This window comes from Streptomyces sp. NPDC048734, assembly GCF_043198675.1.
Lineage (GTDB): Bacteria > Actinomycetota > Actinomycetes > Streptomycetales > Streptomycetaceae > Streptomyces.
Genome location: NZ_JBICUZ010000008.1, coordinates 57,364 through 114,317, shown reverse-complemented (window position 1 = coordinate 114,317; position 56,954 = coordinate 57,364). Strand labels below are relative to the sequence as shown.

Sequence of the window (56,954 nt, the reverse complement as noted above, 5' to 3'; positions counted from 1 at the left end):
CGCTGGACCAGCTGAAGGTCGACGTGCTCCAGGAAACCCTTGATCGGGTCACGCTGCACCGACTTCGGGATCGCCAGCTCGTTCGTCTTGCCGTCGATGTCCAGGGAGATCAGGACGTTCGGCGTACGCAGCGCGAGCAGCAGCTCGTGACCCGGCAGCGTCAGGTGGATCGGGTCCGAACCGTGGCCGTACAGCACACCGGGAACCTTGCTGTCACGACGGATACGGCGAGCCGCACCCTTGCCGAACTCGGTGCGGGACTCAGCGGCGATCTTTACCTCGGACATGGCACTCACTCCTCGTAGAAACAGCGACGGCGGAAAAGTCACCCGGCCACGAACGGCCTGCTACGAAGAGCGCGTCGATAACGGACCGCCGTACACACGCGTCACACGCGTACGGCCTCCCTCGCCGAGCAACTCGCGCAGTCTACTCGGCGGGGGAGGCCGCAGAAAAATCGATCAACCCGGCAGAAGCGGGCGCACCGCCTACTGCTCGTCGAACAGGCTCGTCACCGAACCGTCCTCGAACACCTCACGCACCGCGTTCGCGATCGTCGGCGCGATCGACAACACCGTGATCTTGTCCACTTCCAGCTCACCCGGCGTCGGCAACGTGTTCGTGAACACGAACTCACTCACCTTCGAGTTCTTCAACCGGTCCGCCGCCGGACCCGACAGCACACCGTGCGTCGCCGTCACGATGACGTCCTCCGCACCGTGCGCGAACAACGCGTCCGCCGCCGCACAGATCGTGCCACCCGTGTCGATCATGTCGTCGACCAGCACACACACCCGGCCCTTGACCTCACCGACGACCTCGTGCACCGTCACCTGGTTCGCCACGTCCTTGTCACGCCGCTTGTGCACGATCGCCAGCGGCGCACCCAGACGGTCACACCAACGGTCCGCCACCCGCACCCGACCCGCGTCCGGCGACACCACCGTCAGCTTCGAACGGTCCACCTTGCTGCCCACGTAGTCCGCCAGCAACGGCAGCGCGAACAGGTGGTCCACCGGACCGTCGAAGAAACCCTGGATCTGGTCCGTGTGCAGATCCACCGTCAGGATCCGGTCCGCACCCGCCGTCTTCATCAGATCCGCGATCAGCCGCGCCGAGATCGGCTCACGACCACGGTGCTTCTTGTCCTGCCGCGCATAACCGTAGAACGGCACGATCACCGTGATCGAACGCGCCGAAGCCCGCTTCAACGCGTCGATCATGATCAACTGTTCCATGATCCACTTGTTGATCGGAGCCGTGTGGCTCTGGATCAGAAAGCAGTCCGCACCACGCGCCGACTCCTCATAACGGACATAGATCTCACCATTGGCGAAGTCGAAGGCCTTCGTCGGGACGACCCCGACACCCAGCTGGTGGGCGACCTCCTCGGCAAGCTCGGGGTGGGCGCGGCCGGAGAAGAACATCATCTTCTTCTCGCCGGTCGTCTTGATCCCGGTCACAGCACTGTCTCCTCAGAGGTGTCTCAACCGGCTGACCCAAGACCTCGCCACTGGGCGCGACGGGGCCGTCTCAGCTGGTGGGGGTGCGGATGTGCACTTACCACGGTACGCCGTCCACGACGCACCCGTTTCCGGTCAGTTCTCGCCCTCGCCCTGCCGGGAAGCCGCCTCGGCAGCCTTCGCCGCCGCACTCCCCGGACGCTTACGCGCCACCCAACCCTCGATATTCCGCTGCTGACCACGGGCCACGGCCAGCGAACCGGGCGGCACGTCCTTCGTGATCACGGACCCGGCAGCGGTGTACGCACCGTCCCCGACCGTGACAGGAGCCACAAACATGTTGTCCGAACCCGTCCTGCAGTGCGACCCGATAACGGTGTGATGCTTGTCCTGCCCGTCGTAGTTCACGAACACACTGGCCGCACCGATGTTCGTGAACTCCCCGATCGTCGCGTCCCCCACGTACGACAGATGCGGCACCTTCGTCCCCTCACCGATGACCGCGTTCTTCGTCTCCACGTACGTACCGACCTTCGCCCTCACACCCAACCGCGTACCCGGCCGCAGATACGCGTACGGCCCCACCGTCGCCTCCGGACCCACCTCGGCCCCGTCCGCCACCGTGTTGTCCACCCGCGCCCCCGCACCGACCACCGTGTCCTTCAGCCGGCTGTTCGGACCCACCTCGGCGCCCTCACCCACACACGTCGCACCAAGCAACTGCGTCCCCGGCAGCACCACCGCGTCCTGCCCGAACGTCACCGTCACATCCACCCACGTCGACGCCGGATCCACCACCGTCACCCCCGCCAGCATCGCCGCGGTCAACAACCGGTCGTTCAGAATCCGACGCGCCTCCGCCAGCTGCACCCGGTTGTTGATCCCCGCGACCTCACGATGATCACCGGCGACGGACGCCCCCACACGGTGACCGGCCTCCCGCAGAATCCCCAGGACATCCGTCAGGTACTCCTCACCCTGACTGTTGTCCGTACGGACCTGCTTCAACGCCTGAGCCAACAACCGCCCGTCGAACGCGAACACACCCGAATTGATCTCCCGGACCGCCCGCTGCGCCTCCGACGCGTCCTTGTGCTCCACGATCCCCGTGACCGCACCCGACACCTCGTCCCGCACGATCCGCCCGTACCCGGTCGCGTCCGGCACCTCGGCCGACAACACGGTCACCGCGTTCCCGTCCGCGTGATGGACGGCGGCGAGCTGCGCCAGCGTCGCACCGGTCAGCAGCGGAGTGTCACCGCAGACGACCACCACGGTCCCGTCCACCGCCCCGCCGAGCTGCTCCAGACCCATCCGCACGGCGTGCCCGGTGCCGTTCTGCTCCTCCTGCACCGCGGTCCGTACGGCCGGGTCGATCGCGGCGAGGTGAGCGGTGACCTTCTCGCGCGCGTGCCCGACGACGACGACCAGGTTCTCGGGGTCCAACTCGCGGGAGGCGGCCAGGACGTGCCCCACGAGACTGCGGCCGCAGATCTCGTGCAGGACCTTCGGTAGGGCCGACTTCATACGGGTGCCCTCACCCGCTGCGAGAACGACGACGGCTGCCGGGCGGATGGCGCTCACGGAGTTGCCCTTCGGCTGTGGAGAGGTGGGACGTCCGAAGGATACCGGGGCGTCTCCCGGCGGACATGAGAGTGGGCCCTGACAGTGCTGTCAGGGCCCACTCGGCAGCTCCGCCGGCTGGATTCGAACCAGCGTCTCAAGGCTCCAAAGGCCTGCGGGATGCCGCTACCCCACGGCGGACCGCTGCCTCAAACCTTACCGGAGGAGAGGAGGAGCATGATCCTGCACGGCGGAGTCCACGATCCCGGACCACCAGCCTTCGATGCGACGGTACAACTCGGCTCCTTGCAGGACGCGGATCACGAGGCAACCGCGGTAGTTCTCGCCCACGTTCTTCCGGACGGTCTTGGGGTTGTGCCGCTTCAGGGTCGTCTTGTAGAAGGCCGCACGGTCGGCGCCGACGAGGTCTGCCCAGTACTCCTCGGCGCCCGTGACGTCGGCGTTCTCGTGGATCATCACATTGAATCGCAGACGTTCCCGAGATACGCCGAGCAGGTCCAGCCAAGCCAGGTAGACCCTGATGACCCCGGGATCGCTGTTGACGAACTGCACGCTCTCCCGCCTGGCGTAGGGCTTGTCCTTCGACCCCTCGGCCCAGTAGAGGGCGACGCCGACCAGAAACAGGTCGCGGGCAGTCATCGTGCCGATCTCGCTCGCGGCGGCAGCCTTGGTCTGCTGCCTTTTCTCGTCCCGCACCGCGAGTTCGTGCTCCCACCTCTTCCGGCAGGCCAACCTCGCCTGCTCCGCCGCGTCCCGTCGCTCAGGTTTGGGCAGATCCCGCACCCACAGCGAGATCGAGCTTTTCGAGCAGCCCAGTTCCACCTGGATCTGGTCGTACGTCCAGCCCTGGAGCCGCAGCTCTCGCGCCTTCGCCCTCGGGCGCTTCGTCCACTCCGGGGGAGGCTCGCCCTCCAGGAGGCGGTTGAGGAGGTCGTTGTTGTCCACGTGCAGTCGGTCGCGGATCTGCCGTCGGCTGAGTCCCGCCCGTCGCAGCGCGACCGCCCGTTCCCGTAGGCCCTCGAAGTCCGCGTACTTGCCGAGTGAATGTGTCACAGGCATACCGTCCGGCCGGAATATGAGGTTCCGGGCTCGAACAGGGCTCATTCAGCAGTTCGAGGGATACCGGGGGGTTTCGATGCTGTTCGGTTGTGGGGTGTGGTGGGGAGGAGTCGGTGAAAGTCGCCGGAAAAGGCGGGGCGGGCGCCCGTAGGGTGGAGGTATGACCACGACGGGGGAAGAGCACGCCTCGGCTCGGGGAGGGCCTTGGTGGTGGAGCAGGCGCCGCAGTGCGGTGTTCGACTGGAGTCTCGCGGTGGGGTCCGCCGCGGAGTGCGCGGTGGAGGGGTATCCGTTCGCGCGGGACGCGGGTGTGCCGCCGGCGGTGGGGGTGGTGTTCGGGCTGCTCGCGGGGTCGGTGCTGCTGGTGCGGCGGAGGTGGCCGATCGCGGTGGTGCTGGTGGCGATCGCCGTCACGCCGGCGCAGATGGGCTTCCTGATGGGGATCGTCGGGCTGTACACGCTGGCCGCGTCCGAGCTGCCGCGGCGGATCATCGCCTCGTTGGCGGGGATGCAGCTGGTGGGGACGTTGATCGTGACGTTCGTGCGGGTGGGGCAGAGCATGGACCAGGGGCGTCTGACGATCGGTGACTGGTTCATCCCGTTCGCCGCGATCACGACGTCGCTGGGGCTGACCGCTCCGCCGTTGCTGCTGGGGTTGTACGTGGGGGCGCGGCGGCGGTTGATGGAGAGTCTGCGGGAGCGGGCGGACAGTCTGGAGCGGGAGCTGCAGTTGCTGGCGGAGCGGGCCGAGGAGCGGGCGGAGTGGGCGCGGGGTGAGGAGCGGACGCGGATCGCGCGGGAGATGCACGACGTGGTGGCGCATCGGGTGAGTCTGATGGTGGTGCACGCGGCGGCGTTGCAGGCGGTGGCGCGGAAGGATCCGGAGAAGGCGGTGCGCAACGCGGCGCTGGTGGGGGACATGGGGCGGCAGGCGTTGACCGAGTTGCGGGAGATGCTCGGGGTGTTGCGCAGTGGTGAGGGTGTGGGGGTGCGGGGTGTGTCGGTGCCGTCGGCGGCGGTGGGGGTGGCCGCGGTGGCTGTCTCCTCGGGGGTGGTGGAGGAGGGGGAGGGGCCGTGTCTGTCGGAGTTGGACGAGTTGGTGGGGCAGTCGGCGGCCGCGGGGATGGCGGTGGATCTGTCGGTGGAGGGTGAGGTGCGGGGGTATGCGCGGGAGGTCGAGCAGACGGCGTACCGGGTGGTGCAGGAGGCGTTGACGAACGTGCACAAGCATGCGGCGGGTGCGAAGACGTATGTGCGGTTGGCGCACCGGGTGGCGGAGATCGCGATGCAGGTGGAGAACGAGCCGCCGCCGGAGGCGGGGTCGGCGTCGTCGGCGCGGTTGCCGTCGGGTGGCAACGGGCTGGTGGGGATGCGGGAGCGGGTGGTGGCGTTGGGTGGGGTGTTCGTGTCGGGGCCGACGGAGGCGGGGGGTTTTCGGGTGTCGGCGGTGATTCCGGCGGTGTAGGGGGCGGGGGGCTCTCCGGTGGGGTGTGCCCGGTGCGGGGTGTGCCTGGTGTGGTGCGTGTCCTGTGGTGGTCAGCCGGCGGTGAGGCGGACGGGTTCGACGCCGGTGACGAGGGTGCCGAGGGCCTGGTCGATGTCGGGGCCGAGGTACCAGTCGCCGGTGTGGTCGAGGGCGTAGACGCGGCCTTCGGCGTCGATGGCGAGGAGGGAGTGGTTGTCGGTCTCGGTGCCGAGGGGGCTGACGTCGGTGTCGAGGGCGCGGCCGAGGTCGACGAGGGTGCGGGCGAGGTGGAGGCCGTGGAGGGGGTCGAGGTGGACGGCTGTGGGGGCGATCTGGCGGCCGGGTCCGGTGGGGGTGATGTGGAGGCCGCCGAATTCGGCCCAGGCCTCGACGGCGGCGGGGAAGACGGCGTGGCGGTGGCCGGCGGGTGAGGTGTGTTCGCGCAGGGTGTCGGCCCAGATCTCGGCCTGTTTGATGTCCCAGCGTCCGGGTTGCCAGCCGGCGGCGCGCAGGGCGGCGTCGACGGGGACGGGGAAGCGCGTGGTGGTGCGGTCGGGGTGCATCTGCCCTTCGTTCGTCGGGGTCGTGGGCCGGCGTGGGGCCGTCGTGCGGGGGTGATGTGTGCGGGGGGCGTGGGGGTGTGGCGTGGGGGTGCCGTGGGGTGGAAGGGGGGGTGGGGGTCAGCTGTCGTCGGTCGTGGGGTCGACGATGCGGACGCCGAAGTGGGCGCTGAGGGCGGTGCAGGCGCGGCAGGGGGTGGCGAAGCTGCCGTGGAGCGGGTCGCCGTCCTCGCGGATGCGCCGGGCGGTGAGTTTGGCCTGTTTGAGGGCTTTGCGCGCTTCGCCGTTGGTCATGGGTCTGCGGGCGGCGCGTCTGCTGCGGGTGGCGTCGGTGGTGGTGATGTGGCGGGAGATGAGGAGGGCTTCGGCGCAGCGGCCGGTGTAGCGGTCGCGGCGGTCGCTGGGGAGGGTGTCGAGGAATTCCTGGACGAGGGGGTGCAGGGCGGGGGGCTGGTCGCCGCGGGCGGCGGTGCTGGTGAGGGTGGCGCCGCGGACGGAGAGGGCGGCGGCGATGGTGGGGAGTATGCCGTCGCGGCGGTGGCGGAGGACGGGTGCGTGGGGGGTTTCGCTGCTGCTCCAGCCGATGCGGGGGTCGCCGGATCGGTTGGTGTGCGGTCCCGTTTGCGTGGCGTTCATGATCGTCTTTCCCCTCCGTGCATCCCCCCGGAAGTCATCAGGGTGCCAAACGGCGTGGCCGGTGTGGAAGCTGGGGCGGTGCGACACGCCCGGTTCGGGCTGGCTGTCACGACGGGGTGACGCCTGGTCACGCAAGTGGAGGGCCGGTGACCGGTGTCGTCGTACCGCATAGGCTGTCGGCACCGCCTGGCGCGCGGTTGACGCGCGTGGGAGACCGTTGGAGACAGTCGGATACGGGGCGTGGTGGTCGGTCCGGATGCGGATTCGGCCGCCGGGGTCCGTCCAGAGCGCCGCAGGGGGCAACCGCCATGACGACAGGTCGGCTCGGGCAGCGAGCCGCGCCGCCGAACGCGGCCTACGCCGGGCAGGTCGTGCATTTCCCGGATCCGGTCCGGGCCGCACGTCACCCGAGAGGGGTACGGGTCGACGAGCGTGGTTACCCGGATTTCTCGTCGTACGCGCGGGCGGCCGCGGAGATCGCGGAGCCGCCGGAGGGTTTCGGTGTCGACGAGCTGCGGCTGACGGACTACGTGTCGGCGAACGCGGCGTTGTCGGCGTCGGGGCACGAGCTGTGGGACACGGTGGACAGTGTGGCGACGCCGCACGGCTGGACGTGGCACCACGTGGTGGGTTCGCGGCGGCTGGAGCTGGTTCCGGTCGAGGTGAAGGCGTTGTTGCGGCATCACGGTGGGATCGCGACGGCGGTGGTGGATCAGGCGAAGCGCGGGACGCGGCCGTTGCAGGAGACGCGTCCGGCGCATTTCGGGTTGCCGAAGTCGGGTGTGGCGGTGACGGAGCAGCAGGTGCAGGGGGTCGAGGAGGACCTCGGGTACCGGTTGCCGGGCGCGTACCGGACGTTCCTGAAGGCCGCGGGCGGTTGTGCTCCGGTGGGTGCGGCGCTGGACGCGGAGTTGGGGCTGCTGGTGGACCAGCCGTTCTTCACGGTGCGGGACGAGGCGGCGGTCAATGATCTGGTGTACGTGAACAAGTGTCTGCGTGATCATCTGACCAAGGACTATCTGGGTGTCGGGTTCGTGCAGGGTGGTCTGCTGGCCGTGAAGGTGAAGGGCGACCGGATCGGTTCGGTGTGGTTCTGCGCGTACGACGACGTGCGGGACGTGGATCCGGCGTGGTCGCCGGCGGAGCGGGTGGAGCGGTTGCTGCTGCCGTGCGGTGAGGACTTCGACGTCTTCCTGTCGCGGCTGGCGGGGCGGCCGCCGGAGTTGGAGACGGTGGCGAATCTGATGGTGGACGGTGGTTTCGCGCGGGTCGTCCCCGTTGCTTCCGGTTCTTCCGCCGCGTCCGTGGGTGTGGGGGAGTGATTCGGTGATGGTGACGTTCGCGCAGGCGCAGGAGCGCGGTGAAGAGTGGGTCAACGGGGACGTTCCGGCGTATCAGCACCGTGAGGTGCGGGTGCGGGAGTTCGGGCTCGGGTTCGTGGTGTGGGCCGAGGACCGTGCGGAGGGGCCGCGTTCGGACGGGGGCGGGCAGCGGTTGGTGCTGGCCCGTGACAGTGGTGAGGTCACGTTGTGGCCGGCGTTGCCGGTGGGTGAGGTGATCCGCCGGTACGAGGAGGAGTACGGCCGTCCGGAGGGTGAGCCGGCGCCGGTGCCGCCGGCCGCGGTGCGGGTGGATCTGAACCAGACGTCGTTCCTGTTGTCGCCGCCGGAGTGGTTGCAGGAGGCGGCGGACCGGTTGGGGATCGGGGAGGCGGCGGATTCCTCGTCCTCGTCATCCGTGTCGTCTGCTTCGTCCGCGTCGTCCTCGTCTTCTCCGTCCGGGTCCGTTTCCTCCTCCGTTCCCTCCGCTTCCCCGGCTGCTTCCTCCCCGCCGGGACCCGCCGCTTCGGCGGGTGCGGCCGGTGACTTCGGCGATCCGTCGCTGCCGCGGACGCAGGCGGGGATCCCGACGCCGGCTCCCACGCCTGCCGGGGCCACGCCCTGGACGGGTACGGACACCAACGGCGATGCCGGTGACGACCGTTCCGTGCCGCTGCCGGCGACGGTGTTCGCGCCGCCGCTGAGCGGTACCGACGACGAGGCGCCGCCGCCCTCCGTCGCGTCGGAGGCCAAGACGGCGCTGATCTCGGGTGGCAGCCGGATTCCGCCCACGGCGGTCTCGCCGGCGCTCCCGGACGTGGACGGGCAGGGATCGTCGGGCGGTGCTCCCGCACCGTCGTCCGCCCCTATGCCGCCTCCGCCTCCGCCTCCGCCTCCGCCTCCGTCTGCGGCGCCGGGTGGGCCGGGGACACCGCCTCCGCCTCCGCCGTCGGCCGGGCCGCAGGGGACGCCTCCGCCGGGCCCGTCGTCCTACGGCGGTCCGCAGGCACCCGGTGTGCCGCAGCCGCCGGCCGGTCCGGGTGCCACGGGTACTCCGGCCCGGCCGCTCGCGCCGAACGCCGGGGACATCGCCGATGCGGCGACCAGCAAGGCGGCTCCGCCGCCGCGTCGCCGTACCGGTGGGGCGCCGCCGCCCCCGCCGGGTGCGCCGGGCATGCCCGGCGCGCGGCCGGGTGCCACACCTTCGCCGTCCGCCGGTCCGGGTGGGCCGGGCGCGTCGGCGGGCGGTTACGTGCCCACGCAGCTGGTGTCGGCGCTGGGTCCCGAGGGGCCGGCCGGACAGGGGGCGCCGGGCGGTCCCGGTGCTCCGGGTGCTCCGGGTGCCCCCGGTGGGCCGACCCCGCCCGCTCCGCCGAGCTCGCCCGGCGGTACGCCCCCGGGTGGGGTGCACCACGCCGCGACGATGTTCGCCGACCCGAGCCGGATGGGGCCGGGCGTGCCGCAGCCGCCGGGTGCTCCCCAGCCTCCGGGTGCTCCGGGAGTGCCCCCTGCCCCGGCCGCGCCCGGCGGGCCGGGTGCCCACGGCTCCGCCGGCGGGGCTCAGGGTGCCGCGCACCGGGCCGCCACGATGCTGTCCGGGCCCCCGCCGGGCGGTCCCGGTGTGCCGCCGCCTCCGCCGCCCGCTCCGGGTGTACCGGGTGCCCCCGGGGCGGCTCCGGGTGCTCCGGGAATGGCTCCGGGCGTCCCGCGGCCGCCGGTGCCGCCGCCCGGTGCGGTGCCGCCGCCCGGCGCCGTGCCGCCGCCGGGTGTGCCCGGTCCCGGGCAGCCGCAGGCGTACGGGTATCCCCAGCAGGGGCAGCCGACCGTCGGGCCGGGTTACCAGGCCGTGCTGCGCTACCGGGCGCACGACGGGTCGGAGCAGCAGGTGATCCGGCGTTCGGCGCCGGGCACGCCGCACCCGGAGTGGCAGATCTTCCACGAGCTGCGGGCGATGAACGTGCCGCCGGACCAGGTGCTGGAGCTGCACACCGAGCTGGAGTCGTGTGAGCTGCCGGGGGCGTACTGCGCGCGGATGATCCGCGAGCAGTGGCCGCAGGCGCGGATCACGAGCATCGCTCCGTACGGCACGGACCATGCGAGCCGACAGCAGGGGATGCGGCAACTCCTGGCCCATCAGGGTGAGTTGCATCAGGTCGCCGATGGCCCGGCGCGTCCCGCCCCGGTGCGCGCGCCGTTGCCGCCGGTGCAGCCGGTGCCGCCGGTCCCGCCGGAGGCGATCGCGCAGGAGATGGCCGCGGCGTTCGGGCCGGGGGTGTTCCGGTTCGAACAGGCCGCGGTGTCCCGGCAGGGTGTGCCGCCGATCGTGGCGCACACGCTGGTGGTGGCGGGACTGCCGGTGGACCTGGGTCCGTTCTTCTGGGCGCAGGCCCAGCCGGGGCGGCCGGTTCCGACGCTGGCGGAGCTGGCGGCGGAGCGGGGGGTGCAGCCGGCGGCGGACGCGGGCTCGTACCTCGTGATGGGCAGCGACTTCGGCAAGGCGCTCTGCGTGCAGTACGGCACGGCGCACATCGTCGCCGTGCCCGTGGAGGCGGGGCCGGGCGGGGCGCCCGTACCGCCGCAGTTCGTGAACAGCGGGCTGCCGGAGTTCGCGCGCTGCCTGGCGCTGCTGGGGCGGATGTGGCGGCTGCGGTTCGGTCTGAACCAGGAGCAGGCGGGCCGCTGGACCGTCGACTTCCAGGCGCAGCTGGCCGCGCTGGACCCGGCGGCGCTCGGTTCGCCGGAGAGCTGGTGGTCGGTGCTGCTGGAGGAGATGTGGGACGGGCTGCTGTGAGGCGTACGCCTCGCTGACGCGCGTGTGTGCGAAAGGGCCGGACCCGGTCGTGTGACCGGGTCCGGCCCTTTCGCGTGGGTGGCCGACCGTCACCCGCACGCGGAGTGTCGCGTTACGCACCTTTACGTCTCATACCTCAGGATATGCGGGAAATCATCTTTTCTGCGGCCGTCTGGTGGAGAGGGGTTCCAGGTGATCAGGGCTTCGATGGCGCCACCCGGGTTCATGACCGTTCGCGGGCGCGGTTACCGGCCCGAACAGGTCGACGCGTACGCCGCCGCGCTCTCGGCCGACCGGGACGCCGCCTGGGAGCGGGCCGCCCGGCTGACCGTGCTGGCCAAGGACATGGAGGCGGAGGCCGTACGGCTGCGGGACGCCGTGAGCGGGCTGGCGCCGCAGACGTACGACGCCCTCGGGGAGCGTGCGCGGCGCATCTTCCAGCTCGGACGGGAGGAGGCGGCGGCCGTGCGGGAACGCGCCCGGAGCGCGGCGCGGGAGCAGGTCGCGCGGGCCGAGGCGGACGCCCGGGCGGTGCGCGCGGCGGCGCGGGAGCGGGCCGGCGAGGTGCGCGCGGAGGCGGAGGAGCACGCCCGGCAGCACCTGCTCGCGGCGCGCGCCGAGGCCCACGGGATCCGCGTCGGTGCCCGTCGCGAGGTGAGGGAGCGCCGGGGTGAGGCCCTCGCGGCCCTGCGCGAGACGCGCCGGCGCACCGCCGCCCTGCTCGCCGAACGGGAGGGGGACGAGGCCGAGCGGTGGGCCGCGGCCGAGCGCGCGGAGGCCGGCCGGGCCGCCGCGCTCGACGCGCACCACGCGCGGCTGGTGGCGCGCGCCGAGTCGGCGCTGACCGCGGCGCAGCAGGCCTTCGCCGACGCCGAGGAAGCCGCCCGCGAGCGCCGGGAGGAGGCACACGCGCGTGCCGCCGAAGTCCTCGTCGAGGCACGCGCGCGTGCGGAACGGATCGCCCGCGAGACGGAACGGGTGCTGCGCGAGCACGGCGAGCGGTGGGACGAGGTGCAGGCGCAGATCGACTCCGTGCGCAGCAGCCTGAGCACCCTGACGGGGCACGCCGCGCGGTGAGCGTCCGCCGCGGTCCGTCCGGGGCGGGGTGCCGAGCCGGCCGGGGCGAAGCCGGGCGGGACGGTGACCGAACCGGTCGACGGGTGGGCGCTCGCCGCGCGAGTGCGGCGCCGAGCCGGGGTGTCACCCGTGTCGACGGGCCGGCGCCGGATCAGTCGCCCGGATCGGCCAGCACGGGGAAGCGGCGCGGGGCCAGGAACAGCAGCACCAGGAAGGCGAGCGCGGCGGCGCCCGCCGCGCCCAGGTACACCGCGTGCACGGCCTCCGCGACCGCGTGCCGGGTCGCCGCGGCGGCGGCGCCCGCGTCCAGGTCGCGCACGACGGAGTCCAGGTCGCCCGTGCCGCCCAGCCGGGCCGCCAGCACGCCGTTGGCGACCGCCCCGAAGACGGCCGCGCCGATCGTCTGCCCGCTCTGGCGGCAGAAGAGGACGGACGCGGTGGTGGTGCCGCGCTCCGACCAGCCGACCGTCGACTGCACGCCGACGATCAGCGGCAGCTGGAACAGGCCCAGGGCCGCGCCGAGCAGCAGCATCAGCAGCGCCGGCTGCCAGGCCGCCCCCGGATACGGCAGGAGGGGGAACGCGAGCAGGACCAGCGTCGCCGCGCCGATGCCGAGGAGGGCGGTGTCGCGGAAGCCGACGCGCCGGTACACGTGCTGGCTGAGGGCGGCCGACAGCGGCCAGCTCAGCGTCCACACCGACAGCACGAACCCGGCCGTCACCGGATCCAGGCCCAGGACCGCCTGGGCGTACGTCGGCAGGAACACCGCGGGCGCCACCATCAGCAGGCCCAGCGCGCCCAGCGCGAGGTTGACCGCGGCGATCGTACGGCGGCGCCACACCCAGCCGGGGATGATCGGCTCGGCGGCCCGGCGCTCGACGGCCACGACGAGGCCGGCCAGGGCGAGTCCCGCGGCGAACAGGGCGAACGACGGCGCCGACAGCCACGGCCAGGCCACCCCGCCCTGCACCAGCGCGGTCAGCAGCACCCCGCCGGTCGCGAAGACCGCCAGCGCGCCCGCCCAGTCGACCCGCCCGCGTGTCCCCGACGTCCGCTCCGGCTCGTGCAGGTGACGCACGATCAGCCACAACGCCACCGCCCCGACGGGCAGGTTGACGAGGAAGATCCACCGCCAGTCGGCGTACGCGGCCAGCAGCCCGCCCAGACCCGGTCCCGCGACCGCGGACACCGCCCACACCGTGGACAGCCTGGCCTGGATCCTCGGGCGCTCCTTCAACGGGTACAGGTCGGCGGCGAGGGTCTGCACGGTGCCCTGCAGCGCGCCGCCGCCCAGCCCCTGCACGACGCGGAACGCGATCAGCGCCCCCATGTTCCAGGCGAGCGCGCACAGCAGCGAGCCGAGCAGGAAGAGGACCGCGCCGGCCACCAGTACGGGCTTGCGGCCGAAGGTGTCGGAGAGCTTGCCGTAGACGGGCAGGGTGACGGTGACGGCGAGGAGGTAGCCGGAGAACAGCCAGGAGAAGACGGAGAACCCGCCGAGGTCGCCGACGATCTGCGGCACGGCGGTGGAGACGACGGTGGCGTCGAGCGCGGCCAGTGCCATGGAGAGCATCAGCGCGGCGACCACCGCTCCCCGCTTCCCGGTGGCCGTGCCCCGCCCCGCGGCTTCCCGTGTCGCGGGTCTGACGTCACCCATCCCGTACCCCTCCCCTGCCTGTCCCGTGCCCCTTGCACCTATCAGCCCCGGACAGCCTCCCACTTGACCCCGACCCGACGGGAGGGTGGAGCCTGAACGGGCCTGAGGGTGGACACGACCCCGAGGAACACTCCACCTCTCGGTGGACAGCCCCTAGGGGTATCTCCGTACTACGGCTCGGGGAGGGTTCGTACCGCCGGAGGACGAGAGAGGCCGGGACGGCTCCTTAACCTGGCTTTACGGCCCTGGGGCGGACAACCCCACCGGCCGGAGGTGGGGTTAACCCCCCACGAAGACGGGTCCGAGCCCCAGCGCGCCGCACGTGGTCGCACCGACAGACTCTTCGACGTGGCACCGAAGACGTGACACCAGGACGCGACACCGCACCACGTACCGACGCCGCACCACGTACCACGCGACACCGCACCACGCACCGACGCGGCACCACGCGCGTCCCGCTTGCTTCCTCACTTTCGACTTTTGGAGATTCACGTGACTTCGGCTGTGACCATTCCCAGGCACGGGGGCACTGGAGGGCGTACGGCCGTTGCCGCTCGGGCGCGGCAGGTCGTCAAGGCATACGGGTCCGGGGAGACCCGCGTCGTCGCCCTCGACCACGTCGACGTGGACATCGCCCGTGGCCGCTTCACCGCGATCATGGGCCCCTCGGGGTCCGGCAAATCCACCCTGATGCACTGCCTCGCCGGCCTGGACACCGTCACGTCCGGGCAGATCCACCTGGACGAGACCGAGATCACCGGGCTCAAGGACAAGAAACTGACGCAACTGCGCCGGGACCGGATCGGGTTCATCTTCCAGGCGTTCAACCTGCTGCCCACGCTCAACGCGATCGAGAACATCACGCTGCCCATGGACATCGCCGGCCGCAAGCCCGACAAGGCCTGGCTGCAGCAGGTCGTCGAGACGGTCGGGCTGTCCGACCGGCTCAGGCACCGGCCCACCCAGCTCTCCGGCGGCCAGCAGCAGCGCGTCGCCGTGGCCCGCGCCCTCGCCGCCCGCCCCGAGATCATCTTCGGCGACGAGCCGACCGGAAACCTCGACTCGCGGGCCGGCGCCGAGGTCCTGGGCTTCCTGCGCCGCTCCGTGGACGAACTCGGCCAGACCATCGTGATGGTCACCCACGACCCGGTCGCCGCCTCCTACGCCGACCGCGTCCTGTACCTCGCCGACGGCCGCATCGTCGACGAGATGCACCAGCCGACCGCCGAGCAGGTCCTGGACCGCATGAAGGACTTCGACGCCCGGGGGCGTACGTCATGACCGTGATGAGAACCTCGATGCGCAACTTCTTCGCGCACAAGGGACGCATGGCCCTGTCGGCCGTGGCCGTCCTGCTGTCGGTGGCCTTCGTCTGCGGGACGCTGGTGTTCACCGACACCATGAACACCACCTTCGACAAGCTGTTCGCGGCCACCTCCTCCGACGTGACGGTGAGCGCGAAGGGCGCCTCCGACACCGGTGAGACCACCTCCGGCAACGGCAAGCCGCCGGTCATGCCGGCCGACGTGGTCGGCAAGGTCCGCGCGGCGGCGGGCGTGAAGTCGGCGGAGGGAACCGTCTTCTCCACCTCCGTGACCGTCGTCGACGCCGACAAGGACAACCTGTCGCCGTCCAGCGGCGGGCCCACCATCGTCGGCAGCTGGAACGCCAACGAAGCCCGCACCATGAAGATCACCGAAGGTGCCGCGCCCGAGAACTCCGGCCAGGTCATGGTCGACGCCGACACCGCCGACAAGCACCACCTGAAGCTCGGCGACGAGATCGGCGTCATCACCGCGGTCGGCACCCACACCGCGAAGGTCTCGGCCGTCGCGTCCTTCACCGTCACCAACCCCGGCGCGGCGATCTTCTACCTGGACACCAGGACCGCGCAGGAGACCCTCGTCGGCGAACCCGACGTCTTCACCAACGTCAACGTCACGGCCGCGGCCGGAGTGAGCGACGCGCAGCTGAAGAAGAACGTGGCGGCCGCGCTCGGCGGCGACTACAAGGTGCAGACCGCCAAGGAGACCGCGGACGCCAACCAGAAGGACGTCGGCGAGTTCCTGAACGTGATGAAGTACGCGATGCTCGGCTTCGCCGGGATCGCCTTCCTCGTCGGCATCTTCCTGATCATCAACACCTTCTCCATGCTGGTCGCCCAGCGCACCCGCGAGATCGGCCTGATGCGGGCCATCGGCTCCAGCCGCAAGCAGGTCAACCGCTCGGTCCTGGCCGAGGCGCTGCTGCTCGGCACCGTCGGCTCCGTCCTCGGCGTCGGCGCGGGCGTCGGCATCGCCGTCGGCCTCATGAAGCTCATGAGCATGACCGGCATGAACCTGTCCACCGACGACCTCACGGTGGCCTGGACGACCCCGGTCATCGGCCTGGTCCTCGGCGTCGTCGTCACCGTCCTGGCCGCCTACCTGCCCGCCCGCCGCGCCGGCAAGGTCTCCCCGATGGCCGCGCTGCGCGACGCCGGCGCCCCCACCGACGCCAAGGCCGGTGTGGTGCGCGCCGTGCTCGGACTGCTGCTCACCGGCGGCGGCGTGGCCGGCCTCTACCTCGCCTCCGCCGCCGACAAGGCGAGCGAGGGCTCCCTGTGGCTCGGCCTGGGCGTCGTGCTGAGCCTGATCGGGTTCGTGGTGATCGGCCCGCTCCTCGCGGGCGGCCTGGTCCGGGTGCTCGGCGCGATCGTGCTGCGGGCCTTCGGCCCCGTCGGCCGCATGGCCGAGCGCAACGCCCTGCGCAACCCGCGCCGCACCGGTGCCACCGGCGCCGCCCTCATGATCGGGCTCGCCCTGGTCGCCTGCCTGTCGGTGGTCGGCTCCTCCATGGTCGCCTCCGCCACCGAGCAGCTCGACAGCAGCGTCGGCACCGACTTCATCATCCAGAACGACAACGGCCAGCTCGTCACCCCGCAGGCCGTGCAGGCCGTGAAGTCGGCGCCGGGCCTGGAGCGGGTCACCGAGTACAAGATCCTCGACGCCGACCTGACGACCCCGGACGGCAGGACGTCCAAGGGCGAGACCCTCAACGCCGCCGACCCGTCGTACGCCACGGACGTCTCCACCGAGACCGTGGCCGGCAGGCTCGCCGACGCCTACCGGCCCGACTCCATGTCCGTCTTCGAGGGCTTCGCGAAGGAGCACGGCCTGACGATCGGCTCGAAGGTCCAGGTCGCCTTCAAGGACGGCACCGCCGCCGCGCTCACCGTCCGCGCGATCACCAGCGACGAGGTCGTCATCGACAAGGGCGCCATGTACGCCTCCATCTCCACCGTCGCCAAGTACGTGCCGGCCGAGAAGATGCCGCTCGACCAGCTCGTCTTCGCCACGGCGAAGGAGGGACAGCAGGATGCCGCCTACACCGCGCTCAAGACCGCGCTGCACGACTACCCGCAGTACACCGTCCGCGACCAGACCGACTACAAGGAAGCCCTCAAGGACCAGATCGGCCAGATGCTGAACCTGATCTACGGCCTCCTGGCACTCGCGATCATCGTGGCGGTCCTCGGCGTGGTGAACACGCTCGCCCTGTCCGTGGTCGAGCGCACCCGGGAGATCGGCCTCATGCGGGCGATCGGCCTCTCCCGCCGGCAGCTGCGCCGCATGATCCGCCTGGAGTCGGTCGTCATCGCCCTCTTCGGCGCGCTGCTCGGCCTCGGCCTGGGCATGGGCTGGGGAGCCACCGCCCAGCAGCTCCTCGCCCTGGAGGGCCTGACCGTCCTCGACATCCCCTGGCCGACGATCATCGGCGTCTTCGTCGCCTCGGCCTTCGTGGGCCTGTTCGCCGCGCTGATCCCGGCGTTCCGGGCGGGCCGGATGAACGTCCTGAACGCGATCGCCACGGACTGACCTCCGGCCGGGCAAGCCGGTGCCGAGGAGCCACGGGGCTCCTCGGCACCGGCTTCGTCGTGTTCCGGCTGGGGCGGGGGTTGTGGTGTCGGGCCCTGCCGGGTGTTCCGGCTGGGTCGGGGGTTGTGGTGTCGGGCCCTGCCGGGCGCTCCTGCCGAGCAGGGGGCTGCTGTCCCGGACCCCGCCGGGTGCCCCGCCCCCGGACGCCCGGCCCGCGTCCACCCGCCACCCGGCTCGGTGAGCCGAAAAGCGACGGCGGTGCGATCCGGCCAGGCCGGGCGGAACAACCCGGCCCCGCCGCCCCCGCGTTGTCCACAGCCCCGGGCGGACCGCCCCGCCCCGTCGTACCCTGGACACCCCCGGCCCGTGACACGCGTCGGGCCCTTCGCGTTGCCCACCCGGGCGGGACCGCACCCCCGCCGACCCACCCAGCCAAGACCACCCACCTCGGACCCCCGGACGGAAAACCCCCTCCATGAGCCTGCACGGTCTGCTCGACGCCGTAGTGAAGGACCCCGCCCTCGCGGAAGCGGTCTCCGCCGCCGCCGACGGCAACCGCACGCACGTCGACCTCGTCGGCCCCCCGGCAGCCCGCCCCTTCACGATCGCCGCCCTCGCCAGGGAGACCTCCCGCACGGTTCTCGCGGTCACGGCGACCGGCCGGGAGGCGGAGGACCTCGCCGCCGCCCTGCGCTCGCTCCTGCCCCCCGACGGCGTCGTGGAGTACCCCTCCTGGGAGACCCTCCCGCACGAGCGGCTCAGCCCCCGCAGCGACACCGTCGGCCGCCGCCTCGCCGTCCTGCGCCGCCTGGCCCACCCCCGCTCCGACGACCCCGAGACCGGTCCGGTCTCCGTCGTCGTGGCCCCCGTGCGTTCGGTGCTCCAGCCCCAGGTCAAGGGGCTCGGCGACCTGGAACCGGTGGCCCTGACGGGCGGACAGACCGCCGACCTGAACGAGATCGTGGAAGCCCTCGCCGCCGCCGCGTACGCGCGCGTGGAGCTGGTCGAGAAGCGCGGCGAGTTCGCCGTGCGCGGCGGCATCCTGGACGTCTTCCCGCCCACCGAGGAACACCCCCTGCGCGTCGAGTTCTGGGGAGACGAGGTCGAGGAGATCCGCTACTTCAAGGTCGCCGACCAGCGCTCCCTCGAAGTCGCCGCACACGGGCTGTGGGCACCCCCCTGCCGCGAACTCCTCCTCACCGACGACGTCCGCACGCGCGCGCGTGCCCTCGCCGAAGAGCACCCCGAACTGGGCGAGCTGCTCGGCAGGATCGCCGAGGGCATCGCCGTCGAGGGCATGGAGTCCCTCGCGCCCGTCCTCGTCGACGACATGGAGCTGCTGCTCGACGTGCTGCCCAAGGGCTCGATGGCCGTCGTCTGCGACCCCGAGCGGGTCCGCACCCGCGCGGCGGACCTGGTGGCGACGAGCCAGGAGTTCCTCCAGGCGTCCTGGGCGGCCACCGCGGGCGGGGGCGAGGCCCCCATCGACGTCGGCGCGGCCTCCCTGTGGTCCATCGCCGACGTGCGGGACCGCGCGCGCGAGCTGGACATGATGTGGTGGTCGGTGTCCCCCTTCGCCGCCGACCTGGAGCTGGAGGCGGACACCCTCAAGCTCGGCATGCGCGCCCCCGAGGCCTACCGGGGTGACACCGCGAAGGCCCTCGCCGACACCAAGGGCTGGCTGGCCGAGGGCCGGCGCGTGGTCTTCGTGACCGAGGCGCACGGCCCGGCGGCCCGCACGGTCGAGGTACTGGGCGGCGAGGGCGTCGCGGCCCGCCTCGACGCGGACCTCGGCGAGATCTCCCCCTCGCTCGTGCACGTGGCGTGCGGCTGCATCGACCACGGCTTCGTCGACCCGGCGCTCGGACTCGCCGTCCTGACCGAGACCGACCTGACCGGACAGAAGGCGGCCGGCAAGGACGGCGCCCGGATGCCCGCCCGCCGCCGCAAGACCATCGACCCGCTCACCCTGGAGGCGGGCGACCACATCGTCCACGAGCAGCACGGCGTGGGCCGCTACGTCGAGATGGTGCAGCGCACGGTCCAGGGCGCCACGCGCGAGTACCTGGTCGTGGAGTACGCCCCCGCCAAGCGCGGCCAGCCCGGCGACCGCCTCTACATCCCCACCGACCAGCTGGAGCAGATCACCAAGTACGTCGGCGGCGAGGCGCCCACCCTGCACCGCCTCGGCGGCGCCGACTGGACGAAGACGAAGGCGCGCGCGAAGAAGGCCGTCAAGGAGATCGCCGCCGACCTGATCAAGCTGTACAGCGCCCGCATGGCCGCGCCCGGACACGCCTTCGGCGCGGACACCCCCTGGCAGCGCGAACTGGAGGACGCCTTCCCCTACGCGGAGACGCCCGACCAGCTCACCACCATCGCCGAGGTCAAGGACGACATGGAGAAGACGGTCCCCATGGACCGCCTGATCTGCGGCGACGTCGGCTACGGCAAGACGGAGATCGCCGTCCGCGCCGCCTTCAAGGCCGTCCAGGACGGCAAGCAGGTCGCCGTCCTCGTCCCCACCACGCTGCTGGTGCAGCAGCACTTCGGCACCTTCAGCGAGCGGTACGCGCAGTTCCCGGTGAAGGTGAAGGCGCTGTCCCGCTTCCAGTCCGACACGGAGGCCAAGGCGGTCCTGGAAGGCCTGCGCGAGGGCTCCGTCGACGTCGTCATCGGCACCCACCGCCTGTTCTCCTCGGAGACCAAGTTCAAGGACCTGGGCCTGGTCATCGTCGACGAGGAGCAGCGCTTCGGCGTCGAGCACAAGGAACAGCTGAAGAAGCTGCGGGCCAACGTCGACGTCCTGACGATGTCGGCCACGCCCATCCCGCGCACCCTGGAGATGGCGGTGACCGGCATCCGCGAGATGTCGACGATCACCACGCCCCCCGAGGAGCGCCACCCGGTCCTCACCTTCGTCGGCCCCTACGAGGAGAAGCAGATCGGCGCCGCCGTCCGCCGCGAACTGCTGCGCGAGGGCCAGGTCTTCTACATCCACAACCGGGTCGAGTCCATCGACCGGGCCGCGGCGAGGCTGCGCGAGATCGTGCCCGAGGCGCGGATCGCCACCGCGCACGGCCAGATGTCGGAGGCCGCGCTGGAGCAGGTCGTCGTCGACTTCTGGGAGAAGCGCTTCGACGTGCTCGTCTCCACCACCATCGTCGAGTCCGGCATCGACATCTCCAACGCCAACACCCTCATCGTCGAACGCGGCGACAACTTCGGCCTGTCCCAGCTGCACCAGCTGCGCGGCCGGGTGGGCCGCGGCCGCGAACGCGGTTACGCCTACTTCCTGTACCCGCCGGAGAAGCCGCTCACGGAGACGGCCCACGAGCGCCTGGCGACCATCGCCCAGCACACGGAGATGGGCGCGGGCATGTACGTGGCGATGAAGGACCTGGAGATCCGCGGCGCCGGCAACCTCCTCGGCGGCGAGCAGTCCGGGCACATCGCGGGCGTCGGCTTCGACCTGTACGTGCGGATGGTCGGCGAGGCGGTCGCGGACTACCGGCGCCAGCTGGAGACCGGCGAAATCGAGGAAGAGGCCCCCCTCGAGGTCAAGATCGAGCTGCCCGTCGACGCGCACGTCCCGCACGACTACGCCCCCGGCGAGCGGCTGCGCCTGCAGGCCTACCGGGCCATCGCCTCGGCCAACTCCGAGGACGACGTCAAGGCCGTGCGCGAGGAACTCGTCGACCGCTACGGCAAGCTGCCCGAGCCGGTGGAGAACCTGCTGCTGGTGGCCGGGCTGCGGATGCTCGCGCGGTCGTGCGGCGTCGGGGAGATCATGCTCCAGGGCACCAACATCCGGTTCGCGCCGGTGGAGCTGCGCGAGTCGCAGGAGCTGCGGCTCAAGCGGGTCTACCCGGGGTCGGTGATCAAACCGGCCGCGCACCAGCTCCTCGTACCCCGCCCCAGGACCGCGAAGGTCGGCGGCAAGCCGCTGGTCGGGCGCGAACTGCTGGGCTGGGTGGGCGAGTTCCTGGTCACGGTGCTGGGGTAGTCACGGTGCGCGGGCAGCGGACAGGCACCGGTGCGCGAGGCCCGGCGCCCGAGGTCCGGGCGCCGGGGCTCCCGCCCCGGCGCCCCACGAACGAAGGACGGCGTGGGGCCGTCCGCGGGAGGCCCGCTCCGCGGACGGCCCGCCCCCGTGCGCCCCTGGCCTACGGTGTACACGGGTCCGGCGGGGGAAAACGCCCTGTGCGGGTGTCAGTGGTCCAGCAGGGGAGGGACGCGTGCGGCGTCTGAGCGGCAGAGCGGCGACGGCCGCGGTACTGGTGTGCGTCATGACCGGCTGCACCGACCAGGTCACCGGCACCGGCTCCACCGGCTCCGGACGCACGCAGGGCGGGGGAGCCGCCCTGGCGGCCGCCGAGTCGCTCACCGCGAAGGGGCGGGCGCCGCGCACCGGTTACGACCGGGACAAGTTCGGCAGGGCGTGGGCCGACACCGACTCCAACGACTGCGGGACCCGCGACGACATCCTCAAAAGGGACCTGGAGGACGTCCGGTTCACCGGCGGCACCTGCAAGGTGTCCTACGGCGTGCTGGAGTCGGACCCGTACTCCGGCAAGGACGTCACCTACCGGCGCGGCAGCAGCAAGGTCGACATCGACCACGTCGTCGCCCTGTCCGACGCCTGGCAGAAGGGCGCCAGGTACTGGGACGCGAGCAAGCGCATCGCCTTCGCCAACGACCCCCTCAACCTGCTGGCCGTGGACGCGAGCACCAACCGTTCCAAGGGGGACGGCGACACGGCGACCTGGCTGCCGCCCAACAAGGCCTACCGGTGCCCGTACGTGGCGGCGCAGGTCGCGGTGAAGAAGAAGTACCAGCTGTGGGTCACCGCCGCCGAGAAGGCCGCCATGGAGGAGGTCCTCTCCGGCTGCCCCGGCCAGAAACTCCCCACGGGCGGCAACCCGACCAGGGCGCCGGAACGTTTCCACGCCGGCTGAGCACACCGCCCGGCGACCGGCTCACGGCCGCGGGAACCCGTACCGCGGCCGCCTCGCCGCCGCCTGCCGTGCCCTCGTGGAACCGAAGGCGTCCTGCCTCGCCGAGCGGCCCGAGATGCTGGGGCCGGTGCGCTGCGAGCCGGAACGCGACCACGCGGTGTACGTCGAGCCCGACGTCTGGCTGCGGCACCCGCTGTGACCGGCGCCGCCGGACCCGGCCGGGACTACCGGCCGTACGGGTATCCCTGCTGGTAGGGGTGCCCCTGCGGCCCCGGCGTGCCGTACGCCATCGACGGCGTCGTCGGGACCCGCTTGTCGAACATGGCGAACAGCAGCATGCAGGCCGCCGTCACCAGCGCCACGATGATGGCGAGGCCCATGAACCCGTCCCCGTCGGAGCTGTCGTCCGTCGCCATCCACGGCACGGTCACGCACTCGTACAGCGCGTACGCGCCGAAGGCGATCCAGTCCGAGGAGCGCCCGCGGCGGATCGCCACGTACAGGAACGGCACCCACGCCAGCAGGCCGAAGGAGAGCCACGCCAGCGCCACCCAGGCGATCCGCTGGAGCCAGCCCGCCTCGAGCCGCTTGTCCGCATCCGTCATCACTGTCGTCATGTCGCCCCCCTGGTAGCCCGGGAGCAAGATTAGGCCACGGCGGGGCCCGCCCGGACCCCCTGTCCTCACCGTGACTCGTGGGCCGGCCCCCGCACGGGTGCGGGCGCGGCGGTGCCCGAAGTCCCGGTGAATCGTTGGTCCAATGGGTTGGCCCCAGCCCCGCCACTGCCTACCATCGATCACCGCAAGACCTTGTGCACCGCCGCACAATCTCCTCGGGAGGCTTCCTTGCACCGCCGTCGTCGCACCGCGCTCCTGCTGTCCGCCGCGATCGTCGTGGCGGGCCCCCTCCTCACGGCCTGCGGGAACGAGGCCCACCCCGGAGCGGCGGCCGTCGTCGGCGGCCAGCGGATCACCGTCTCGCAGCTGGAGAGCCGGGTGAACGAGGTGCGCGAGGCGCAGCGCGCCGCCGTCCCCGACGACACCCAGTACGCCCAGGCCGTCGCCCGCACCGGCACCCTCACCCGCGACACCCTGCACGGCATGGTCCTCGACCGGGTGCTGCACCGCGCCGCCGAGGACGCGGGCGTCAGCGTCAGCCGCAAGGAGGTCCAGGCGATGCGGGCCGGCCTGGAACAGCAGGCGGGTGGCGCCAAGGGCCTGGAGAGCACCTGGCTCCAGCAGTACGGCATCCCGCCGCAGCGCCTCGACGAGAACCTCCGCCTCCAGCTGGAGGCCCAGAAACTCGCCACGGGGCTCGGCACCGACACCAGCCGGCCCGAGTTCTGGAACGCCCTGTCGAAGGCGTCGAAGGAACTCGACGTCGACCTCAACCCGCGCTACGGCGACTGGGACGTGCAGAAGGTCAGCCGCGTCGACGCGAAGACCCCCTGGGTCCGCGACGTGACGACGGCGTCCCCGCCCCCGCAGACGGCCTGACCGTCCGGCGCGGCCGGGTGCCGCCGACGGGTTGGGTTACGTTCGGGGAGTGAACGCAACGAGTCCCGAAGGCGCCCCGTCCCCCGGCCGCGTCGTCCTGCTCACCACCAGCCACCGGGTCGCCCCCGGCCTGCTGTCCTGGCCCGCCTGGCAGACGCTGCGCGAGGCCGACCGGGTGATGTGCGCGGACGGCGCCCATCCCCAGCTGCCGTACCTGCGCGAGGCCGGCATAGCGGTGGCGGAGGCCGCCCCCACCGCCGAGGACCTCCTCACGGCCTGCGCCGGCGGCCGCACGGTCGTCGTGGTGGCGACCGGCGAGGGGGAGCCCGCCCTGACGGACGGGCTGGCCCGCCTGGCCGGCTCCGGCCGCGTGATCATGCCCGACCTGGAGCTGCTCCCCGCCTCCTACGACCTCCCCGGCGCCCGCCTCCTCGACCTCGTGCAGGTCATGGACCGCATCCGCGCCGAGTGCCCCTGGTCCTCCCGGCAGACCCACCGGGGCCTCGCGAAGTACGGCATCGAGGAGGCGTACGAACTCGTCGAGGCCATCGAGGACGGCGACCGCGACGAGCTGCGCGAGGAACTGGGCGACGTCCTCCTCCAGGTCGTCTTCCACGCCCGCATCGCCGAGGAGGACGAGGAGGCCCCCTTCTCCGTCGACGACGTCGCGGGCACGATCGTCACCAAGCTCATCCACCGCCACCCGCACGTCTTCGGCGACGCCACCGCGACCACCCCCGAGGAGGTCAAGGAGCACTGGCTGCGCACGAAGGCGGTCGAGAAGCGCCGCGAGTCGGTCACCGACGGCATCCCCCTCCACCAGCCGGGCCTGGCACTGGCGGCGAAGCTCGCGTCGAGGGTCCGCTCGGCGCACCTGGAGGTGCCGCTCCCGGAGGCGGAGGGCATCGGCTACGAACTGCTCGCCCTGGCGGTCCGCGCGGAGGCGGAGGGCGTGGACCCGGAGGCGGCCCTGCGAGCGGCGGCCCGCACCTACCGGGACGCGATCCGCTCGGCCGAAGGAGCGGGGGAGTAAGGAGGACGGGGCGCGCACGGGCGACGCGGGGCCCGGACCGCACAGGGCGCACACCGCACGGCACACGCAGCCCGCTGCCGCCGGGCGCCACCTGCCGGACGCGGACACCGAACGCCGAACGCCGGGCACCATCCGCCGGGTGCGGACGCCGATGCGGGTGCCGGGCACCACTTGCTGCCCGCTGCCGTCGGACGCCGGGCGCCACCTGCCGGACGCGGACGCCGAACGCCGGGCACCATCCGCCGGGTGCGGACGCCGATGCGGGTGCCGGGCACCACTTGCTGCCCGCTGCCGTCGGACGCCGGGCACCGCCTGCCGGACGCGGACGCCGAACGCCCAGCACTCCCGCCGGACGCCGACGCCGGGCGCGGTGCCGGGCACATCGGGGCGGCGCCTGCGAGGTGTGCGAGTGCATCGAGCGGAGTCGGGCCGGGGGAGCAGGACGGCCACGACGTGGCCCCGCGCCGGGCGCCGTGAGGCCGGAACGGAACCCCGCCTCCGCGCTCCGGGGTTCCGTTCCGCACAGGCCCCGAACAGGCCCCGCGACCGGCAGCCGCGACCGGCAGCCGCGGGCCGGGGCCGCGTCAGGCCGCGCGCGGCCGGCGCCCCGGTCCCGGTTACCGTCGGGGAGTGACCCAGCAGCCCGCACCCGAGCCGTCCGCGCCAGCCCTGTTCACCTGGGAGTTCGCCACCGACCCCTACCCCGCCTACGCCTGGCTCCGCGAGCACGCGCCCGTGCACCGCACGCGGCTGCCCAGCGGTGTGGAGGCCTGGCTGGTCACCCGGTACTCCGATGCCAAGCAGGCCCTCGCCGACCAGCGGCTCAGCAAGAACCCGGCGCACCACGACGAGCCCGCGCACGCCAGGGGCAGGACCGGGATCCCCGGTGAGCGCAAGGCCGAGCTGATGACGCATCTGCTGAACATCGACCCGCCGGACCACACCCGGCTGCGACGCCTCGTCAGCAAGGCGTTCACGCCCCGCCGGGTCGCCGAGTTCGCGCCCCGCGTGCAGGAGCTGACGGACGGGCTCATCGACCGGTTCGCGGAGCGCGGCACCGCCGACCTCATCCACGACTTCGCCTTCCCGCTCCCCATCCACGCCATCTGCGACCTGCTCGGCGTTCCCCGCGAGGACCAGGACGACTTCCGGGACTGGGCGGGCATGATGATCCGGCACGGCGGGGGCCCGCGCGGCGGTGTCGCCCGGTCGGTGAAGAAGATGCGCGGCTATCTCCTGGACCTCATCCACCGCAAGCGCCTGGAGCTTCCCGCGGATGCGGCCCCCGGCGAGGACCTCATCTCGGGTCTGATCCGTGCCTCCGACCACGGCGAGCACCTCACCGAGAACGAGGCCGCCGCCATGGCCTTCATCCTGTTGTTCGCCGGGTTCGAGACGACGGTCAACCTGATCGGCAACGGCACCTACGCCCTGCTGACCCACCCCGAACAGCGGGCCCGCCTCCAGGACTCCCTGGCCGCGGGCGAGAGCGGCCTCCTCGCGACCGGTGTGGAGGAACTCCTGCGCTACGACGGGCCGGTGGAACTCGCCACCTGGCGGTTCGCCACCGAGCCCCTGACCGTGGGCGGGCAGGACATCGCCCCCGGTGACGCCGTCCTCGTCGTGCTGGCGGCCGCCGACCGGGACCCGGAGCGGTTCGCCGACCCGGACGTCCTGGACCTGTCCCGCCGCGACAACCAGCACCTGGGCTACGGCCACGGCATCCACTACTGCCTGGGCGCGCCCCTCGCCCGCCTGGAGGGACAGACCGCGCTGGCCACCCTGCTGACCCGGCTGACCGATCTGCGACTGGACGCCGATCCGGCCGACTTGAGGTGGCGCGGCGGCCTCATCATGCGCGGACTGCGCACCCTGCCCGTGCGGTTCGGCCCGGCCGTTTCCGGTGAACCCCCCGCAGCCGTCCGCTGACCATCCGTTATGTGCCCAGATGGCGAAGCAGAAGTGACCATTCCTCACTTCTGTGATCTTCACGTGATCTGCGCGGCATTAACTTGTGACAAGTGATCGTCTGCCGATACGTTCACCTGTCAGCGCGGCGCCCTCGTTCTCCTGGGCCGCGCAAGCACTGCTGTCTCGAGAAAGGCCCCCGCATGCTCTCCGGGAACGGTCGACACCGGCGCCCCCGTCAGGCTCCGGCCCTCCTCGTCGCGGCCGGCGTGACCGGCTCCGCGATCGCCATCCCGCTGCTCGGCGCCACCGGCGCGAGCGCGGCCGACGGCACGGTGTGGGACACGGTGGCGGAGTGCGAGACCGGCGGCTCCTGGAGCGCGAACCAGGGTGGCGGCGAGTACGGCGGTCTGGCGCTGAGCCAGGAGGACTGGGAGGCGTACGGCGGACTCGACTTCGCCGAGCGCCCCGACCTGGCCAGCCGTAACCAGCAGATATCCGTCGCGCAGAAGGTCCTCGCCGACCAGGGCGTCGGCGCCTGGGGGACCTGCGGGCTGACGTCCGGGCTCAGCAAGGAGAACGGCGCGGGCAGTCTGGACACCGGGGTGGCGGACGACTCGTCCGAATCCCCCGTGTCGTCCGGCTTGTCCGACCTGTCCAAGGGTGCGTCCGGCTCCTCGAACTCGTCGAATTCCTCGAACTCCTCGAACGACAAGGACGCGTCGGCCTCCCCTTCGGACGAATCCTCCTCGGATGTCACGGACGAGGCCTCTCCGTCCACTTCGTCCCCTTCCTCCGGCAAGTCGGACGACTCCCCGGAGTCCGACGCGTCGGCGGACGCGGACGCGGACGCGGGCACCTCGGGGACGGACGACAGCTCGCCCACGGCCACCCCCGAAGTGGACGACTCGGACAAGTCGGTCCAGGAGGTGGGCTCTTGGAGCCTCGTCGACACCGGCTCCCTCACCTCCGGCCGCCACCGCGGCACCTCCGCCGACGAGACCGTGCCGGACGGCACCACCGCGGCCTCCGCCGGCCGGCACGCCGCGGGCGCCTCCGGCGGCGCGGTGGGCACCTATGTCGTGCGCGACGGCGACTCCCTCGTCTCCATCGCCGACTCCCTTGAACTCGACGGCGGATGGCGCGCGCTCTACGCCGAGAACAAGGACGCCATCGGCGCCGACCCGAACGACATCACCCCCGGTCAGACCCTCGACACAGGGGTGGAATAGGGCGGAAAAACGGGAAAAGCAGCGGGAGTTCACGTCACACTTCGGGCCGAATGTCCGTTTTGATCAAAGTGTGGGATGAGTCTCAGAAGGCGTGATCGTCTTTGAAATTCCGCCGAGCGCGTGTCTACGGTCGTGATCGCTCGGCAACCCGAGCCCCGGCTGCCGCAACGCCGAATCCTGCCAGTGGCAGCCCGGGAACAGTCGTCGCGTCAAGCGCCGTAGGCAGGAGCGGGGGACCCAAGGTAAGTGCCGTACCGGTCGGTCGACCGGAACGGCTCGGGGTGAAGCCACGCCTTTCGGGAGCAGTGCTCCCGGGCGGGAGTGGCCGGGCAACTCACACGGCCCGAACCCGACAGCTCACCTCGCAGGCGTCGGTGAGGGGATCCACCATGCTGTTTTCCGCCAAGGGCAAGCACCGTCGTCCGTCCAGGGCCGCCCGCGCCGCCGCGCTCGCCGGCGTCACCGGTGTCGCCATCGCCGCCCCGCTGATGGCGGCCGGCAACGCCTCCGCCGCCACCGCCTCCGAGTGGGACAAGGTCGCCCAGTGCGAGTCCGGCGGCAACTGGTCCATCAACACCGGCAACGGCTACTACGGCGGCCTGCAGTTCTCCGCCTCCACCTGGGCCGCGTACGGCGGCACGCAGTACGCCTCCACCGCCGACAAGGCCTCGAAGTCCCAGCAGATCCAGATCGCCGAGAAGGTCCTCGCGGGCCAGGGCAAGGGTGCCTGGCCGGTCTGCGGCGTGGGCCTGTCCGGCGCCGCGTACAACGGCGGCTCGGCCTCCACCGGCTCGTCCTCCAGCGGCTCGGCCTCCACCGGCTCGTCCTCCAGCGGCTCGTCCGACGGCGGCTCCTCGGAGACCTCCACCCGCTCCACCGAGAAGCAGGGCGCCTCCCGCTCCGCCGAGCGCCCGGCCGTCAAGTCCCAGAAGACCGTCACCACCCCGACCGGCGAGAAGGTCAAGAAGGGCGACGGCGAGTACAAGGTCGTCACGGGCGACACCCTCAGCTCCATCGCCGAGGCGCAGGGCGTCAAGGGCGGCTGGGCCGAGCTGTTCGAGCTGAACAAGGACATCGTCCAGGACGCCGACCTCATCTACCCGGGTCAGCAGCTGCACCTGAAGTGACATCCGGCCCCCGGTCGGACCACAGCCCCCTCACAGTCGAGGCCGTCACGCTGAAGGCCTCGTGAGGGAGCCCCCGTCCCCACGGTCCCCCCGCCCCGGTGCGTGTTCCCCCGTACGCACCCGGGCGGGGTTTTCTCTTCCCGTTCGCCGCCTTCTGTCGGCCACCTCCTTTGTTCCGGACTGAAACAATGGGTACCGTCTCCCTGTCCACGGGACGGTCGGTCGGCCGACCGACGCCCCGGGGCGGTTAGGCTCTAGTCGCAAGGCTCAGCAAGGGCTCCACACGGCCCGCTCGTGCCCCGCACAACCAGCGTCACATCCCAAGAAGGAGATGCTCGTGCCGTCCATCGACGTCGTCGTAGCCCGGGAAATCCTGGACTCCCGAGGCAATCCCACGGTCGAGGTCGAGGTCGGCCTCGACGACGGCAGCACGGGGCGTGCCGCCGTCCCCTCCGGCGCCTCCACCGGCGCCTTCGAGGCCATCGAGCTTCGCGACGGTGACCCGAACCGCTACCAGGGCAAGGGTGTCGAGAAGGCCGTCCTGGCCGTCATCGAGCAGATCGGCCCCGAGCTGGTCGGCTACGACGCCACCGAGCAGCGCCTGATCGACCAGGCCATGTTCGACCTGGACGCCACCGACAACAAGGGCTCCCTCGGCGCCAACGCCATCCTCGGCGTCTCCCTTGCCGTCGCCCACGCCGCCTCCGAGGCCAGCGACCTCCCGCTCTTCCGCTACCTGGGCGGCCCGAACGCGCACCTGCTGCCCGTTCCGATGATGAACATCCTGAACGGCGGCTCGCACGCCGACTCCAACGTGGACATCCAGGAGTTCATGATCGCCCCGATCGGCGCGGAGTCCTTCTCCGAGGCCCTGCGCTGGGGCGCCGAGGTCTACCACACCCTCAAGAAGGTGCTGAAGACCAAGGGCCTGTCCACCGGCCTGGGCGACGAGGGCGGCTTCGCCCCGAACCTGGAGTCCAACCGCGCCGCGCTCGACCTCATCATCGAGGCCATCAAGCAGGCGGGTTACGTCCCCGGCGAGCAGATCGCGCTCGCGCTCGACGTCGCCGCGTCCGAGTTCTACAAGGACGGCGCCTACGAGTTCGAGGGCAAGTCCCGCTCGGCCGCCGAGATGACCGAGTACTACGAGGAGCTGGTCTCCGCGTACCCGCTGGTCTCCATCGAGGACCCGCTGTACGAGGACGACTGGGCCGGCTGGAAGGTCATCACCGACAAGCTGGGCGACAAGGTCCAGATCGTCGGCGACGACCTCTTCGTCACCAACCCGGAGCGCCTGGCCCGCGGCATCGAGGAGGGCTCCGCGAACGCCCTCCTGGTCAAGGTCAACCAGATCGGCTCGCTGACCGAGACCCTGGACGCCGTCGAGATGGCCCAGCGCAACGGCTTCAAGTGCATGATGTCCCACCGCTCCGGCGAGACCGAGGACGTCACCATCGCCGACCTCGCCGTCGCGGTGAACTGCGGCCAGATCAAGACCGGCGCGCCGGCCCGCTCGGACCGCGTCGCCAAGTACAACCAGCTGCTGCGCATCGAGGAGATCCTCGACGACGCCGCGGTGTACGCCGGCCGCAGCGCCTTCCCGCGCTTCAAGGGCTGAGGCCCCGAGGCCGCGCGGCACCACAGGGTCGAACCGGCCCGGCTGAGCCGTTGAGGGCTCATCCCGAGCCAGTCGTACGTACGTCCCCGTACCGGTCCCGTACCGTGTCCGGGGACGTACGCACGTGTGAGACGGGAGGCGGGGACGACATGGCCGTGAAGGACCGGGACCGTTTCTCCACCACGACCAGGATCAAGCTGCTCGGCGAGCAGACCGCGGCCCGGGTCTACCGGTCCCAGACCAAGCGCCAGGCCCGCCGCTCGCGCCTGACCGGCCGCGCGGCCCTCCTCGCGCTGGTCCTGTGCACGCTGGTCCTGGCCCTGGCCTACCCGATGCGGCAGTACGTCTCCCAGCGCGCCGAGATCGCCGATCTCCACCGCGAGAAGGAGCAGGCCCGCGAGCGGGTGGAACAGCTGCGCGACCTCAAGGCACGCTGGCAGGACGACGCCTACGCCGAACAGCAGATCCGGCTGCGGCTGCACTACGTGATGCCGGGGGAGACGGGCTACATCGTGATCGACCCCGACGCCGCCGAGCAGTCCCGCGCCGATCAGGGGGCCGCCGACCGCCCCTGGTACTCGAACGTCTGGGACGCCGTCGACAAGTCCGACGCCGCCGCCGGCCGATGAACCGACTAGAGAGACTTCCGTACAGGCATGGAAACCCCTCCGCCCACCACTCCTCGCACCGAGCCCACCGACGCCGACGTCGAGGCCTTCGAGCAGCAGCTCGGACGGCCGCCGCGCGGACTGCGCGCCATCGCCCACCGCTGCCCCTGCGGCCAGCCGGACGTGGTGGAGACGGCCCCCCGCCTCCCCGACGGCACCCCCTTCCCCACGCTGTACTACCTGACGTGCCCGAAGGCGAACTCCGCCATCGGCACGCTCGAGGCGAACGGCGTGATGAAGGAGATGACGGAACGGCTCCAGGCCGACCCTGAGCTGGCGGCGGCCTACCGGGCGGCGCACGAGGACTACGTGCGACGGCGCGACGAGATCGAGGAGCTGAAGAACTTCCCCAGCGCGGGCGGCATGCCGGACCGGGTGAAGTGCCTGCACGTGCTGGTCGCGCACTCCCTGGCCGCGGGGCCGGGAGTCAATCCGCTCGGGGACGAGGCGCTGGGCATGCTGCCGCAGTGGTGGGCCAGGGGGACCTGCGTGACGTCGTCCCGGCCGCCGGCCGGGGAGGGCCGGCAGGTGGACACGTCGCAGGACGGGACGGGCCACTTCGCCTTCGAGCCGGTCGAGGGAGACGCCCGATGACGCGTGTCGCCGCCGTCGACTGCGGTACCAACTCCATCCGTCTGCTCGTCGCCGACGTCCACCCCGACACCGGTGAACTGGTCGAACTGGACCGCCGGATGACGATCGTGCGGCTCGGGCAGGGGGTCGACCGGACCGGGCGGCTCGCGCCCGAGGCGCTGGAGCGGACCTTCGCCGCGTGCCGGGAGTACGCGGCGGTCGTCAAGGAGCACGGCGCCGAGCGGCTGCGTTTCGTGGCCACCTCCGCCTCGCGCGACGCGGAGAACCGGGACGAGTTCGTGCGCGGGGTGCTGGACATCCTGGGCGTCGAGCCCGAGGTGATCTCCGGCGACCAGGAGGCGGAGTTCTCCTTCACCGGCGCCACCAGGGAACTGACGGGCCGTGACGACCTGACGAAGCCCTACCTCGTCGTGGACATCGGCGGCGGCTCGACCGAGTTCGTCGTCGGGGACGACCGGGTGCGCGCCGCACGCTCCGTGGACGTCGGCTGCGTGCGGATGACCGAACGGCACCTGGTCGTGGGCGGGGCGGTCACCGACCCGCCCGCCGAGGAGCGGATCACGGCGATGCGCGCCGACATCGAGGCGGCCCTGGACCTCGCGGAGCGCACGGTCCCGCTGCGCGAGGCGCACACCCTGGTGGGCCTGGCCGGCTCCGTCACGACCATCTCGGCGATCGCGCAGGAACTGCCGGAGTACGACTCGCGGGCCATCCACCACTCCCGGGTCTCGCGGGAACGGGTCCGTGAGATCACCGAGTGGCTGCTGCGCTCGACCCACGCCGAGCGGGCGGCGGTCCCGTCGATGCATCCGGGTCGGGTCGACGTCATCGCCGCGGGCGCCCTGGTGCTGCTGTCGATCATGGAGCGGATCGGCGCCGAGGAGGTCGTGGTGAGCGAGCACGACATCCTCGACGGAATAGCCCACAGCTGCGCCGCCGAGACGCGTTAAGGAGCGATCCTCGACGGCATCGCCCGGTCGGTGGCATAACCCCTCTGCTGAGCAGGTGGGAGAACGTTTGAGCGCCCTCGAGGGGGTCGGAAACGACCGGGAAGCGCCCCTCGGCGACACCTCCTCGGAAAACTTCGTGAAGTTCTTCACAAGGAAAACGGCCCTCTCGGATGACGAAGGGGGGCCGCTTGGCCCTTCCGGGGGTCCGGCAGTCGGGTGAACATGTTCAAAAGCGGAAGGCGCGGACGTTTCGCGAGGGTCGCGCGGGACGTGTTTCGGGGGCCTCACCCGGCACCCCGAAGCCCGGAGAGGCAGCTCACGCGGCATTGACAACGGCACCGGATGCACACGGGTTCCCGTCGCGCATCATGACATGGATCACGTGGGCGGCGGAGGATAGCACACACCCCGAGTAAGCTTGTGAAGGGGCGCACGAGCTACCCCCCTGGGGCGGGTGGATACTCGATGGCATGAGCACCACGGAGCGTCCCAGGATCCTCGTAGTAGGCGGTGGGTACGTAGGCCTGTACGCAGCTCGGCGTATCCAGAAGAAGATGCGCTACGGCGAGGCGACCGTCACGGTCGTCGACCCCCGGTCGTACATGACCTACCAGCCCTTCCTCCCGGAAACCGCCGCCGGCAACATCTCCCCGCGCCACGTCGTCGTCCCGCTGCGACGCGTGCTGCCCAAGGCGGAGGTTCTCACCGGCCGGGTCACCACCATCGATCAGGACCGCAAGGTCGCCACGATCGCCCCGCTGGTCGGCGAGGCGTACGAGCTGCCCTTCGACTACCTGGTCATCGCCCTCGGCGCGGTCTCCCGCACCTTCCCGATCCCCGGCCTCGCCGAGCAGGGCATCGGCATGAAGGGCATCGAGGAGGCCATCGGCCTGCGCAACCACGTCCTCGAGCAGCTCGACAAGGCCGACTCCACCACCGACGAGGAGATCCGCCGCAAGGCGCTCACCTTCGTCTTCATCGGCGGCGGCTTCGCCGGTGCGGAGACCATCGGTGAGGTCGAGGACATGGCCCGCGACGCGGCCAAGTACTACAAGAACGTGTCCCGCGAGGACATGCGCTTCATCCTCGTCGACGCCGCCGACAAGATCCTTCCCGAGGTCGGCCCCAAGCTGGGCGCCTACGGCAAGGAGCACCTGGAGAGCCGCGGTGTGGAGATCTACCTCTCCACCTCGATGGACTCCTGCGTCGACGGCCACGTGGTGCTGAAGAACGGACTCGAGGTCGACTCCAGCACGATCGTCTGGACGGCCGGCGTCAAGCCGAACCCCGTCCTCGCCCGCTACGGCCTCCCGCTGGGCCCCCGCGGTCACGTCGACACGGCCGCCACGCTCCAGGTGCAGGGCACCGACTACATCTGGGCCGCCGGCGACAACGCCCAGGTCCCCGACGTCGCCGCCCGCAAGGCCGGCGTCGAGAACGCCTGGTGCCCGCCGAACGCGCAGCACGCGCTCCGTCAGGCCAAGGTCCTCGGCGACAACGTGATCTCCGGCATGCGGGGCTTCCCGCAGAAGGAGTACGAGCACTCCAACAAGGGTGCGGTGGCGGGCCTCGGCCTCCACAAGGGCGTCGCGATGATCGTCATGGGCAAGATGAAGATCAAGCTCAAGGGCCGGCTGGCGTGGTACATGCACCGCGGCTACCACGGCCTGGCGATGCCGACGTGGAACCGCAAGATCCGCGTCTTCGCCGACTGGACGCTCGGCATGTTCCTCAAGCGTGAGGTCGTCTCGCTCGGCGCGCTGGAGTCCCCGCGCGAGGAGTTCTACGAGGCCGCGAAGCCGGCCCCGGTGGCGGCGAAGCAGACCGAGAAGACCGGCGAGAAGGCCAAGGCCTCCTGACACGGCTTCACCGAACCCCCCGAAGGGGCCGTCCGCCATCCGTGGTGCGGGCGGCCCCTTCGGCGTGAGCGGGGCGGGCGGGCAGGCCCGGGGCCCGGGGCGCAGCCCCGCGTCGGCAACCGGTCGCCGACCGGGCCGGGCGGGCAGAACCGGGGCCCGGGGCGCAGCCCGCGGCGGAACACGACCGACCCGGACGGTTTGCCCACCCACGCCCCCGGAGGGGACTGCGGGGAACCTCCGCGGGCGTTTACGCGACCGCATCCGCGTCGACCAGGCCCTGGCCGTCCGCACCCCGGGCTCCGGTACCTCCGGGCTCCGGTACCTCCGGGTTCCGGTACCTCCGGGTTCCGGGCTCCGGGTTCCGGTACCTCCGGGTTCCGGGCTCCGGGTTCCGGTACCTCCGGGTTCCGGGCTCCGGGTTCCGGGCTCCGGGTTCCGGTACCTCCGGGTTCCGGCATCCCCGGCCTCCGGCCTGCCGCTGCGCACCCGCGCCTGGAACCGGCCTGCGGCGGCGGACAGCGCAAGGGGCCCCGTCGTCCTACCCGACGGGGCCCCGAACCTACCTTCCCTCACTCCGACTTGATGGCCGTCAGCACGTTCAGCCGGGCCGCCCGCCGCGCCGGCCAGAGCGCGGCGAGCACTCCGACCGCGCCGGCCAGCGCCAGGAACACGGCCATCCGGCCCCACGGCAGGACGAGTTCGTAGGTCGGCATCGACGTGCCGATCAACTCGCCGGCCGCCCAGCCGAAGAACACGCCGAGCCCGATGCCGAGCACCCCGCCGAACAGCGAGATCACGAGGGACTCCAGTCGCACCATCCGCTTCACGGCCCGCCGGTCCAGCCCGATGGCCCGCAGCATGCCGATCTCCTGCGAGCGCTCGAACACCGACATCGCCAGCGTGTTGACGACCCCGAGCACCGCGACGATCACGGCCATCGCGAGCAGGCCGTAGAGCATGTTCAGCATCAGCGTGAACAACTGCGCGATCTCGTCGGAGAGGTCCTGCCTGCTCTGCACCTTGATGGCCGGGTTGGTGCCGAGGGCCTTCTCCAGCCGGTCCTTCACGGCGTCCGAGGCGCCACCGGACGTCTTGACCATGACCTGCATGTCGGTCGGGTCGTCCTGGTGCGGGGTGAGGGCGGTGTTGTCCAGGATGATGCCCCGGATCATCTCGTTGCCCTGGTAGACGCCGGCGACCGTCAGCCGCTGCTTGGCGCCGTCCTCGTACGCCACCGAGAAGCGTGATCCGGCCTTCCACCCGTACGACTCTGCGGTGTCCTCGTCCACGACTACCCGGCCGCCGTCGACCCGGAAGGCGCCGTCGGCGACCGTGAGGTCGGTGAGCCGCGCGATGGCGGAGCCGGTGACGCCGGTGACGTACTCGGTCGTCCGCCCGTCGATGCGGACGAGGGCGTTGCGCAGCGGACTGGTGGCGGCCACCCCGTCGGTCGCCTTCAGCTTCTCCTCGACGTCGGGGGAGAGTCCGCGGCCGTTCGCCATCGACACCACGTAGTCGGCCTCGATCGCGGCCGAGGCCATCTTGTCGATCGACTTCTGGAGGCTGCCCGCCATCACCGTCATGCCGGTGATCAGGGTGAGGCCCACCATCAGCGCGGAGGCCGTGGCGGCCGTACGGCGCGGGTTGCGCACCGAGTTCTGCCGGGCCAGCTTGCCGGACACGCCGAAGATCCGCAGGACCGGCGCGGCGGCCGCGATCAGCGGCCGGGACAGCAGGGGGGTGAGCACGAACACGCCGATCACGAGCAGGACCGCGCCGAGCCCCATGGGGGCCTGGCCGTCGGAGCCGCTCATCGTGGTGGCCGCGAGGACGACCGCGACACCCGCCGCCGAGAGCAGGGCGCCGAGGGTGTTGCGCAGCACCAGCGACCTGGTGGACGCGGTGGCGTGGACGCTGCTCATCGCGGCGACCGGCGGGATCTTCGCGGCCCGCCGGCCGGGCAGCCAGGCCGCCAGCACGGTGATGACGACGCCGACGGCCAGGGCGGTGGCGGCCGTGCCGGGCGACACGACCAGCGGGCCGTCGGGAACGGTCGCCCCCAGCGTGCCCATCAGCGAACGCAGCCCGGCGCCGATGCCGACGCCCGCGACCAGTCCGGTCAGCCCGGCGACCGTGCCGACCACGAACGCCTCGACCAGCACCGACCGGGTCACCTGCCGGCGGGAGGCGCCGACCGCGCGCAGCAGCGCCAGCTCCTTGGTGCGCTGGGCGACCAGCATGGTGAAGGTGTTGGCGATGATGAAGGTGCCGACGAAGAGCGCGATGCCGGCGAAGACCAGCAGGCCCTGCTTCAGGCCGCTCATCTGCGAGGAGATCAGTTCTGCCTGCTCGTCGGCGAGTTGCCCGCCGGTGGTGGTCTCGACGAGGTCCTTCGGCAGCGCCTTGTCGAGGGCGGCCTTCAGCGCGGCCTGCGAGGTGCCGGCGGCGGCCTTGACGTCGATCTCGTGGTAGGTGCCGGGCTTGCCCAACAGCCGCTGGGCGGTGGCCGTGTCGAAGAGGGTGAGGCTGCCGCCCGCGGCGACGTTGCCGTCGTCGGTGGTGAAGACGCCGGTGATTCTCGGGGTGAGGACGGGGCCGTCCACCGAGAGGCGCACGGTGTCACCGACCTCGTAGCCGGTGCGCCGGGCGGTCTCGGAGTCGAGGGCGATCTGGCCGGGGCCCCGCGGGGCGGTGCCCTCCTGGAGCGGGTACCGGGGGTCCTTGTCGCCCCAGTAGTTGCCGCCCTGCGACTGGAAGCCCTCGCCGACGAGCTTGCCGTCCTTGTCGGCGATCGCGGTGAAGCCGCGGACGACGCCGATGGCGGACGCGGCGCCGGGTGCCTTCGCGCTCGTGTCGAGAAGGGACGGGGTCAGATCGGGGATCCTGCCGATGCGGTCGCCCTCGTCCTCCTGCAACTCGGCCGTGACGGCGACGTCGACCTGGTCGAATCCCTTGGCGGAACTCTTCTGGTAGGCGTCGGAGATGGTGTTGGTGAAGACCAGCGTCCCCGACACGAAGGCCACGCCGAGCATCACGGCGAGCACGGTCATCAGAAGCCGGGCCTTGTGCGCGAGGACGTTGCGCAGGGCGGTACGGAACATGGGTTCTTTTCTTCTCGGTCCTGTCGGTCCTGTCGGTCCTTCGGTGTTGCCGGACCCGACCGGAATTCAGCTGGTGCGGCCCTTGGCGTCGAACCGCTTCATGCGGTCGAGCACGGACTCGGCGGTGGGGCCGTGCATCTCGTCGACGATCCGGCCGTCCGCGAGGAACACCACCCGGTCCGCGTACGCCGCGGCCACCGGGTCGTGGGTCACCATGACGACCGTCTGGCCCAGCTCGCGCACGGAGTTGCGCAGGAAGCCGAGCACTTCGGCGCCCGAACGGGAGTCGAGGTTCCCGGTCGGTTCGTCGCCGAAGACGATGTCCGGCCGGGAGGCCAGAGCACGGGCGACGGCGACGCGCTGCTGCTGGCCGCCGGAGAGCTGTGAGGGGCGGTGGCGCAGCCGGTCGGTGAGCCCGACCATGCGGATGACCTTGTCCAGCCACTCCTTGTCCGGCCTGCGGCCGGCGATGTCCATCGGGAGGGTGATGTTCTCCAGGGCGTTCAGGGTGGGCAGCAGGTTGAACGCCTGGAAGATGAACCCGATCTTGTCCCGGCGCAACTTGGTGAGCTGCTTGTCCTTCAGGGAGCCGAGTTCGGTGTCGCCGATGCGCACGGAGCCGGAGGAGAAGGTGTCCAGCCCGGCCACGCAGTGCATCAGCGTGGACTTGCCTGAGCCGGAGGGGCCCATGATCGCGGTGAACTCGGCCTGCCGGAAGTCGACGGAGACCCGGTCCAGGGCGACCACCCGGGTCTCGCCCTGTCCGTAGGTCTTGGACAGGTCCGTGGCGCGTGCGGCCACGGCGGTGGACCGGTCGGCGAGGGGCATGGTGGTCACGGCGGAGCTCCTGTGGGGACGACGGAGTGGTGCGTTTCGGGATCCGCACCATCGTCTCGGCCGCCCGGCGCCCTGGAGTCACCCGCTGCTCCGGTCTCGGGGGCAGACCTGCGAGGGAGCCCGGGCCGCCGTGTCATACCAGGGGATGACACGCGCCCCTGAGGGGCCGTCCGTCAAGAACAGGTGGAGCACCCTCGTTCGGACGGTGAAATTCCGTCATTCCGTCCACACCCGCCGACGGCGCGCATGAGGCTACTGGCACGTGCGGATGGCGAGTTCGCGGTCTGATGCACACTCAGAAGTCAATAAAATAAGACAACATCGGGTCGCCCGGCCCCTGTTGGCTTGAGGCCTCCCGATAGGCTCCATCCGCGACGCGGAGCCCATGGCCTGCCCGGATGGTGGAATGCAGACACGGCGAGCTTAAACCTCGCTGCCCCTCGCGGGCGTACCGGTTCAAGTCCGGTTCCGGGCACCACCCCAGCCACCGTGAGTGGCCAGTGGCAAAGCCGAGTTCTCGGATGCCGTTGTCCACAGAAGTGGTCAAGGGCTGCCGACAGAGGCCCTGGATGGGTGAAAGCCCTCGGTTGTATCGGTGCCGAGGTGACCGAGCCGCCGAGCGCCATAGGGCTTCAACGCCTGAGTACTCCTGCGTCCGTCGAGCAGCGAGGGCGCGGTCCGTAGGGCGGTCGGCGCAGGTTGCGCACCCGTGGGACCATGCACGCGTACAGCGGTGCCCCGTCCCACGGGTGCGAGACGCCGACCGTGCGGTAGCCCCACGACTCGTATGCGGAGCGGGCGGGCCCGGCTTCCGGTTCCGGCCGGACGGTCCCAATGACCGGCGCGGCTGAGGTGTCGGCGGGCCGCCGTGCACCGGGCAGAATGCGAATCGCTGAGGACGGCAGGCCGGTGGCGACCGAGGTGTTCCAGCGGAAAGGAGCCTCGGTACGCGACGCACGCCAGTTCGTGGCGGCGGTTCTGGAGGAACGGGAGCCGCCCGACGGGTTGGCCGACACAGCCGAGCTGGTCGTCTCCGAACTCGCCGCCAACGCCGTTCTGCACGCGCGGGCCGGGGTGTTCAGTGTGACGCTGCGGAGTCTCCACGACGACCAGGTGAGCATCGCGGTCGTCGACTTCAGCCACACCCCGCCGACGAAGACCTTCGCCGCCGACGAGGAGGGCCACGGCCGCGACTTGGCCCTCGTGGAGGCCGTCTCGCAGCAGTGGGGCACGGACCCGCTCAGGTGGGGGAAGCGGGTCTGTGCCGACTTGCGGGTGCCCGCCATGGCGGAGGCGCCCGCGCCCGGTATCCCGATATACAGCAGCCACCGTGCCCAGGTCGTCCACGTCCTGATGCTCCCCACGGTCGCCACCGCCGTCCTCGGCGGCCTGGCCACGCGTTCTTGACGCACCGTCCCGTCACCACGGACCCCGCCCCGGTCGCGGATGTCAACGGCCTCCCTCCGGCCGGGGCGGCCACCCTCCCTGCCTTGGAGTCTGCACTGGCGGTGGGCGACTGATCGTGTGGTGAACGCAGGCCCCGGTGGCAACACGAGCCGGGGCCTGCGGCATTGACGAAAGGGTGAGTAGCGTGCGCGGCATGCGCTTCTCCTGGGACCTGCTTGAGCCCGTGATGCCCGTGCCGTACGTACCCACCCTTGGCCCCGCCCACCGGGACGACCCGCTGCGCGACCCTTTCGAGGCGGTCGTCGAGAACGCCGGCACCGGCCGATTCCTGCCCTGGGACAAGGACCAGCGATGGTTCGACACGAAGACCGAGCGCGTCACCGCTGACGCCATCGAGCACGGCCGCGGGCTGACGCCGATCCCCACGCTCGCCGAGCGGGCCGGGGGCGTGGTCAAGGTCCACGTGTACGGGACGGCCGCCGACAGCCTGTCGGCCGGTGCCGACCCGGCGCGCAAGCTCGCCGCGGTCCACGACTCCGAACGACCGTAGCGGGCGGGCGGTCTTGCAGGACGCGCGTTCGTTCGGTCATCCGGCTTCCCGACCGGTTCGAGGCCGTCACGGAGACGGCGAGGACCGGCCGCTTCCTCTCGTGCGACGGGGATCGTCGGTGGTTCGGCACGAAGACGGTGGGCAGGGCGCGGATCGTGGGTCGTTCCTCGGCCCCGGCAGGCCCGGGGCGGGTGTCCATCACGGGGGCATGCGACCTTCGCGTACGGGGAGGTGCTGCCACCGTTGACACCCGGGGCACACGCGCGCAGACTCACGTCCGGCAAGAGTGAAGAAAACTTCACCACACGAACATCGTGTCGTGGTGTCGTGGTGTCGTGAGGCGTCAGGCACAGGACACCGTGGCAATGACGCCCGTCTGAAGGGAACGCCCGATGCGCACCACCGTCGGCATCATCGGCGCCGGCCCCGCCGGCCTCCTCCTCGCCCGGCTGCTGCACGACGCCGGGATCGACTCCGTCGTCCTGGAGGGCCGCGACCGGGCCTACGTCGAGCAGCGCCAGCGCGCCGGGATCCTGGAGCAGGGCACGGTGGACGTCCTGCGCGCGGCCGGGGCCGGGGAGCGCCTCGACCGCGAGGGGCTGCGCCACGACGGGATCGAGCTGCGGTACGACCGCAAGCGCCATCGCGTCGACTTCCCCGCCCTCACCGGCGGCCGGTCCGTCACGGTCTACGCCCAGACCGAGGTGTGCAAGGACCTCATCGCCCTCCAGCTGAAGGAGGGCGGCCCGCTGCTGTTCGAGGCGGAGGCGCTCGCCGTCGAGGGGGCCGACACCGACCACCCGCGCGTGCGGTTCCGGCACGACGGGCGCGAGGACGTCCTGGAGTGCGACTACGTCGTCGGGTGCGACGGCTTCTGGGGGGTCTCCCGTGCGGCCGTGCCCGCCGAGCTGACCCGCGTCTTCGAGCGCACGTACCCCTTCGGCTGGCTCGGCGTCCTCGCCGACGTGCCGCCCTCGCACGACGAACTGGTCTACGCCCGCCACGACCGCGGCTTCGCCCTGCTGTCCATGCGTTCCCCGTCCGTGTCCCGTCTCTACCTCCAGGTGCCCGAGGGCACGGACGCCGATGCCTGGAGCGACGAGAAGATCTGGGCCGAGCTGGAGCGCCGCTTCGAGACGGACGACGACTGGAGGCTGGAGCGCGGCCCGATCACCCAGAAGTCGGTCACCCCCATGCGGTCCTACGTCCACGAGCCCATGCGGCACGGCCGCCTCTTCCTCGCCGGCGACGCGGCCCACATCGTGCCGCCCACCGGCGCCAAGGGCCTGAACCTGGCCGTCGGCGACGTCGTCACCTTCGCCCGCGCCCTCGTCCACGAGCGGGAGACGGGGTCGGCGCAGCTGCTGGAGGCCTACTCGCGGACCTGCCTGCGCCGCGTCTGGCAGGCCGAGCGGTTCTCGTACGACATGACCACCCTCCTGCACCGCGCCCCCGACACCACCCCCTTCGAGGAACGCCTCCAGCTCGCCCGCCTGGACCGCATCGCCTCCTCCCGGGCCGCCGGGACCGACCTGGCGGAGGCCTACACGGGGTTCCCGTTCGAGTGACGCGAGTGACGCGAGTGACGTAGAAGCGGCGCCGGCGGGCTGTCGCCGTCCGGTACCGGGCCGGTCCCGGTCCGGTACCGAGTCGGTCCCGGACCGGTCAGGAATGAGGTACTCCATCGCGGGGAATCAGAGATCGACATAGCGTGTTGCCCAAGACGGCAAGGGAAAGATCCTCCCCAAGCAGTAGGGTCATTCCTTTGCCTACCTATTACTCTTGAGCCAAGGCCGCGCTGTGTGGCCATGGAGGAGTGAAATGAGGAGCAGAAACCCGGTCTTCTCGCGACGGGGGTTCAGCCGCGACAACGGCTACGCGGGCTTCAACGCCGCGCCGCAGGCCGGGGGTCCCGCTGTCGGCACGCAGCAGGGCAACCCGTACGCGCAGGGTGGCCCCGCCGCCCAGCCGGCCGGCAACCCCTACGCGCAGAACCCTTACGCCCAGCAGGACGTCCAGTACGGCGCACCGCAGGCCCCGGTCACCACCGGCGGCGTCATGACCATGGACGACGTCGTCGCGCGCACCGCGACCACGCTCGGCACCGTGGTCGTCACCGCGGTCCTGTCCTGGCTGCTGCTGCCCGTCGACGAGGCCAACCTCGGCAAGTCCTACGCCATCGGCGTCGGGGCCGGTCTGGTCGCGATGGTGCTGGCGCTCGTGCAGTCCTTCAAGCGCCGCCCGTCGCCCGCGCTGATCCTGTCGTACGCCGCCCTCGAGGGCGTCTTCCTCGGCGTGATCTCCAGCGCGGTGTCCACGTACATCGCGGACGGCGTCGTCGCCCAGGCCGTGCTCGGCACGATGGCGGTCTTCGCCGGCGTGCTCGTGGCGTACAAGGCGGGCTGGATCCGCGTCAACCGCCGCTTCTACGGCTTCGTGATGGCGGCGGCCCTCGGCTTCGTCCTGCTGATGGCGGTGAACCTGCTGTTCAGCGTCTTCGGCGGCGGTGACGGCCTCGGCTTCCGCAGCGGCGCCCTCGGCATCGTCTTCGGTGTCATCGGCATCATCCTCGGTGCCTGCTTCCTCGCCCTGGACTTCAAGCAGGTCGAGGACGGCATCGCCTACGGCGCCCCGCGCGAGGAGGCCTGGTTCGCCGCCTTCGGCCTCACGCTGACCCTGGTGTGGATCTACATGGAGTTCCTGCGACTCCTGTCGATCCTCAACAGCAGCGACTGACGCGAGCCGTCTCGGCGGCGACGCGCCGACGTCACGAAGGGCCCCGGGTCACCCCGGGGCCCTTCGTCGTGGGCGACATGGGGGATGCGGTGCGGGCGCGCTACCGGAACTTGCGCGCGGCCCTCCTCAGGTCGTACTCGTGGACGATCGCCTTCGCGTGGCCGTACGCGAGGTCGTACTCGTGGCGGAGCCAGCTCACCTTCTCCTCGAAACGGAAGAGGGAGGGGCCGTCCTCCACGGTGCGGAGCCAGTCGGCGACTTCACGACCGGTGCAGTGGGGGATGCGGGCGAGCATGTTGCGGTGGGTCTCCTCGGAGAGGACGTGGGACATCGGCGCCTCCGGACGCAAAGGGGATGTGAGCCGGTCCTTCAGGTCACCGTGCCTGAGCGTTCGCCCGTTGGCAACAGTCCCGGTACGGCGCGTACGCTCACGACGTGGTGGATACGAAGCGTCTGACGCAGGCCGTGGATCACTTCGCCGACCGGTTGCGGGCGGCACCGCAGAGCCGGCTCCAGCGGGGCGGCGCGGCCGAAGCGCTGGGGCTGGCCAGGGAGTTCGCCCGGCGGGCCCAGCTCGCCGAGGCGCCGGGAGCGCAGCCCCGGGAGATGCCCGACGCCGGGATGTTCGCCGCGGCCGACCAGATCACCGTCGCCGTGCACGACCTGGCCCTCGTCCTCACGGACGAGGGCCAGGTCGACGAGGCCGTACGGCTGGTGGAGGAGGCGCAGAAGCGGGCGGGGGTCTGAGGGCGGGGTCTGAGGGGGGACGGGCTCCGGGCCGCCGGCGGCGCCTCAGAGGCTGGCTATGACCCGGTCCGCCAGGATGTAGACGCTCTCCTCGCCGCAGGCGAAGGTCAGGGCGTACGCGCCCGAGATGCCCGAGCCGCCCAGCAGGTACGGCGTCTCGCCGGCCGTCAGGGCCCGCGCGAGGCGGTCCGCGGTCTCCCGGTGACCCGGGGTCATGCACAGGGTGGTGCCGTCGGCGAAGACGTAGACGTCGAGGGTGCCGAGCGGACCCGGCCGCACATCGGTCAGTTCGACGCGGGCGGCGGCGAGTTCCTCCAGCGCGGTCACCGTGCGCTCGTGGTCGTTCGCGAGGGGTGACTGGACCGGCACGAAGTCCGGGTGGGAGGGGTGACGGCGGCGGGCCGCGGCCAGTTCGGGGGAGTCGCCGGCGAACTCGTCGGCGTCGGCGGGCGGCTCGGTCACCGGCTCGAGCGGCTCCAGGCCCACGAAATCGGCCTGCCGGGGCAGGAACAGCTCGCTGTCGGGCAGACCCAGCAGGGAGGGCGCGTCGGAAGCGTCACGGGCCTCCTGGGCGGCCCAGAAGGCGCGCGCCTCGGCCAGCTCCCGCTCCCGCTCCTCCGCGAGGGCCTCGGCCACCGCCGCGCGTATCTCCTCCGTGTCGGCCGTGGTGCGGGCGGCCGGAACGAAACCGCGCGTCCCGGCGACACTCCCGGCGCTCTCCGCGAGCTGCGTGTGCAGGGCCGCGACCTGACGGCGCAGCTGCAGCAGGGTGCGCAGGACGGCGACGCCCACGGCGCCCGTGGCGGCCGTGGTGACCAGCAAGGCGATCGGCATGGCGCTCACTGACGTACTCCCGGTTCAAAGTCGACCCCCGACTTCCTACATCAGCTTGAAGGGCGGACTGTCCAGCTGTCAGTGCGTAACGTCACGAAACGGGCAGGGAATTGGACCCGGCCCCAGGTGGTGAAACGACTCTGAGCTGCGTAAATCCCTCCGGGGAGGGAGATAGGTCACATCCTGGGGGAGATTGGATCACAAAACGGCCCGGAATCCAGGTGCTTTCCGGACTCCGGGCCATCCGCTCACGACGGGTGCCCGGGCGGCTACCGAGAGGTGGCCGCCGGGGCCGCCGCGCGACTCAGCTGAGGCGCTCGACGACCATCGCCATGCCCTGGCCGCCGCCGACGCACATCGTCTCCAGACCGAACTGCTTGTCGTGGAACTGGAGGGAGTTGATGAGCGTGCCGGTGATGCGGGCGCCGGTCATGCCGAAGGGGTGGCCCACGGCGATCGCGCCGCCGTTGACGTTCAGCTTCTCCAGCGGGATGCCGAGGTCGCGGTAGGAGGGGATCACCTGGGCGGCGAACGCCTCGTTGATCTCGACCAGGTCGATGTCGTCGATGGTGAGGCCGGCCCGGCGCAGGGCCTGCTTGCTCGCCTCCACCGGGCCGAGGCCCATGATCTCGGGAGAGAGGCCGGAGACGCCGGTGGACACGATCCGTGCGAGCGGGGTCAGGCCCAGCTCACGGGCCTTGGTGTCGCTCATGATGACGAGCGCCGCGGCGCCGTCGTTCAGGGGGCAGCAGTTGGCGGCGGTGACCATGCCGTCGGGGCGGAAGACCGGCTTCAGGCCCGCCACGCCCTCCATCGTGACGCCGGCGCGCGGGCCGTCGTCCTTGCTGACCACCGTGCCGTCGGGGGTGGTCACCGGGGTGATCTCCCGCTCCCAGAAGCCGTTCTTGAGGGCTTCCTCGGCGAGGTTCTGCGAGCGGACGCCGAACTCGTCCATGTCCTGGCGGGTGACGCCCTTGAGGCGGGCCAGGTTCTCGGCGGTCTGGCCCATCGCGATGTAGGCGTCCGGGACCAGGCCGTCCTCGCGCGGGTCGTGCCAGGTGGTGCCCTCCTGCTCGGCGACGGCCGCGGTGCGGGCCTCCGCCTCCGCGAAGAACGGGTTGCGCGTGTCGGGCAGGCTGTCGGAGTTGCCCTTCACGAACCGGGAGACCGTCTCGACGCCGGCCGAGATGAAGACGTCGCCCTCGCCGGCCTTGATGGCGTGCAGGGCCATGCGGCTCGTCTGGAGGGACGAGGAGCAGTAGCGGGTGACCGTGCAGCCGGGCAGGTGGTCCATGCCCATCTGAACGGCGACGACGCGGCCGAGGTTGTTGCCCTGCTCGCCGCCGGGGAGGCCGCAGCCGAGCATCAGGTCGTCGATGTCCCTCGGGTCCAGCTCGGGGACCTTGGCGAGGGCGGCCTGGATGATGGTGGCGGTGAGGTCGTCCGGGCGCAGGTCCTTCAGGGAGCCCTTGAAAGCGCGGCCGATGGGGGAGCGGGCGGTCGAGACGATGACGGCTTCGGGCATCACGGCTCCAGAGAGGAAGGGGGCGGCGCGCGGCGCCTCGTCGAGGGGCGGCGGGCGGGCGTACGGGGTGGTTCTCCCGGACGGGACGTGACTGGAAGTTACCCGTACGTATGGGCCAGGTCACGGGTGTGGCGGTGTGACCCTGGCCGCAGTTTTCTAAGCGCTTGCTTTTTCGGTGTCCCTCCCTCCGGTCCCTTCGCACCCTCCGCCCCTCCCTCTCACGGCGACACCCGGGACGGCTCCGGCTCCGGGACGCGGCGGCGGCGCCGCCGCTTGAGCAGGGCCCACGGGCCCCTCGGGCCCGTCGGCATGGCCGCCGCGACCTCGGTGCCCGCCTCCTCCGCCGCCTCGGCCGCCGCCCGGGCCACCGGGAGGAAGCCCTCGCGGCGGGAGACGTCGGGACGCTCCTCCTCCGCCGGCCACAGCCCCAGTGCCGCGCAGACCGTCGGCAGGACCGCCATCGCCGCCGTGGCGTAGCCCTCCGCAGAGGGGTGGTAGTGGTCGGGGCCGAACAGCTCGCCCGGATTCGCCTCGAACTCGGGACCCAGCAGGTCGCCCAGCGACACCGTGCGGCCGCCCTGCTCGACCACGCCGATCGTCTGGGCGGCCGCCAGCTGGCGGGAGGCCCGTCTGGCGAGCCACCGCAGGGGCTGCCCGACCGGCTCGATGGTGCCCAGGTCGGGACAGGTGCCGACGACCACCTCCGTGCCGGCCGTGCGCAGCCGCCGTACCGCCGCAGAGAGATGGCGTACCGAGCGGGTCGGGGGCATGCGCGCGGTGACGTCGTTCGCGCCGATCATGATGACGCAGACGTCGGGCACCGGGCCGGGGTCGCCCAGGACGAGTGACACCTGACGGTCGAGGTCGTCGGAGCGGGCGCCGGGCAGCGCCACGTTCCGCAGTTCCACGGGCCGCTCGGCGACCGCGGCGAGCCCGGAGGCCAGCAACGCCCCCGGCGTCTGCCCGGCCCGGCGCACCCCCTGCCCCGCCGCCGTGGAGTCGCCCAGCAGCGTCAGGTGCAGGGGCTCCACGCCGGGCCCGGGGGTGTCGTAGGCGCGGCCGTAGCGGCCGTCCGCCCGGGGGACGTGCGGGTGTGTGCCGTTGCCGACCTGGCGCCGGGCCAGCCGCATCTCGGCCAGCACCAGGCCGACGGCCGCCGCGCCGGCCAGCCCGATCCCGCCGCCGCCGTAGGCCGCTCCGGCCGCGATGCGCCGGGCCACCCTTGCCCTGGACATGCTCGTCATGCCGCGCCGCCACCTCCTCGTGTCCGTACACCCACTCCTTGCCCCGTACGGACCGTCGGCCAATCTCCACGGGGAGTGAACGTCACGGGCGGGGTCGTAGGCTGGCGTGACCACTACGACCACTGTTTTGCAAGCAACCGGAGACAACGGTGCAATTCCACGACTCGATGATCAGCCTCGTCGGCAACACCCCGCTGGTGAAGCTCAACAGCGTGACCAAGGGCATCCGGGCGACCGTCCTGGCCAAGGTGGAGTACTTCAACCCCGGCGGTTCCGTGAAGGACCGCATCGCCCTGCGCATGATCGAGGCGGCGGAGGAGAGCGGCGCGCTCGGGCCCGGCGGCACGATCGTCGAGCCGACCAGCGGAAACACCGGTGTCGGCCTGGCCATCGTGGCGCAGCAGAAGGGGTACAAGTGCATCTTCGTGTGCCCCGACAAGGTGAGCACCGACAAGATCAACGTGCTGCGGGCGTACGGCGCCGAGGTCGTCGTCTGCCCGACCGCCGTGGACCCCGAGCACCCGGACTCCTACTACAACGTCTCCGACCGGCTGGTCCGTGAGACGCCCGGCGCGTGGAAGCCCGACCAGTACTCCAACCCCAACAACCCGCTCTCCCACTACCACTCGACCGGCCCCGAGCTGTGGGAGCAGACGGAGGGGCGGATCACCCACTTCGTCGCGGGTGTGGGCACGGGCGGCACCATCTCCGGGACCGGCCGCTACCTCAAGGACGCCAGCGACGGCCGCGTCCAGGTCGTCGGCGCCGACCCCGAGGGCTCCGTGTACTCGGGCGGCTCCGGACGGCCGTACCTCGTCGAGGGCGTCGGTGAGGACTTCTGGCCGACCGCCTACGACCGGACCGTCGCCGACGAGATCGTCGCCGTGTCCGACAAGGACTCCTTCCAGATGACCCGGCGGCTGGCGAAGGAGGAGGGGCTGCTCGTCGGCGGCTCCTGCGGCATGGCCGTCGTGGCCGCCCTGCGGGTCGCCGAGCGGCTCGGGCCGGACGACGTCGTCGTCGTGCTGCTGCCCGACAGCGGCCGCGGCTACCTCAGCAAGATCTTCAACGACGAGTGGATGGCCGACTACGGCTTCCTGGAGGACGAGGGCCCCAGCGCCCGCGTCGCCGACGTCCTCAACGACAAGCAGCACGGTGCCATGCCCTCCCTCGTCCACATGCACCCGGAGGAGACCGTCGGCCAGGCCATCGAGGTGCTGCGCGAGTACGGCGTCTCGCAGATGCCGGTCGTCAAGCCGGGCGCCGGTCACCCCGACGTGATGGCCGCCGAGGTGGTCGGCTCCGTCGTCGAGCGCGAGCTGCTGGACGCCCTGTTCAGCCAGCGGGCCTCGCTGGAGGACCCACTGGAGAAGCACATGTCCGCCCCGCTGCCGCAGGTCGGCTCCGGCGAGCCGGTCGGCGACCTGATGTCCGTCCTGGGTACGGCGGACGCGGCGATCGTGCTCGTCGAGGGCAAGCCGACCGGTGTCGTCAGCCGGCAGGACCTGCTGGCCTTCCTCGCCAGGGGCGGGAAGTAGCTTCCGACGTGCGGGGGCGGAACAGCGGGGAAACCTGCGGTGAACCGCCCCCGGCGGCGTCGGACTTCCGTTTGTCCACCGAAAAGGTGGACTTCAAAGCGGACTTCGCGGAAGTGGTACGAGGGCGTCACGTCCGCGCAGCACACGCTTAACACGCGTCCGGCATATTCGTGGGTGTCGGCAGGGGGTGGGAGCGGCTCCCCGCCCCACCGGCAACAGAACGGCGTCACGGACCTCCGGAGCGGCTCCCGGACCTCCACCGACGCCACGGACGCGTAGGCCTGGCCCGACCTGGCCCGCGTCCCTCGCGGGGACCGCCGTCGTCCCGCCCCCCGTAAGGGGGTGCGGCGGTCCCCGCGCACAATCTCTTCCCGGCGCCCCGTGCGGCCGCCCGTCGCCCTCGGATCCGCGCGCCCCTGCCGTCCCGGAGGCCGTCGGACGTGCCCGGCCGGTGTCCGGGTGCCGGATTCGCGCCCGTACCACCAGCCGTCAGCCCTCCCAGTCGCCGTTCTGCGCGGATCCGCGCCGCCGGCCGAACAGGTTCGGGTTGATCCGGGCCGCCTGGACGACGTTGATGCCGACGATGCCGATCCAGGACACGATCAGGCCCGGCAGGTGGGCCACACCCGCGCCGATCGCGGACAGCGGGATCGCCAGCACCAGCGAGACGATCCCGAAGCCGAAGCGCTCGCCCCAGGAGTCGGTCGCCCCGGACGAGCGGCCGCCCCGGGCCGACACCGTCTGCTGCTCCGCGAACTGCCGGCGGACCCGGCGCTCGACCGCGCCGTCGATGCGCTGGTCGACCTTCTCCAGGAACGAGTCCACCAGCGCGGACTCGTACTCCTCGCCCAGCTCCCTGCGGGCCTGCAGAGCGGCGTCGAGTTCCTTCTTCAGCTCGGTGTCCCGCGCGTCCATGGTGGTCTCCCGTCCCGTCATGGGACCCACGGTAGGCAGCGGACGCGGTGCGGGCACTGGGGTTAGCCCCCGTGTTGGTACGGGGGTCCGCCGACGGCCCGGACGGCCCGGACGGCCCGGACGGCCCGGACGGCCCGGACGGCCCGGACGGCCCGGACGGGTCGGCCCGTCGGCCCGTCGGCATCCGGGCGGGACCGGCCGCCGGCATCCGCACGGGGTCCGCCCGCCGCCCGTCGGTGACCGGCGCCGCCCCGCCGGCCTTGCCCGGCTGTATGACGTCATGCAGAGTTACTGGCCGGTGAATAGCTCGGCGGGCGGACGGCCGGAGGGGAACGAGGCATGAGCGCGGACAGGGACACGGGAGCGGACGGGCAGCCGCCCGGCGCGGGTGCGGTGGAGGGCACCGGCCCCGGGGCCGCAGACAGTCCCGCCAACCGGCTCCAGACCCTCTTCGAGGGGCACCGGCTGACGCCCACCCAGCGGCGCATCGCGCACAGCATGGTGCGCCGCGCCGCCGACGTGCCGTTCCTGTCCAGCGTCGAGCTGGCCGAACTGGCCGGGGTCAGCCAGCCCTCCGTCACCCGCTTCGCGGTCGCCCTCGGCTTCGACGGCTACCCTGCCCTGCGCCGGCACCTGCGGGAGGTCGCGCCCGTCGAACAGAGCGCGGACTCGGCGTCGTACAACGAGTACCAGCAGGCCGTCGAGGCCGAGATCGAGAACCTGCGGCACCTCGCCGAGGCGCTCGCCGACCCGCGGCCGGTGCGGAAGGCGGGCAGGCTGCTCGCGGCCTCCCGGCCGCTGCCGGTGCTCGGACTGCGGGCCGCCGCCTCCCAGGCGTACGGGTTCGCCTACTTCGCCGCCAAGGTCCACCCCGACGTCCGGCTGCTGCACGAGGGCGGCACGATGGTCCACGACCGCCTCGACGCGGCGGTACGCGCGGGCGCCTCCGCGCTGCTGTGCTTCGCGCTGCCCCGTCATCCGCGCGAGGTCGTCGACACCCTCGCCTACGCCAGGGAGGCCGGGCTGACCGTGGTGACGGTCGCCGACTCCGCGTTCGCGCCGGTCGCCAAGGTCTCCGACCTGCTGTTGCCGGCAGCCGTCGGCACCGGCCTCGCCTTCGACACCGCGTGCGCCCCGATGCTGCTCGGGCGCGTGCTGCTGGAAGCCATGTGCGACGACCTGCCGGACGCCCAGGCCCGGTTGGAGGAGTTCGACGCCAAGGCGGCGGTGCGGGGCCTGTTCGTGGAGTGAGCCCGCCGTCCCGCCCCGTCGCGGGACCTCCCGCCCCTTCCCGTGCGGTTCTCATGGACATCTCACGTTCGCCCGCTAATCTGCCCGACCGGAACGGGATGTGATTCGTCCGGGCGACGAGGAGGCGGAACATGGCACGCGGAGGTCAGGGACTGGCTCGGGTGGCCGTCGTCGTACGGGCCGGGGCCGCGCCCCTGTGGTGGTGCGGAGTGCTCGCGGCCGGTGTCGGCGTACTGCCGCCCGGGATCACGGGACGGCGGATCGGGGTGATGGCGGGGGCCGCGCTGTTCGTCGTGGCGGCGGCCGTGGTTCTGTCGGCGCGGCGCAAGCGGTACACCGCGCTCGCCCGCGCCGCCGTCCGGGCGGGCAAGCACGATGTGCTCCAGGACCGCGGAGTGACCGTGCGCAACTGGCGCCGCGGTCACCGCTGGTGGCTGCTGCTCGCCCTCGTCGCCGCGCTGGGCAGCGCGTTCGCCGTGCCGGCCGCGGGCGGTCTGCTGCTCGCCGGGTGCGGCACGGGGCTGCGGCTCAAGGCCGCCTGGCTCGGGAGGCTGGAGCGGGCCGGGGACGCACTGCTGTGGGTGCGCGTCGACTGGCTCGCCGCGGGCGGCGGCCGGCCGGCCGGCAAGGCGGTCGGGTCCTACCGCGGCACGGGTATCGCGGCGGGCGACGCGGCCCCCGGTGGAGCGCGCCGCCGCACCGCGGCACTCGTGTAGCCCGGGTGGTCCGGGCGGCTCGTGCCCCGCGTGCGGCGCGGGTTCCGCGGCCTGTGGAGGGGGACCGGCCGGTCAGACCTCCAGGTCCTCCTCGATCCGCTTCAGCTGGTGGCGGGCCATCGCCAGGTTGGCCCGCTTGCCGTCCAGGACCAGGTAGAGGAAGAGGCCGTTGCCGCCGCGCCCGCTGATCAGGCGGATCAGGTGGTACTGGTCGGACAGCGTGATCAGGATGTCCTCGATCTGGGCCTTGAGCCCGAGGTGCTCCATGGTGCGCATCTTGGCGCGCACCACGTCGGTGTTGCCCGCGGCGGCGACGTTCAGGTCGAAGGTCTTGCTGCCGCCCAGTGTGCCCAGGGCCATGCCGCTGGTGTAGTCGACGAGCGCGACACCGGTGGCGCCCTCGATGGCGGCGAGACATTCCTTGAGTGTGGTTTCGGTGTTGGCCATGACTGTTCCTCGGTTCCTCTCAACTTTCGGTGGTGGTACGGGGCTCGGTGGTCGTGGGGCGGGGGGTGCGGACGCTCCTGGCCCGGGTGGCGGCCGGCACGGCCGGGGCGGGGGCACGCGCCCGCTCGGCGGCGTCGACGAGTTCGCCGACGCGGATGCCGGACCGGCGGCTCTCCAGATGCAGCCGGCCGACGTTGACGCGGTCCTGCGCGAGCACCGTCAGCACGGCGCTCTCCCCGGCCGCGTACGTCGCCACGTAGCCGTACACGCCGCGCACGAGCAGCTCGCGGAAGTCGCCCTGGCCGGTGGTGTCCGCCAGCCGCACGGCGACGGCCAGGGCGGTCGCGGTGAGCGCGGCCACCCCCTCCGCCTCCACGCCGGGCGTGTCGTGGGCGAGGACGAGGCCGTCCACACCGGCCACGAGCGCCCCGGTCAGCTGGGGCACCCGCGCCCGCAGCCGCCGCAGCTCGGCGAGCATCTCGGGTCCCGCCGCCATCAGCTCGCTCCTCTCGGCCCGCGGTCGCTGCCGTTCAAAGGGCCTCCAGCGCATCCCTGAGCCTCTTCAGCAAGGTGATGTCGGGGTCGTTGACGTGGGGCAGGGAGAGGGCCGGCGGCGGTTGCGGGACGGGGGGCGGGAACTGCGCGGTCACCAGCCCCGCCGCCGCCAGCCGCCGGACGTCCACGAGGGTGGGGAACGCCCGCCGGCCCAGTTCCCCGGCGATGTCCGACGCCGTGCGCACACCGTCCACCAGCGCGAGCACCGCGCGCTGCCGGGCGGACGGCGGCGGTGCGGCGGCCGGGTCGGCCCGCAGCAGCGGGGCGCTGTCCGGCAGCGGATCGGGCCACAGGCGGTGCAGCAGCTCGCGGCGGCGCAGCGTCTCCCGCTCCACCGCGTCGACCGGGACCGGCCGCAGCGCGCCGAACCAGTGGCCGGCTCCGTACCGGAAGCGGCCCGGGGAACTGCTCGGTGCGAGCGCGAAGTACGCGGCGTCGTACAGCGCCCCCAGGTGGCACAGCTCCAGCGCGCTCCGCCCGATCAGGCCGGCGTCGAGCAGCAGCCGGGCGACGCCGCGCGCCTCGTCGGCCCGCTCCACCGCCTCCCACCAGACGCGGGGCTCCAGTGTGCCGTGGGTCAGGAGGAGCACGTCGAGGCCCGGGGCGAAGGGGCTCTCGGCGTGCACCACCCGGCCCTCGGCCAGGTAGAGCGCTCCGCGCTCGCGCTCCAGGACGCCGGTGGCGCGCTCGGCGGCCAGCCGGGTCAGCATCGGCGAGACCGCGCCGCTCGCGTACTGCCGGCCGGCCACTCTGTCCCGCATGGGCAGCCGGGGCGGCGGGGTGGTTTCCACGACGGTCATCCCAGCACCAGCCGTCCGGCCATCTCGCTCAGCCGGATCCGGGCCAGCGCGAGATTGCCGTCCGACCGGGCCAGCCACACGTGCAGGAACACGCTGCTGTCGAAGGACGTGGGCACGAACCGCAGGACGTGGTAGCTGTCCCGGTTGCTGATGATCAGGTCCTCGACCGGGGGGTCGGCGTGCTCCTCGGCGCCGTCGGGCGTGAACGCCCGCTGTTCCGCCGTGAGCCGCGCGACCTCCGCGGCCTCGGCGGCCGCGGCCTCGTGGTCACCGCCCGGGAACTCCCCGACCGTGCCGAGGGCCAGCCCGCTGGTCCAGTCGACCAGCGCGGCTCCCCGGGCTCCGGGCAGCCGCATGGCCTCCAGTAGACACTCGTCGATTCCGGGCACCGTTGGCTCCCCTCCTGCCTGCGGTTCGGCTGAGTGAGGAAGAAGCTACGCAACGTGTGCGACATGGGTGAGTCTTCTGGCATTTTCCAGCGGAACATGCTCGGCGGTGACTAGGGTGGGTCGACTGACCTCGTTTTTCCGCACAGTTCAACACCGTGCCGCCGGGCGCGCGTCAAGGGCGCGCGGGCGGAGGGCGGGTGGTACGGGTGTGGCCGGGTGGTGTGGTGGCGGTTCGCGCGCCCCGGCCACTGCTGGGGGTGCCCGGTTGCCGGGGTGCCCGATCCCTGATCGCCGGCCCGCGGCCGGGGCTTCGCCGACGCGCTGCCGCCCCTGGGCGATTCGCCCGCGGCCCCGTCGGCGCCCGCCGCGCCGGCTCCCCCACCGTGCGTCCGGTCCGGTCCGGGGTGCCCTCCGTCCGGAAGTGCCCCCTCCGTTTCGAGGCCCCCTGTCCCGGCCGTGCCTGCTCCCTGTTGCTCCCCGTCGCCGCCTCGCTCGCCGCCCGTGCCGCGCCCCCACGTATTGACTAGTCCTATTCATCAAGTCAGGATGTGAATGGACACTGCAACAATCCGTCGGGATCGCCCACCCTCCAGGAGGCAGACCATGTCAGGACCCCGCCCAGTCCGAGCGCCGCGCGGTACGGAACTGAGTGCCCTGGGATGGCAGCAGGAGGCCGCGCTGCGGATGCTCCAGAACAACCTCGACCCCGAGGTCGCCGAGCACCCCGACAAGCTCGTCGTCTACGGCGGCACCGGCAAGGCGGCCCGCGACTGGCGTTCCTTCGACGCGATGGTGCGCACCCTGCGCACGCTGAAGCAGGACGAGACCATGCTCGTCCAGTCCGGCCGCCCGGTCGGCGTCATGCAGACCCATGAATGGGCCCCGCGCGTTCTCATCGCCAACTCCAACCTGGTCGGCGACTGGGCCAACTGGGAGGAGTTCCGCCGGCTCGAGCAGCTCGGGCTGACCATGTACGGCCAGATGACGGCCGGCTCCTGGATCTACATCGGCACCCAGGGCATCCTCCAGGGCACCTACGAGACCTTCGCCGCCGTCGCCGCCAAGAAGTTCGGCGGGACTCTCGCCGGGACCATCACCCTCACCGCCGGCCTCGGTGGCATGGGCGGCGCCCAGCCGCTCGCCGTCACCATGAACGACGGCGTGGCGATCTGCGTCGACTGCGACCCCCGTGCCATCGACCGCCGCATCGAGCACCGCTACCTGGACGTCAGGGCCGACAGCCTGGAGCACGCCCTCCGACTGGCCGTCGAAGCCCGCGACCAGCGCAAGCCCCTCTCCATCGGTGTCCTCGGCAACGCCGCCGACCTGGTCCCGCGGCTCCTCGCGACGGGCGCCCCCATCGACATCGTCACCGACCAGACCTCGGCCCACGACCCGCTTGCCTACCTGCCCACCGGCGTCGCCTTCGAGGACATGGCCGACGCCGCCGCGAAGGACCCGGTCGGCTTCACCACCCGGGCCCGCGAGTCGATGGCCCGGCACGTCGAGGCCATGGTCGGCTTCCTGGACGCCGGCGCCGAGGTCTTCGACTACGGCAACTCCATCCGCGGCGAGGCCCGACTGGCCGGGTACGAGCGGGCGTTCGCCTTCCCCGGTTTCGTCCCCGCCTACATCCGCCCGTTGTTCTGCGAGGGCAAGGGCCCCTTCCGCTGGGCCGCCCTGTCCGGCGACCCCGCCGACATCGCCAAGACCGACAAGGCGATGCTGGACCTCTTCCCCCGGAACGAGTCCCTCGCCCGCTGGATCAGGCTGGCCGGCGAGCGCGTCCACTTCCAGGGCCTGCCCGCCCGCATCTGCTGGCTCGGCTACGGCGAGCGCGACAAGGCCGGTGAGCGGTTCAACGACATGGTCGCCGCCGGTGAGCTGGCCGCGCCGCTGGCCATCGGGCGGGACCACCTCGACTGCGGTTCCGTCGCCTCGCCCTACCGCGAGACGGAGGCCATGCTCGACGGCTCCGACGCGATCGCCGACTGGCCGCTGCTGAACGCGATGGTCAACGTGGCCTCGGGTGCCTCCTGGGTGTCGATCCACCACGGCGGTGGCGTCGGCATGGGCCGCTCCCTGCACGCCGGCCAGGTGACGGTGGCCGACGGCACGAAGCTGGGCGGCGAGAAGATCCGGCGCGTGCTGACCAACGACCCCGGCATGGGCGTCATCCGGCACGTCGACGCCGGATACGACACCGCCGAGGCGGTCGCCGACGAACGGGGCGTACGGGTGCCCATGCGCGAGGGCGACGACGCGTGACCCGTACAGGAGACGAACCGGGCGGCAACCGCGCGGCCGGGACCGAGGCCTCGTCGCAGGGCACGGGCGCGGGCGCGGGCGTGGACGGAGGCGCGGCCGCGCGCGAGGACGCCGGCGCGGGCCCGTGCCTGGAACCGGGCCCTGGGGCGGCGGACGGGGCGCCGCTCGCGGGCCACGGCGTGT

Annotated in this window: 46 protein-coding genes, 2 tRNA genes, 1 pseudogene and 1 riboswitch (1 of these 50 running past the window's edge); of the genes and pseudogenes, 29 read left to right on the top strand and 20 right to left on the bottom strand. The window is 72.0% G+C overall.

From position 1 onward, the window contains the following. From ACGFQC_RS21945 to ACGFQC_RS21925, 5 genes are all read right to left on the bottom strand, one after another. On the bottom strand, positions 1-287 hold the 5' portion of the coding sequence (locus ACGFQC_RS21945) for a 50S ribosomal protein L25/general stress protein Ctc (RefSeq protein WP_363086570.1). It extends 304 nt beyond the left edge of the window; only the first 287 of its 591 coding nucleotides appear in the window; its start codon is at positions 285-287; its stop codon lies beyond the left edge, outside the window. A gap of 201 nt (positions 288-488) precedes the next feature. Continuing rightward, positions 489-1,463: a ribose-phosphate diphosphokinase gene (locus tag ACGFQC_RS21940; RefSeq protein ID WP_363086569.1), complete on the bottom strand. Its 975-nt coding sequence runs from the start codon at positions 1,461-1,463 to the stop codon at positions 489-491. A 135-nt stretch (positions 1,464-1,598) separates the two neighbouring features. Then, entirely contained in the window at positions 1,599-3,047 is a 1,449-nt protein-coding gene (gene glmU, locus ACGFQC_RS21935; RefSeq protein ID WP_363086568.1) for a bifunctional UDP-N-acetylglucosamine diphosphorylase/glucosamine-1-phosphate N-acetyltransferase GlmU, read from the bottom strand. Between the two features lie 108 nt (positions 3,048-3,155). Further along, positions 3,156-3,227, bottom strand: a tRNA-Gln gene (locus ACGFQC_RS21930). A 15-nt stretch (positions 3,228-3,242) separates the two neighbouring features. Continuing rightward, on the bottom strand, positions 3,243-4,106 hold the full coding sequence (locus ACGFQC_RS21925; RefSeq protein WP_393288530.1) for a hypothetical protein: 864 nt from the start codon (positions 4,104-4,106) through the stop codon (positions 3,243-3,245). A gap of 160 nt (positions 4,107-4,266) precedes the next feature. Here ACGFQC_RS21925 and ACGFQC_RS21920 point away from each other — a divergent pair, with 160 nt between their 5' ends. Then, positions 4,267-5,571, top strand: a complete 1,305-nt coding sequence (locus ACGFQC_RS21920) for a histidine kinase (protein ID WP_363086566.1) — start codon at positions 4,267-4,269, stop codon at positions 5,569-5,571. Positions 5,572-5,642: 71 nt separating this feature from the next. Here the strand turns inward: ACGFQC_RS21920 and ACGFQC_RS21915 are convergent, their stop codons facing one another. Both ACGFQC_RS21915 and ACGFQC_RS21910 read right to left on the bottom strand, forming a co-directional pair. Then, positions 5,643-6,134, bottom strand: coding sequence for an SUKH-3 domain-containing protein (locus ACGFQC_RS21915; protein WP_363086565.1), 492 nt, complete (start codon positions 6,132-6,134; stop codon positions 5,643-5,645). 117 nt (positions 6,135-6,251) lie between these two features. After that, a complete protein-coding gene (locus tag ACGFQC_RS21910) occupies positions 6,252-6,767 on the bottom strand; it encodes a YwqJ-related putative deaminase (RefSeq protein ID WP_363086564.1) in 516 nt (171 codons plus the stop codon). Between the two features lie 308 nt (positions 6,768-7,075). Here ACGFQC_RS21910 and ACGFQC_RS21905 point away from each other — a divergent pair, with 308 nt between their 5' ends. The 3 genes from ACGFQC_RS21905 (at position 7,076) to ACGFQC_RS21895 (ending at position 11,954) form a co-directional block, all read left to right on the top strand. Further along, a complete protein-coding gene (locus tag ACGFQC_RS21905; protein ID WP_363086916.1) occupies positions 7,076-8,089 on the top strand; it encodes an SMI1/KNR4 family protein in 1,014 nt (337 codons plus the stop codon). Positions 8,090-8,096: 7 nt separating this feature from the next. After that, positions 8,097-10,877 (top strand): SUKH-4 family immunity protein, encoded by a 2,781-nt coding sequence (locus ACGFQC_RS21900; RefSeq protein ID WP_363086563.1) that lies wholly within the window; start codon positions 8,097-8,099, stop codon positions 10,875-10,877. Positions 10,878-11,102: 225 nt separating this feature from the next. After that, entirely contained in the window at positions 11,103-11,954 is an 852-nt protein-coding gene (locus ACGFQC_RS21895; RefSeq protein WP_363086562.1) for a cellulose-binding protein, read from the top strand. 151 nt (positions 11,955-12,105) lie between these two features. Here the strand turns inward: ACGFQC_RS21895 and ACGFQC_RS21890 are convergent, their stop codons facing one another. After that, positions 12,106-13,611 carry an MFS transporter gene (locus ACGFQC_RS21890; RefSeq protein WP_363086561.1) on the bottom strand — a complete coding sequence of 502 codons (1,506 nt, stop codon included), beginning with the start codon at positions 13,609-13,611 and terminating at the stop codon, positions 12,106-12,108. A 492-nt stretch (positions 13,612-14,103) separates the two neighbouring features. Between ACGFQC_RS21890 and ACGFQC_RS21885 the strand changes: the two genes are divergently transcribed. From ACGFQC_RS21885 to ACGFQC_RS21865, 5 genes and pseudogenes are all read left to right on the top strand, one after another. Further along, positions 14,104-14,892, top strand: coding sequence for an ABC transporter ATP-binding protein (locus tag ACGFQC_RS21885; protein ID WP_363086560.1), 789 nt, complete (start codon positions 14,104-14,106; stop codon positions 14,890-14,892). Further along, the gene (locus ACGFQC_RS21880) at positions 14,889-17,468 is read left to right on the top strand and encodes an FtsX-like permease family protein (protein WP_363086559.1); all 2,580 of its coding nucleotides are present in this window, start codon (positions 14,889-14,891) and stop codon (positions 17,466-17,468) included. The genes ACGFQC_RS21885 and ACGFQC_RS21880 overlap by 4 nt, the downstream gene beginning before the upstream one ends. Positions 17,469-17,943: 475 nt before the next feature. Continuing rightward, positions 17,944-21,474: a transcription-repair coupling factor gene (mfd, locus tag ACGFQC_RS21875; protein WP_363086558.1), complete on the top strand. Its 3,531-nt coding sequence runs from the start codon at positions 17,944-17,946 to the stop codon at positions 21,472-21,474. 232 nt (positions 21,475-21,706) lie between these two features. Next, a complete protein-coding gene (locus ACGFQC_RS21870; protein WP_363086557.1) occupies positions 21,707-22,426 on the top strand; it encodes an HNH endonuclease family protein in 720 nt (239 codons plus the stop codon). A 103-nt stretch (positions 22,427-22,529) separates the two neighbouring features. Further along, a pseudogene (locus tag ACGFQC_RS21865) lies at positions 22,530-22,625 on the top strand (N-acetyltransferase); the annotation flags it as partial. Between the two features lie 25 nt (positions 22,626-22,650). Here ACGFQC_RS21865 and ACGFQC_RS21860 read toward each other — a convergent pair. Further along, a complete protein-coding gene (locus ACGFQC_RS21860; RefSeq protein ID WP_363086556.1) occupies positions 22,651-23,043 on the bottom strand; it encodes a hypothetical protein in 393 nt (130 codons plus the stop codon). A 228-nt stretch (positions 23,044-23,271) separates the two neighbouring features. Between ACGFQC_RS21860 and ACGFQC_RS21855 the strand changes: the two genes are divergently transcribed. From ACGFQC_RS21855 to ACGFQC_RS21810, 10 genes are all read left to right on the top strand, one after another. Further along, positions 23,272-23,922, top strand: a complete 651-nt coding sequence (locus ACGFQC_RS21855) for a SurA N-terminal domain-containing protein (protein ID WP_363086555.1) — start codon at positions 23,272-23,274, stop codon at positions 23,920-23,922. 49 nt (positions 23,923-23,971) lie between these two features. After that, on the top strand, positions 23,972-24,955 hold the full coding sequence (locus ACGFQC_RS21850) for a nucleoside triphosphate pyrophosphohydrolase (RefSeq protein ID WP_363086554.1): 984 nt from the start codon (positions 23,972-23,974) through the stop codon (positions 24,953-24,955). Positions 24,956-25,585: 630 nt separating this feature from the next. Continuing rightward, a complete protein-coding gene (locus ACGFQC_RS21845) occupies positions 25,586-26,884 on the top strand; it encodes a cytochrome P450 (protein WP_363086553.1) in 1,299 nt (432 codons plus the stop codon). 182 nt (positions 26,885-27,066) lie between these two features. Next, positions 27,067-28,095: a transglycosylase family protein gene (locus ACGFQC_RS21840; RefSeq protein WP_363086552.1), complete on the top strand. Its 1,029-nt coding sequence runs from the start codon at positions 27,067-27,069 to the stop codon at positions 28,093-28,095. Positions 28,096-28,299: 204 nt separating this feature from the next. Then, a riboswitch (cyclic di-AMP (ydaO/yuaA leader) is annotated at positions 28,300-28,481 on the top strand. 3 nt (positions 28,482-28,484) lie between these two features. Beyond that, positions 28,485-29,222, top strand: coding sequence for a transglycosylase family protein (locus tag ACGFQC_RS21835; RefSeq protein ID WP_363086551.1), 738 nt, complete (start codon positions 28,485-28,487; stop codon positions 29,220-29,222). Between the two features lie 331 nt (positions 29,223-29,553). Further along, on the top strand, positions 29,554-30,840 hold the full coding sequence (gene eno / locus ACGFQC_RS21830) for a phosphopyruvate hydratase (RefSeq protein ID WP_363086550.1): 1,287 nt from the start codon (positions 29,554-29,556) through the stop codon (positions 30,838-30,840). 149 nt (positions 30,841-30,989) lie between these two features. Beyond that, positions 30,990-31,469, top strand: a complete 480-nt coding sequence (locus tag ACGFQC_RS21825) for a septum formation initiator family protein (RefSeq protein WP_363086549.1) — start codon at positions 30,990-30,992, stop codon at positions 31,467-31,469. A gap of 27 nt (positions 31,470-31,496) precedes the next feature. Continuing rightward, positions 31,497-32,102 carry a DUF501 domain-containing protein gene (locus ACGFQC_RS21820; protein WP_363086548.1) on the top strand — a complete coding sequence of 202 codons (606 nt, stop codon included), beginning with the start codon at positions 31,497-31,499 and terminating at the stop codon, positions 32,100-32,102. Then, positions 32,099-33,052: a Ppx/GppA phosphatase family protein gene (locus tag ACGFQC_RS21815; protein ID WP_363086547.1), complete on the top strand. Its 954-nt coding sequence runs from the start codon at positions 32,099-32,101 to the stop codon at positions 33,050-33,052. The genes ACGFQC_RS21820 and ACGFQC_RS21815 overlap by 4 nt, the downstream gene beginning before the upstream one ends. Before the next feature lie 470 nt (positions 33,053-33,522). Continuing rightward, the gene (locus ACGFQC_RS21810; protein WP_363086546.1) at positions 33,523-34,911 is read left to right on the top strand and encodes an NAD(P)/FAD-dependent oxidoreductase; all 1,389 of its coding nucleotides are present in this window, start codon (positions 33,523-33,525) and stop codon (positions 34,909-34,911) included. A gap of 569 nt (positions 34,912-35,480) precedes the next feature. Here the strand turns inward: ACGFQC_RS21810 and ACGFQC_RS21805 are convergent. Continuing rightward, positions 35,481-38,012 (bottom strand): FtsX-like permease family protein, encoded by a 2,532-nt coding sequence (locus ACGFQC_RS21805; RefSeq protein ID WP_363086545.1) that lies wholly within the window; start codon positions 38,010-38,012, stop codon positions 35,481-35,483. Between the two features lie 66 nt (positions 38,013-38,078). Further along, complete coding sequence (locus ACGFQC_RS21800) at positions 38,079-38,849, bottom strand: ABC transporter ATP-binding protein (RefSeq protein ID WP_363086544.1); 771 nt, start codon at positions 38,847-38,849, stop codon at positions 38,079-38,081. A gap of 392 nt (positions 38,850-39,241) precedes the next feature. Here ACGFQC_RS21800 and ACGFQC_RS21795 point away from each other — a divergent pair. The 5 genes from ACGFQC_RS21795 to ACGFQC_RS21775 all read left to right on the top strand — a co-directional run bounded on the left by ACGFQC_RS21795 (position 39,242) and on the right by ACGFQC_RS21775 (position 43,542). Further along, positions 39,242-39,327: transfer RNA gene (locus tag ACGFQC_RS21795), tRNA-Leu, on the top strand. Positions 39,328-39,731: 404 nt separating this feature from the next. Continuing rightward, positions 39,732-40,256 carry an ATP-binding protein gene (locus ACGFQC_RS21790; protein ID WP_363086543.1) on the top strand — a complete coding sequence of 175 codons (525 nt, stop codon included), beginning with the start codon at positions 39,732-39,734 and terminating at the stop codon, positions 40,254-40,256. Positions 40,257-40,449: 193 nt separating this feature from the next. Further along, positions 40,450-40,806: a hypothetical protein gene (locus ACGFQC_RS21785; protein ID WP_363086542.1), complete on the top strand. Its 357-nt coding sequence runs from the start codon at positions 40,450-40,452 to the stop codon at positions 40,804-40,806. A 392-nt stretch (positions 40,807-41,198) separates the two neighbouring features. Beyond that, complete coding sequence (locus tag ACGFQC_RS21780) at positions 41,199-42,374, top strand: 4-hydroxybenzoate 3-monooxygenase (RefSeq protein ID WP_363086541.1); 1,176 nt, start codon at positions 41,199-41,201, stop codon at positions 42,372-42,374. Positions 42,375-42,627: 253 nt separating this feature from the next. Next, complete coding sequence (locus tag ACGFQC_RS21775) at positions 42,628-43,542, top strand: Bax inhibitor-1/YccA family protein (RefSeq protein WP_363086540.1); 915 nt, start codon at positions 42,628-42,630, stop codon at positions 43,540-43,542. Positions 43,543-43,642: 100 nt separating this feature from the next. Here the strand turns inward: ACGFQC_RS21775 and ACGFQC_RS21770 are convergent, their stop codons facing one another. Then, positions 43,643-43,873, bottom strand: coding sequence for a DUF4287 domain-containing protein (locus ACGFQC_RS21770; protein ID WP_363086539.1), 231 nt, complete (start codon positions 43,871-43,873; stop codon positions 43,643-43,645). A 104-nt stretch (positions 43,874-43,977) separates the two neighbouring features. Between ACGFQC_RS21770 and ACGFQC_RS21765 the strand changes: the two genes are divergently transcribed. After that, complete coding sequence (locus ACGFQC_RS21765) at positions 43,978-44,289, top strand: hypothetical protein (protein WP_363086538.1); 312 nt, start codon at positions 43,978-43,980, stop codon at positions 44,287-44,289. Between the two features lie 45 nt (positions 44,290-44,334). On the opposite strand, the gene ACGFQC_RS21760 is transcribed toward ACGFQC_RS21765, so the two are convergent. From ACGFQC_RS21760 to ACGFQC_RS21750, 3 genes are all read right to left on the bottom strand, one after another. After that, positions 44,335-45,132, bottom strand: a complete 798-nt coding sequence (locus tag ACGFQC_RS21760; RefSeq protein WP_363086537.1) for a hypothetical protein — start codon at positions 45,130-45,132, stop codon at positions 44,335-44,337. Between the two features lie 295 nt (positions 45,133-45,427). Then, positions 45,428-46,648 carry an acetyl-CoA C-acetyltransferase gene (locus ACGFQC_RS21755; protein ID WP_363086536.1) on the bottom strand — a complete coding sequence of 407 codons (1,221 nt, stop codon included), beginning with the start codon at positions 46,646-46,648 and terminating at the stop codon, positions 45,428-45,430. A gap of 218 nt (positions 46,649-46,866) precedes the next feature. Beyond that, complete coding sequence (locus ACGFQC_RS21750; RefSeq protein WP_363086535.1) at positions 46,867-47,892, bottom strand: SGNH/GDSL hydrolase family protein; 1,026 nt, start codon at positions 47,890-47,892, stop codon at positions 46,867-46,869. A gap of 149 nt (positions 47,893-48,041) precedes the next feature. Here ACGFQC_RS21750 and ACGFQC_RS21745 point away from each other — a divergent pair, with 149 nt between their 5' ends. Next, a complete protein-coding gene (locus tag ACGFQC_RS21745) occupies positions 48,042-49,430 on the top strand; it encodes a cystathionine beta-synthase (protein ID WP_363086534.1) in 1,389 nt (462 codons plus the stop codon). 489 nt (positions 49,431-49,919) lie between these two features. Here ACGFQC_RS21745 and ACGFQC_RS21740 read toward each other — a convergent pair whose 3' ends face one another. Further along, on the bottom strand, positions 49,920-50,345 hold the full coding sequence (locus tag ACGFQC_RS21740) for a hypothetical protein (RefSeq protein WP_393288578.1): 426 nt from the start codon (positions 50,343-50,345) through the stop codon (positions 49,920-49,922). Between the two features lie 339 nt (positions 50,346-50,684). Between ACGFQC_RS21740 and ACGFQC_RS21735 the strand changes: the two genes are divergently transcribed. Together ACGFQC_RS21735 and ACGFQC_RS21730 are read left to right on the top strand one after the other, a co-directional pair. Further along, on the top strand, positions 50,685-51,596 hold the full coding sequence (locus ACGFQC_RS21735) for a MurR/RpiR family transcriptional regulator (protein WP_363086532.1): 912 nt from the start codon (positions 50,685-50,687) through the stop codon (positions 51,594-51,596). Positions 51,597-51,727: 131 nt separating this feature from the next. Then, a complete protein-coding gene (locus tag ACGFQC_RS21730) occupies positions 51,728-52,312 on the top strand; it encodes a hypothetical protein (protein WP_363086531.1) in 585 nt (194 codons plus the stop codon). Between the two features lie 72 nt (positions 52,313-52,384). Here the strand turns inward: ACGFQC_RS21730 and ACGFQC_RS21725 are convergent, their stop codons facing one another. Genes ACGFQC_RS21725 through ACGFQC_RS21710 form a run of 4 tightly spaced genes read right to left on the bottom strand, consistent with a single transcriptional unit; the run spans position 52,385 to position 54,503 of the window. After that, positions 52,385-52,759: a hypothetical protein gene (locus tag ACGFQC_RS21725; RefSeq protein ID WP_363086530.1), complete on the bottom strand. Its 375-nt coding sequence runs from the start codon at positions 52,757-52,759 to the stop codon at positions 52,385-52,387. A gap of 19 nt (positions 52,760-52,778) precedes the next feature. Next, positions 52,779-53,255 (bottom strand): roadblock/LC7 domain-containing protein, encoded by a 477-nt coding sequence (locus ACGFQC_RS21720; protein WP_363086529.1) that lies wholly within the window; start codon positions 53,253-53,255, stop codon positions 52,779-52,781. Positions 53,256-53,289: 34 nt separating this feature from the next. Next, positions 53,290-54,114, bottom strand: a complete 825-nt coding sequence (locus tag ACGFQC_RS21715; RefSeq protein WP_363086528.1) for a transcriptional regulator — start codon at positions 54,112-54,114, stop codon at positions 53,290-53,292. Then, entirely contained in the window at positions 54,111-54,503 is a 393-nt protein-coding gene (locus tag ACGFQC_RS21710) for a hypothetical protein (protein WP_363086527.1), read from the bottom strand. Before ACGFQC_RS21710 ends, ACGFQC_RS21715 begins: the two co-directional genes overlap by 4 nt. 603 nt (positions 54,504-55,106) lie before the next feature. On the opposite strand from ACGFQC_RS21710, the gene hutU reads away from it, so the two are divergent. Next, a complete protein-coding gene (gene hutU / locus ACGFQC_RS21705) occupies positions 55,107-56,771 on the top strand; it encodes a urocanate hydratase (protein WP_363086526.1) in 1,665 nt (554 codons plus the stop codon). Positions 56,772-56,954 lie beyond the last annotated feature (183 nt).

What these genes read in the sequence shown, in the direction of transcription:
- ACGFQC_RS21925 (WP_393288530.1), bottom strand. Translation starts at nt 4,106, where the DNA reads ATGCCTGTGACACATTCACTCGGCAAGTACGCGGACTTCGAGGGCCTA.
- ACGFQC_RS21920 (WP_363086566.1), top strand. Translation starts at nt 4,267, where the DNA reads ATGACCACGACGGGGGAAGAGCACGCCTCGGCTCGGGGAGGGCCTTGG.
- ACGFQC_RS21915 (WP_363086565.1), bottom strand. Translation starts at nt 6,134, where the DNA reads ATGCACCCCGACCGCACCACCACGCGCTTCCCCGTCCCCGTCGACGCC.
- ACGFQC_RS21910 (WP_363086564.1), bottom strand. Translation starts at nt 6,767, where the DNA reads ATGAACGCCACGCAAACGGGACCGCACACCAACCGATCCGGCGACCCC.
- ACGFQC_RS21905 (WP_363086916.1), top strand. Translation starts at nt 7,076, where the DNA reads ATGACGACAGGTCGGCTCGGGCAGCGAGCCGCGCCGCCGAACGCGGCC.
- ACGFQC_RS21900 (WP_363086563.1), top strand. Translation starts at nt 8,097, where the DNA reads ATGGTGACGTTCGCGCAGGCGCAGGAGCGCGGTGAAGAGTGGGTCAAC.
- ACGFQC_RS21895 (WP_363086562.1), top strand. Translation starts at nt 11,103, where the DNA reads ATGACCGTTCGCGGGCGCGGTTACCGGCCCGAACAGGTCGACGCGTAC.
- ACGFQC_RS21890 (WP_363086561.1), bottom strand. Translation starts at nt 13,611, where the DNA reads ATGGGTGACGTCAGACCCGCGACACGGGAAGCCGCGGGGCGGGGCACG.
- ACGFQC_RS21880 (WP_363086559.1), top strand. Translation starts at nt 14,889, where the DNA reads ATGACCGTGATGAGAACCTCGATGCGCAACTTCTTCGCGCACAAGGGA.
- mfd (WP_363086558.1), top strand. Translation starts at nt 17,944, where the DNA reads ATGAGCCTGCACGGTCTGCTCGACGCCGTAGTGAAGGACCCCGCCCTC.
- ACGFQC_RS21860 (WP_363086556.1), bottom strand. Translation starts at nt 23,043, where the DNA reads ATGACGACAGTGATGACGGATGCGGACAAGCGGCTCGAGGCGGGCTGG.
- ACGFQC_RS21840 (WP_363086552.1), top strand. Translation starts at nt 27,067, where the DNA reads ATGCTCTCCGGGAACGGTCGACACCGGCGCCCCCGTCAGGCTCCGGCC.
- ACGFQC_RS21835 (WP_363086551.1), top strand. Translation starts at nt 28,485, where the DNA reads ATGCTGTTTTCCGCCAAGGGCAAGCACCGTCGTCCGTCCAGGGCCGCC.
- eno (WP_363086550.1), top strand. Translation starts at nt 29,554, where the DNA reads ATGCTCGTGCCGTCCATCGACGTCGTCGTAGCCCGGGAAATCCTGGAC.
- ACGFQC_RS21825 (WP_363086549.1), top strand. Translation starts at nt 30,990, where the DNA reads ATGGCCGTGAAGGACCGGGACCGTTTCTCCACCACGACCAGGATCAAG.
- ACGFQC_RS21820 (WP_363086548.1), top strand. Translation starts at nt 31,497, where the DNA reads ATGGAAACCCCTCCGCCCACCACTCCTCGCACCGAGCCCACCGACGCC.
- ACGFQC_RS21815 (WP_363086547.1), top strand. Translation starts at nt 32,099, where the DNA reads ATGACGCGTGTCGCCGCCGTCGACTGCGGTACCAACTCCATCCGTCTG.
- ACGFQC_RS21810 (WP_363086546.1), top strand. Translation starts at nt 33,523, where the DNA reads ATGAGCACCACGGAGCGTCCCAGGATCCTCGTAGTAGGCGGTGGGTAC.
- ACGFQC_RS21805 (WP_363086545.1), bottom strand. Translation starts at nt 38,012, where the DNA reads ATGTTCCGTACCGCCCTGCGCAACGTCCTCGCGCACAAGGCCCGGCTT.
- ACGFQC_RS21790 (WP_363086543.1), top strand. Translation starts at nt 39,732, where the DNA reads ATGCGAATCGCTGAGGACGGCAGGCCGGTGGCGACCGAGGTGTTCCAG.
- ACGFQC_RS21785 (WP_363086542.1), top strand. Translation starts at nt 40,450, where the DNA reads ATGCGCTTCTCCTGGGACCTGCTTGAGCCCGTGATGCCCGTGCCGTAC.
- ACGFQC_RS21780 (WP_363086541.1), top strand. Translation starts at nt 41,199, where the DNA reads ATGCGCACCACCGTCGGCATCATCGGCGCCGGCCCCGCCGGCCTCCTC.
- ACGFQC_RS21775 (WP_363086540.1), top strand. Translation starts at nt 42,628, where the DNA reads ATGAGGAGCAGAAACCCGGTCTTCTCGCGACGGGGGTTCAGCCGCGAC.
- ACGFQC_RS21770 (WP_363086539.1), bottom strand. Translation starts at nt 43,873, where the DNA reads ATGTCCCACGTCCTCTCCGAGGAGACCCACCGCAACATGCTCGCCCGC.
- ACGFQC_RS21755 (WP_363086536.1), bottom strand. Translation starts at nt 46,648, where the DNA reads ATGCCCGAAGCCGTCATCGTCTCGACCGCCCGCTCCCCCATCGGCCGC.
- ACGFQC_RS21750 (WP_363086535.1), bottom strand. Translation starts at nt 47,892, where the DNA reads ATGACGAGCATGTCCAGGGCAAGGGTGGCCCGGCGCATCGCGGCCGGA.
- ACGFQC_RS21740 (WP_393288578.1), bottom strand. Translation starts at nt 50,345, where the DNA reads ATGGACGCGCGGGACACCGAGCTGAAGAAGGAACTCGACGCCGCTCTG.
- ACGFQC_RS21735 (WP_363086532.1), top strand. Translation starts at nt 50,685, where the DNA reads ATGAGCGCGGACAGGGACACGGGAGCGGACGGGCAGCCGCCCGGCGCG.
- ACGFQC_RS21730 (WP_363086531.1), top strand. Translation starts at nt 51,728, where the DNA reads ATGGCACGCGGAGGTCAGGGACTGGCTCGGGTGGCCGTCGTCGTACGG.
- ACGFQC_RS21725 (WP_363086530.1), bottom strand. Translation starts at nt 52,759, where the DNA reads ATGGCCAACACCGAAACCACACTCAAGGAATGTCTCGCCGCCATCGAG.
- ACGFQC_RS21720 (WP_363086529.1), bottom strand. Translation starts at nt 53,255, where the DNA reads ATGGCGGCGGGACCCGAGATGCTCGCCGAGCTGCGGCGGCTGCGGGCG.
- ACGFQC_RS21715 (WP_363086528.1), bottom strand. Translation starts at nt 54,114, where the DNA reads ATGACCGTCGTGGAAACCACCCCGCCGCCCCGGCTGCCCATGCGGGAC.
- hutU (WP_363086526.1), top strand. Translation starts at nt 55,107, where the DNA reads ATGTCAGGACCCCGCCCAGTCCGAGCGCCGCGCGGTACGGAACTGAGT.